The organism is Mesorhizobium sp. WSM4884 (assembly GCF_029625675.1).
Lineage (GTDB): Bacteria > Pseudomonadota > Alphaproteobacteria > Rhizobiales > Rhizobiaceae > Mesorhizobium.
Window position 1 is genome coordinate 308,427 of the sequence record NZ_JARTVO010000005.1, and the last position, 55,209, is coordinate 363,635.

The 55,209-nt window shown below is 62.8% G+C and carries 56 protein-coding genes, 1 tRNA gene and 1 pseudogene (2 of these 58 running past the window's edge); 33 read left to right on the forward strand and 25 right to left on the reverse strand.

Annotated elements, in window-relative coordinates; all coding sequences use genetic code 11:
• The 5 genes from P9236_RS10860 to P9236_RS10880 form a co-directional block, all read right to left on the reverse strand.
• A protein-coding gene (locus tag P9236_RS10860) for a purine-nucleoside phosphorylase (RefSeq protein WP_278074613.1) crosses the window boundary here: on the reverse strand, window positions 1-219 show its start. Its footprint begins 588 nt before the window's first position; 219 of the gene's 807 nt are visible here — the first part of the coding sequence; it begins with the start codon at window positions 217-219; its stop codon lies beyond the left edge, outside the window.
• A 13-nt stretch (window positions 220-232) separates the two neighbouring features.
• On the reverse strand, window positions 233-625 hold the full coding sequence (cdd, locus tag P9236_RS10865; RefSeq protein WP_278074614.1) for a cytidine deaminase: 393 nt from the start codon (window positions 623-625) through the stop codon (window positions 233-235).
• Window positions 626-698: 73 nt separating this feature from the next.
• Window positions 699-1,670, reverse strand: a complete 972-nt coding sequence (locus P9236_RS10870; RefSeq protein ID WP_278074615.1) for an ABC transporter permease — start codon at window positions 1,668-1,670, stop codon at window positions 699-701.
• A 1-nt stretch (window position 1,671) separates the two neighbouring features.
• On the reverse strand, window positions 1,672-2,811 hold the full coding sequence (locus P9236_RS10875) for an ABC transporter permease (protein WP_278074616.1): 1,140 nt from the start codon (window positions 2,809-2,811) through the stop codon (window positions 1,672-1,674).
• On the reverse strand, window positions 2,808-4,340 hold the full coding sequence (locus tag P9236_RS10880) for an ABC transporter ATP-binding protein (protein ID WP_278074617.1): 1,533 nt from the start codon (window positions 4,338-4,340) through the stop codon (window positions 2,808-2,810). Before P9236_RS10880 ends, P9236_RS10875 begins: the two co-directional genes overlap by 4 nt.
• A gap of 167 nt (window positions 4,341-4,507) precedes the next feature.
• Here P9236_RS10880 and P9236_RS10885 point away from each other — a divergent pair, with 167 nt between their 5' ends.
• Together P9236_RS10885 and P9236_RS10890 are read left to right on the forward strand one after the other, a co-directional pair.
• Window positions 4,508-4,714: a SlyX family protein gene (locus P9236_RS10885; protein ID WP_278074673.1), complete on the forward strand. Its 207-nt coding sequence runs from the start codon at window positions 4,508-4,510 to the stop codon at window positions 4,712-4,714.
• A 39-nt stretch (window positions 4,715-4,753) separates the two neighbouring features.
• On the forward strand, window positions 4,754-5,161 hold the full coding sequence (locus tag P9236_RS10890) for a hypothetical protein (RefSeq protein WP_278074618.1): 408 nt from the start codon (window positions 4,754-4,756) through the stop codon (window positions 5,159-5,161).
• 88 nt (window positions 5,162-5,249) lie between these two features.
• On the opposite strand, the gene P9236_RS10895 is transcribed toward P9236_RS10890, so the two are convergent.
• The 5 genes from P9236_RS10895 to P9236_RS10915 all read right to left on the reverse strand — a co-directional run bounded on the left by P9236_RS10895 (window position 5,250) and on the right by P9236_RS10915 (window position 9,978).
• Complete coding sequence (locus tag P9236_RS10895) at window positions 5,250-6,239, reverse strand: BMP family ABC transporter substrate-binding protein (RefSeq protein WP_278074619.1); 990 nt, start codon at window positions 6,237-6,239, stop codon at window positions 5,250-5,252.
• Between the two features lie 203 nt (window positions 6,240-6,442).
• Window positions 6,443-6,763 carry a hypothetical protein gene (locus tag P9236_RS10900; protein ID WP_278074620.1) on the reverse strand — a complete coding sequence of 107 codons (321 nt, stop codon included), beginning with the start codon at window positions 6,761-6,763 and terminating at the stop codon, window positions 6,443-6,445.
• Window positions 6,764-6,921: 158 nt separating this feature from the next.
• Window positions 6,922-7,623, reverse strand: a complete 702-nt coding sequence (locus P9236_RS10905) for a hypothetical protein (RefSeq protein ID WP_278074621.1) — start codon at window positions 7,621-7,623, stop codon at window positions 6,922-6,924.
• Between the two features lie 183 nt (window positions 7,624-7,806).
• The gene (locus P9236_RS10910; protein ID WP_278074622.1) at window positions 7,807-9,219 is read right to left on the reverse strand and encodes a bifunctional serine/threonine-protein kinase/universal stress protein; all 1,413 of its coding nucleotides are present in this window, start codon (window positions 9,217-9,219) and stop codon (window positions 7,807-7,809) included.
• Window positions 9,220-9,237: 18 nt separating this feature from the next.
• Window positions 9,238-9,978 carry a metallophosphoesterase gene (locus P9236_RS10915; RefSeq protein ID WP_278074623.1) on the reverse strand — a complete coding sequence of 247 codons (741 nt, stop codon included), beginning with the start codon at window positions 9,976-9,978 and terminating at the stop codon, window positions 9,238-9,240.
• A 499-nt stretch (window positions 9,979-10,477) separates the two neighbouring features.
• Here P9236_RS10915 and P9236_RS10920 point away from each other — a divergent pair.
• The 3 genes from P9236_RS10920 to P9236_RS10930 all read left to right on the forward strand — a co-directional run bounded on the left by P9236_RS10920 (window position 10,478) and on the right by P9236_RS10930 (window position 12,959).
• Window positions 10,478-10,567: transfer RNA gene (locus tag P9236_RS10920), tRNA-Ser, on the forward strand.
• 121 nt (window positions 10,568-10,688) lie between these two features.
• Complete coding sequence (locus P9236_RS10925) at window positions 10,689-11,567, forward strand: ElyC/SanA/YdcF family protein (protein WP_278074624.1); 879 nt, start codon at window positions 10,689-10,691, stop codon at window positions 11,565-11,567.
• A gap of 72 nt (window positions 11,568-11,639) precedes the next feature.
• Complete coding sequence (locus P9236_RS10930; protein WP_278074674.1) at window positions 11,640-12,959, forward strand: glucoamylase family protein; 1,320 nt, start codon at window positions 11,640-11,642, stop codon at window positions 12,957-12,959.
• Between the two features lie 500 nt (window positions 12,960-13,459).
• On the opposite strand, the gene P9236_RS10935 is transcribed toward P9236_RS10930, so the two are convergent.
• The 4 genes and pseudogenes from P9236_RS10935 to P9236_RS10950 form a co-directional block, all read right to left on the reverse strand.
• Window positions 13,460-13,654 carry an RNA-binding protein gene (locus P9236_RS10935; protein ID WP_278074625.1) on the reverse strand — a complete coding sequence of 65 codons (195 nt, stop codon included), beginning with the start codon at window positions 13,652-13,654 and terminating at the stop codon, window positions 13,460-13,462.
• A gap of 178 nt (window positions 13,655-13,832) precedes the next feature.
• Window positions 13,833-14,231: a hypothetical protein gene (locus P9236_RS10940; protein WP_278074626.1), complete on the reverse strand. Its 399-nt coding sequence runs from the start codon at window positions 14,229-14,231 to the stop codon at window positions 13,833-13,835.
• A 429-nt stretch (window positions 14,232-14,660) separates the two neighbouring features.
• Window positions 14,661-15,049 (reverse strand): annotated as a pseudogene (locus P9236_RS10945) (DUF6088 family protein); the annotation flags it as partial.
• A 156-nt stretch (window positions 15,050-15,205) separates the two neighbouring features.
• A complete protein-coding gene (locus P9236_RS10950; RefSeq protein ID WP_278074627.1) occupies window positions 15,206-16,042 on the reverse strand; it encodes a universal stress protein in 837 nt (278 codons plus the stop codon).
• A 168-nt stretch (window positions 16,043-16,210) separates the two neighbouring features.
• Between P9236_RS10950 and P9236_RS10955 the strand changes: the two genes are divergently transcribed.
• Together P9236_RS10955 and P9236_RS10960 are read left to right on the forward strand one after the other, a co-directional pair.
• The gene (locus P9236_RS10955; RefSeq protein WP_278074628.1) at window positions 16,211-16,612 is read left to right on the forward strand and encodes a c-type cytochrome; all 402 of its coding nucleotides are present in this window, start codon (window positions 16,211-16,213) and stop codon (window positions 16,610-16,612) included.
• 54 nt (window positions 16,613-16,666) lie between these two features.
• Entirely contained in the window at window positions 16,667-18,226 is a 1,560-nt protein-coding gene (locus P9236_RS10960) for a bifunctional aminoglycoside phosphotransferase/ATP-binding protein (RefSeq protein WP_278074629.1), read from the forward strand.
• Between the two features lie 14 nt (window positions 18,227-18,240).
• On the opposite strand, the gene P9236_RS10965 is transcribed toward P9236_RS10960, so the two are convergent.
• A complete protein-coding gene (locus tag P9236_RS10965; RefSeq protein WP_278074630.1) occupies window positions 18,241-20,922 on the reverse strand; it encodes a bifunctional acetate--CoA ligase family protein/GNAT family N-acetyltransferase in 2,682 nt (893 codons plus the stop codon).
• Between the two features lie 147 nt (window positions 20,923-21,069).
• Here P9236_RS10965 and P9236_RS10970 point away from each other — a divergent pair, with 147 nt between their 5' ends.
• From P9236_RS10970 to P9236_RS10990, 5 genes are all read left to right on the forward strand, one after another.
• Window positions 21,070-21,456, forward strand: coding sequence for a DUF302 domain-containing protein (locus tag P9236_RS10970; RefSeq protein ID WP_278074631.1), 387 nt, complete (start codon window positions 21,070-21,072; stop codon window positions 21,454-21,456).
• A gap of 11 nt (window positions 21,457-21,467) precedes the next feature.
• Window positions 21,468-23,414 carry a heavy metal translocating P-type ATPase gene (locus tag P9236_RS10975; protein ID WP_278074675.1) on the forward strand — a complete coding sequence of 649 codons (1,947 nt, stop codon included), beginning with the start codon at window positions 21,468-21,470 and terminating at the stop codon, window positions 23,412-23,414.
• Complete coding sequence (gene trxC / locus P9236_RS10980) at window positions 23,341-23,790, forward strand: thioredoxin TrxC (RefSeq protein WP_278074632.1); 450 nt, start codon at window positions 23,341-23,343, stop codon at window positions 23,788-23,790. The genes P9236_RS10975 and trxC overlap by 74 nt, the downstream gene beginning before the upstream one ends.
• Window positions 23,791-23,874: 84 nt before the next feature.
• Window positions 23,875-24,261, forward strand: a complete 387-nt coding sequence (locus tag P9236_RS10985) for a hypothetical protein (protein WP_278074633.1) — start codon at window positions 23,875-23,877, stop codon at window positions 24,259-24,261.
• A gap of 32 nt (window positions 24,262-24,293) precedes the next feature.
• Complete coding sequence (locus tag P9236_RS10990; protein WP_278074634.1) at window positions 24,294-24,884, forward strand: NAD(P)H-dependent oxidoreductase; 591 nt, start codon at window positions 24,294-24,296, stop codon at window positions 24,882-24,884.
• 12 nt (window positions 24,885-24,896) lie between these two features.
• Here P9236_RS10990 and P9236_RS10995 read toward each other — a convergent pair whose 3' ends face one another.
• Window positions 24,897-25,880, reverse strand: a complete 984-nt coding sequence (locus P9236_RS10995) for a zinc-dependent alcohol dehydrogenase family protein (RefSeq protein WP_278074635.1) — start codon at window positions 25,878-25,880, stop codon at window positions 24,897-24,899.
• 92 nt (window positions 25,881-25,972) lie between these two features.
• Window positions 25,973-26,146 (reverse strand): hypothetical protein, encoded by a 174-nt coding sequence (locus P9236_RS11000; protein ID WP_278074636.1) that lies wholly within the window; start codon window positions 26,144-26,146, stop codon window positions 25,973-25,975.
• A 230-nt stretch (window positions 26,147-26,376) separates the two neighbouring features.
• On the opposite strand from P9236_RS11000, the gene P9236_RS11005 reads away from it, so the two are divergent.
• A complete protein-coding gene (locus P9236_RS11005) occupies window positions 26,377-27,024 on the forward strand; it encodes a helix-turn-helix domain-containing protein (protein WP_278074676.1) in 648 nt (215 codons plus the stop codon).
• Between the two features lie 46 nt (window positions 27,025-27,070).
• A complete protein-coding gene (locus P9236_RS11010) occupies window positions 27,071-27,586 on the forward strand; it encodes a GNAT family N-acetyltransferase (protein ID WP_278074637.1) in 516 nt (171 codons plus the stop codon).
• A gap of 124 nt (window positions 27,587-27,710) precedes the next feature.
• Here P9236_RS11010 and P9236_RS11015 read toward each other — a convergent pair whose 3' ends face one another.
• The gene (locus P9236_RS11015) at window positions 27,711-28,886 is read right to left on the reverse strand and encodes an acetate/propionate family kinase (protein ID WP_278074638.1); all 1,176 of its coding nucleotides are present in this window, start codon (window positions 28,884-28,886) and stop codon (window positions 27,711-27,713) included.
• 62 nt (window positions 28,887-28,948) lie between these two features.
• Complete coding sequence (locus tag P9236_RS11020) at window positions 28,949-31,330, reverse strand: phosphoketolase family protein (protein WP_278074639.1); 2,382 nt, start codon at window positions 31,328-31,330, stop codon at window positions 28,949-28,951.
• Between the two features lie 293 nt (window positions 31,331-31,623).
• Between P9236_RS11020 and P9236_RS11025 the strand changes: the two genes are divergently transcribed.
• Window positions 31,624-31,917, forward strand: coding sequence for a DUF1858 domain-containing protein (locus P9236_RS11025; protein WP_278074640.1), 294 nt, complete (start codon window positions 31,624-31,626; stop codon window positions 31,915-31,917).
• Here the strand turns inward: P9236_RS11025 and P9236_RS11030 are convergent.
• Window positions 31,835-32,539 carry a Crp/Fnr family transcriptional regulator gene (locus P9236_RS11030; protein ID WP_278074641.1) on the reverse strand — a complete coding sequence of 235 codons (705 nt, stop codon included), beginning with the start codon at window positions 32,537-32,539 and terminating at the stop codon, window positions 31,835-31,837. The genes P9236_RS11025 and P9236_RS11030 overlap by 83 nt on opposite strands.
• A gap of 208 nt (window positions 32,540-32,747) precedes the next feature.
• Here P9236_RS11030 and P9236_RS11035 point away from each other — a divergent pair, with 208 nt between their 5' ends.
• The 3 genes from P9236_RS11035 (at window position 32,748) to P9236_RS11045 (ending at window position 35,120) form a co-directional block, all read left to right on the forward strand.
• Complete coding sequence (locus tag P9236_RS11035; RefSeq protein WP_278074642.1) at window positions 32,748-33,938, forward strand: NnrS family protein; 1,191 nt, start codon at window positions 32,748-32,750, stop codon at window positions 33,936-33,938.
• 185 nt (window positions 33,939-34,123) lie between these two features.
• Window positions 34,124-34,573, forward strand: coding sequence for a group III truncated hemoglobin (locus P9236_RS11040; RefSeq protein ID WP_278074677.1), 450 nt, complete (start codon window positions 34,124-34,126; stop codon window positions 34,571-34,573).
• Between the two features lie 115 nt (window positions 34,574-34,688).
• Window positions 34,689-35,120, forward strand: coding sequence for a potassium channel family protein (locus P9236_RS11045; protein ID WP_278074643.1), 432 nt, complete (start codon window positions 34,689-34,691; stop codon window positions 35,118-35,120).
• A gap of 91 nt (window positions 35,121-35,211) precedes the next feature.
• Here P9236_RS11045 and hemN read toward each other — a convergent pair whose 3' ends face one another.
• A complete protein-coding gene (gene hemN / locus P9236_RS11050; protein WP_278074644.1) occupies window positions 35,212-36,594 on the reverse strand; it encodes an oxygen-independent coproporphyrinogen III oxidase in 1,383 nt (460 codons plus the stop codon).
• A 106-nt stretch (window positions 36,595-36,700) separates the two neighbouring features.
• Here hemN and P9236_RS11055 point away from each other — a divergent pair, with 106 nt between their 5' ends.
• From P9236_RS11055 to P9236_RS11115, 13 genes are all read left to right on the forward strand, one after another.
• Window positions 36,701-37,414, forward strand: a complete 714-nt coding sequence (locus P9236_RS11055) for a Crp/Fnr family transcriptional regulator (protein ID WP_278074678.1) — start codon at window positions 36,701-36,703, stop codon at window positions 37,412-37,414.
• Between the two features lie 264 nt (window positions 37,415-37,678).
• A complete protein-coding gene (ccoN, locus tag P9236_RS11060) occupies window positions 37,679-39,289 on the forward strand; it encodes a cytochrome-c oxidase, cbb3-type subunit I (RefSeq protein WP_278074645.1) in 1,611 nt (536 codons plus the stop codon).
• A 10-nt stretch (window positions 39,290-39,299) separates the two neighbouring features.
• Window positions 39,300-40,031 carry a cytochrome-c oxidase, cbb3-type subunit II gene (ccoO, locus tag P9236_RS11065; RefSeq protein ID WP_278074646.1) on the forward strand — a complete coding sequence of 244 codons (732 nt, stop codon included), beginning with the start codon at window positions 39,300-39,302 and terminating at the stop codon, window positions 40,029-40,031.
• Window positions 40,032-40,044: 13 nt separating this feature from the next.
• A complete protein-coding gene (locus P9236_RS11070) occupies window positions 40,045-40,194 on the forward strand; it encodes a cbb3-type cytochrome c oxidase subunit 3 (RefSeq protein WP_278074647.1) in 150 nt (49 codons plus the stop codon).
• A 2-nt stretch (window positions 40,195-40,196) separates the two neighbouring features.
• Window positions 40,197-41,060: a cytochrome-c oxidase, cbb3-type subunit III gene (gene ccoP, locus P9236_RS11075; protein WP_278074648.1), complete on the forward strand. Its 864-nt coding sequence runs from the start codon at window positions 40,197-40,199 to the stop codon at window positions 41,058-41,060.
• Between the two features lie 171 nt (window positions 41,061-41,231).
• A complete protein-coding gene (ccoG, locus tag P9236_RS11080; protein WP_278074649.1) occupies window positions 41,232-42,791 on the forward strand; it encodes a cytochrome c oxidase accessory protein CcoG in 1,560 nt (519 codons plus the stop codon).
• Window positions 42,788-43,303 (forward strand): FixH family protein, encoded by a 516-nt coding sequence (locus P9236_RS11085; RefSeq protein ID WP_278074650.1) that lies wholly within the window; start codon window positions 42,788-42,790, stop codon window positions 43,301-43,303. The genes ccoG and P9236_RS11085 overlap by 4 nt, the downstream gene beginning before the upstream one ends.
• On the forward strand, window positions 43,300-45,585 hold the full coding sequence (locus tag P9236_RS11090; RefSeq protein ID WP_278074651.1) for a cation-translocating P-type ATPase: 2,286 nt from the start codon (window positions 43,300-43,302) through the stop codon (window positions 45,583-45,585). The genes P9236_RS11085 and P9236_RS11090 overlap by 4 nt, the downstream gene beginning before the upstream one ends.
• Window positions 45,582-45,752 carry a cbb3-type cytochrome oxidase assembly protein CcoS gene (gene ccoS / locus P9236_RS11095; RefSeq protein ID WP_278074652.1) on the forward strand — a complete coding sequence of 57 codons (171 nt, stop codon included), beginning with the start codon at window positions 45,582-45,584 and terminating at the stop codon, window positions 45,750-45,752. Before P9236_RS11090 ends, ccoS begins: the two co-directional genes overlap by 4 nt.
• Window positions 45,753-45,789: 37 nt before the next feature.
• Window positions 45,790-46,485 (forward strand): CBS domain-containing protein, encoded by a 696-nt coding sequence (locus P9236_RS11100; protein WP_278074653.1) that lies wholly within the window; start codon window positions 45,790-45,792, stop codon window positions 46,483-46,485.
• Window positions 46,486-46,620: 135 nt separating this feature from the next.
• Window positions 46,621-47,406 carry an FMN-binding protein gene (locus P9236_RS11105; RefSeq protein ID WP_278074654.1) on the forward strand — a complete coding sequence of 262 codons (786 nt, stop codon included), beginning with the start codon at window positions 46,621-46,623 and terminating at the stop codon, window positions 47,404-47,406.
• A 25-nt stretch (window positions 47,407-47,431) separates the two neighbouring features.
• Complete coding sequence (locus tag P9236_RS11110) at window positions 47,432-48,151, forward strand: FAD:protein FMN transferase (protein WP_278074655.1); 720 nt, start codon at window positions 47,432-47,434, stop codon at window positions 48,149-48,151.
• Entirely contained in the window at window positions 48,148-49,659 is a 1,512-nt protein-coding gene (locus P9236_RS11115) for an RnfABCDGE type electron transport complex subunit D (protein WP_278074656.1), read from the forward strand. The genes P9236_RS11110 and P9236_RS11115 overlap by 4 nt, the downstream gene beginning before the upstream one ends.
• Window positions 49,660-49,666: 7 nt before the next feature.
• On the opposite strand, the gene P9236_RS11120 is transcribed toward P9236_RS11115, so the two are convergent.
• Genes P9236_RS11120 through P9236_RS11130 form a run of 3 tightly spaced genes read right to left on the reverse strand, consistent with a single transcriptional unit; the run spans window position 49,667 to window position 51,960 of the window.
• The gene (locus P9236_RS11120; protein WP_278074657.1) at window positions 49,667-51,007 is read right to left on the reverse strand and encodes a HAMP domain-containing sensor histidine kinase; all 1,341 of its coding nucleotides are present in this window, start codon (window positions 51,005-51,007) and stop codon (window positions 49,667-49,669) included.
• 3 nt (window positions 51,008-51,010) lie between these two features.
• Window positions 51,011-51,673 (reverse strand): response regulator transcription factor, encoded by a 663-nt coding sequence (locus tag P9236_RS11125; RefSeq protein ID WP_278074658.1) that lies wholly within the window; start codon window positions 51,671-51,673, stop codon window positions 51,011-51,013.
• The gene (locus P9236_RS11130; protein ID WP_278074659.1) at window positions 51,670-51,960 is read right to left on the reverse strand and encodes a PepSY domain-containing protein; all 291 of its coding nucleotides are present in this window, start codon (window positions 51,958-51,960) and stop codon (window positions 51,670-51,672) included. The genes P9236_RS11125 and P9236_RS11130 overlap by 4 nt, the downstream gene beginning before the upstream one ends.
• 161 nt (window positions 51,961-52,121) lie before the next feature.
• On the opposite strand from P9236_RS11130, the gene P9236_RS11135 reads away from it, so the two are divergent.
• Together P9236_RS11135 and P9236_RS11140 are read left to right on the forward strand one after the other, a co-directional pair.
• A complete protein-coding gene (locus tag P9236_RS11135; RefSeq protein ID WP_278074660.1) occupies window positions 52,122-52,367 on the forward strand; it encodes a hypothetical protein in 246 nt (81 codons plus the stop codon).
• A gap of 53 nt (window positions 52,368-52,420) precedes the next feature.
• A complete protein-coding gene (locus tag P9236_RS11140; protein WP_278074661.1) occupies window positions 52,421-52,888 on the forward strand; it encodes a DUF2231 domain-containing protein in 468 nt (155 codons plus the stop codon).
• 68 nt (window positions 52,889-52,956) lie between these two features.
• Here P9236_RS11140 and mgtA read toward each other — a convergent pair whose 3' ends face one another.
• Window positions 52,957-55,209 carry the 3' portion of a magnesium-translocating P-type ATPase gene (gene mgtA, locus P9236_RS11145; protein WP_278074662.1) on the reverse strand. Its footprint extends 504 nt past the window's final position, so the window shows 2,253 of its 2,757 coding nt (coding positions 505-2,757); its start codon lies beyond the right edge, outside the window; the stop codon is at window positions 52,957-52,959.

Here is a 55,209-nt window from a genome sequence, read left to right on the forward strand (position 1 = left end):
TAACATCAGCACCGGCGCGCCGGCGAAACGCCCAGCAACGACCTCGCCGGCATGGCCGGAAACACCGCTGCGCGGGAAGCCCGGCAGCTCCGCATAGGAAATGCGCCTTTTGTCCTCGACCTCGTCGACCAGCCCGCCGAGGCCGGAGCCCAGCACAAGGGCCGCGGTCGGAGCCAGCCCGTCGAGTTTCTCGACCAGATGATCCAGCGCTTCCTTCATTTCAACCCACTCTTCATTTCAAGATGTCGCCCCTGAAGCCGTAAGGCAGCATCTCGCCCATGGTGACCGTCTCGACCACGCCGGTATTGTCGCAGAGATAGAGCTTGGTTTCCGGCCGGCAGAATTCCGCCAGCCGCTGCCGGCAGCCGCCGCAGGGCGAGCATTTTGCCATGCGCGCGGCGATCACCGCGATCTCGGTGATCTTGCCGCCGCCGCCCATGATGTAGTGGCCGAGCGCGGTGGTCTCGGCGCACCAGCCCTCGGGATACGAGGCCACCTCGATATTGGCGCCGGTGAAGACGCGGCCGTCCTCGGTGCGCAGCGCGGCACCGACGGGAAACTTGGAATAGGGCGCATAGGCCTTGGCCATCGCCGTCTTCGCCGCCTCGAACAGATCATGCGACATTCAGTTCTTCTCTCCCACGATCTTGTTCAAATGCTGGTCGCCGAAGCTGCCGAACCCTTGTGCAGTCCAGGCCTCAGCGTTCCTTGACGTAGGGCACGCCGCCGGCGCGCGGCGGGATCGCCTTGCCGATGAAGCCGGCGAGCAGGACGACGGTGAGCACATAGGGCAGCGCCTGCATGAACTGCGCCGGCACCTTGCCGACGATGGGAAGCGGCGAGCCCTGTAAGCGGATCGATGCCGCGTCGAGGAAGCCGAACAGCAGGCAGGCGAACATGGCGTTGACCGGCTTCCATTTGGCGAAGATCAGCGCGGCAAGAGCGATATAACCTTTGCCCGCCGTCATGTCCTTCACGAAGCCGCCATTCTGGACCATCGATAGATAGGCGCCGGCGACGCCGGTCAGCACGCCGGTGCAGATCAGCGCCCGGTACCGCAGCCAGGCCACCGAGATGCCGGCGGTGTCAACGGCGGCCGGGTTCTCGCCCACGGCGCGCATCCTGAGGCCGAAGCGGGTGCGGAAAAGCACCCACCAGGTGAACGGCACCATGGCGAAGGCGAAATAGACCAGGATCGAATGGCCGGAGATCAGCTCGGCATAGATTGGCCCGAGGATCGGCACCTCGCGGACGGCTTCGGCGCCGGGCCAGACGATCGCCTCGAAGCGCTCGCCCGGCTGCAGCGCCGGCGTGCGGCCGCCCTGCTGGAACCAGGCCTGGCCGAGGATGATGGTCGAGCCGGCGGCGACAAAATTGATGGCGACGCCGGAGACGATCTGATTGCCGCGATGCGTGATCGAGGCGAAGCCGTGCACCATGGCGAAGGCGACCGAGATCAGGATGGCCATGCCGAGGCCGATGAAGGCGGAATGGAAGACGGAGGCCGCCGCGGCGCCGGCGAAGGCGCCGACCAGCATCTTGCCTTCGAGACCGATGTCGAAGATGCCGGCGCGCTCGGAATAGAGGCCGGCGAGACAGGCAAGCAGCAGCGGCACCGACAGGCGGATGGTGGAATCCAGAACCTGGACGATTGCGTTGAAGACGTCCATCTCAGGCCCCCTTCCCGTTGATCGCCTGCATGCCGACCGATTTCGGGCTGAACGAGGCGAACAGCGCCTGGATATAGGGCCTGAACATATGCTCCAGCGCGCCGGCGAAGAGGATGACCAGCCCCTGGATGATGACGATCATGTCGCGGCTGATCGCCGGCATCTCGAAGGCAAGCTCGGCGCCGCCCTGATAGAGCATGCCGAACAGGATCGCCGCCAGCACGATGCCGACCGGATGCAGCCTGCCCATCAGCGCAACCGCGATGCCGACATAGCCGGCGCCCGAGACGAAATCGATCGCCACATTGTGCTGGTCGCCCATCACCGGGTTGAGCGCCATCATGCCGGCCAGCCCGCCCGAGATCATCATCGCGGTGAGGATGATGCGGGTTTCCGAGATGCCGGCATAGCGCGCCGCCTTCGGGCTATGGCCATAGGTACGCATCTCGTAGCCGAGCCTGGTGCGCCAGATCAGCAGCCAGACCAGGAACGCCATCACCAGCGCCAGCAGGAAGCAGATGTTGAGCGGCGCCGAGCGGATCTTGGCGCCGAACAATTCTAGCATCCAATTGAGCTTTGGCAATTCCGCGCCGGTGAGGAAGTTGCGTGTCTGCGGCGCCTGCGATCCCGCCGGCTTCAGCGGACCGACCAGCAGATAGACCATCGCCGAGGCGGCGATGAAGTTGAACATGATGGTGGTGATGACGATGTGCGAGCCGCGCTTGGCCTGCAGATAGGCGGGGATGAAACCCCAGAGCGCGCCGAACAAGGCCGCGGCAACGATCGCTATCGGAAAGATCACCCACCAGGGCAGCACGCTGTCGAAGCTCAGGCAGACGAGCGCGATGCCGAGGCCGCCGATATAGGCCTGGCCCTCGGTGCCGATGTTGAACAGGCTGCAATGCGCCGCCACCGCCACCGACAGCCCAGTGAAGATGAAGGTGGTGGCGTAGAACAAGGTGAAGGCGATGCCCGTGCCCTTGCCGAAAGCACCCTCGACCAGGATGACGGCGGCGCGGAACGGATTTTCGCCGACCAGCATGACGACGAAGCCGGCGACGATGAACGCCACCGAGAGATTGATCAGCGGGATCAGCCCGTAATCGGCCCAGGCCGGCAGCTTGGTGTAAGGCGTGCTCATTCGGCGGCCTCCTGGTGTTCGACACCGGCCATCAAGAGGCCAAGCTCGCCTTCGGTCGCCTCCGGGCCGCGCTCGCCGACGATGCGGCCGGCAAACATCACCAGGATGCGGTCGGAGAGCGAGCGGATCTCGTCGAGCTCGACCGATACCACCAGCACCGCCTTGCCCTGGTCGCGCATGGCGATCAGCCGCTTGTGGATGAATTCGATGGCGCCGACATCGACGCCGCGCGTCGGCTGGCCGACGATCAGCACGCCGGGATCCTGCTCCATCTCCCTGGCCAGCACGATCTTCTGCTGATTGCCGCCGGAGAAATTGGCGGTCTTCAGTCGCGGATTGCCGGGACGGATGTCGTATTTCTCGATCTTGTCCTTGGCATCGGCCATGATGGCATCGACGTCGAGGAACGGTCCTTTCAGATAGCGCTCGTCGTCGTGATAGCCGAGGATCGAATTCTCGTGCTCCTCGAAGGCGAGCACCAGCCCGACATGGTGGCGGTCCTCCGGCACATGAGCGAGACCGCGGTCACGCAATTCGCCGGGATCGGCCTTGCCGGTCAGGTCGACCGGCTTGCCTTCGAGCGTGACCTCGCCGGAAACGGCATGCCGGATGCCGGAGATCGCCTCGAGCAGCTCCGACTGGCCGTTGCCTGCCACGCCGGCGATGCCGACGATCTCGCCGCCGCGCACATCGAAGGAGACGTCGTCGACCATGGTGACGCCGCGTGAATCCTTGACCGTCAGGTTCTTGACCGAGAGTTTTATGGCGCCGGCTTCCGATTGGCCCTTCTCGACCCGCAGGAGCACGCGCCGCCCGACCATCAGTTCGGCCAGTTCGCCGACCGTGGTTTGCTTCGTCACCCTGGTGGCCACCATGGTTCCCTGGCGCATGACCGAGACGGTGTCGGTAATGGCCATGATCTCGCGCAGCTTGTGGGTGATCAGAACCACCGTTTTTCCCTGCTCCTTCAATTGCTTGAGGATGCGGAAGAGGTGATCGGCCTCGGCCGGCGTCAAGACCCCGGTCGGCTCGTCCAGGATCAGGATCTCGGCGCCGCGATAGAGCGCCTTGAGGATTTCGACGCGCTGCTGCAGGCCGACCGGCAGTTCCTCGATGATGGCGTCGGGATCGACCTCGAGGCCGTATTCGCGCTCCAGCCGCTCGAGCTCGGAACGCGCCTTGGCGATGCTGCTCTTCAAAAGCGCGTCGGTCTCGGCGCCGAGGATGACGTTTTCCAGCACGGTGAAATTGTCGACCAGCATGAAATGCTGGTGCACCATGCCGACACCGAGCGCGATCGCGTCGTTGGAGGTGTTGATCGACACCGGCTTGCCTCCGACGCGGATCTCGCCGCTGTCGGCCTGGTAGAAACCATAGAGGATCGACATCAGCGTCGACTTGCCGGCGCCGTTCTCGCCGACGATGCCATGGATGGTGCCGCGCGCAACTTCCAGATTGATGTCGCGGTTGGCGCGCACCGCGCCAAAACTCTTGTTGATGCCTATGAGTTCGATTGCGGCTTGCGCCATGCAGCCTGTCCCACTCGTTATTTTTTTATCGCTTGGTCAAAATGCCTAGCATGATGCCCCGCCCGTGCCAATTGGCATGCAACGTCATTCACTCTCGACAAATCCCCGCGCGCTTGTCAATTTCGAAGGTGGCCGAGAGCTTCACATTCACAGAACCGGGTTGAATGATCATGCCTGATGATCGGCTGACAACACTGGAAATCCGTGCCGCCGAGCAGGAAAAGACGATCGAGGAACTGTCAGGCCAGATCGCCGAGCAGTGGAAGGTGATCGAGCGCATGGAACGCAAGCTTGCCGCCCTTACCGACAGGTTCCTGGCGCTGGAGGAGCAGGCCGCTCCCGACGTGCCGGTGACCAAGCCGCCGCACTATTGAGCGTGCATGGGGGTGAGAGAGCCATGGGGGAGAACGGTCATGGCCAGTGAAGGAGACCGCATCGCAAGGGCCGGCGACTTTGTCTTCGGCCTGATGGACGACAGGGAGCGCGCCCGCGCCGAGCGCGACCTTCAGATCGATCCCGCCTTTCGCGACGCCGTGCTGCGGTTGGCCGAGCGCATGCGCGCCCTGGAGCCTGCGGGTGCGTCCAAGGCGTCTTCGGACGAGCGTTGGCAGCTTATCCAGCGCCGGCTTGGCGAACTGCCGCAGATGCGGCTTTCCGGGCTGAACGACGACAAGGCGAAACCGCAGCCGATTGTGATCCACCGGCTCGAGCGCAAGCCCTACGGCGTCGGCCTGTATTCCCTTGGCGGACGGCTCGGATTTGTCGTCGCGATGGCGCTGCTGGCCGCCTTCGCGCTCGGCTATCTCGCCGGCACGCTATAAGCAGTTCCAGGAAAGCTGCGTAACGGTTTTCCAAAAGAAACCGCCGGGCGAAGGCCCGGCGGTTGATAAATCCCGATTCGGCTGCCGATCAATACGGGCACTTGTTATCGGCGGTGTAGTCGTGCACCTCGGTCTTGCCGGCGATGATGTCGGCCTTGGCCTTTTCGACTGCCGCCTTCATCTCGTCGGTCACCAGCGCCTTGTTGTTGTCGTCCATGGCGTAGTCGACGCCGCCTTCCTTGAGGCCCAGATTCTGGACGCCGCCCTTGAAGGTGCCGTTCTTGCCGTCCATGAAGGCGTTGTAGACGGCGACGTCGACGCGCTTCATCATCGAGGTCAGCACCTTGCCGGGCTGCAGGCCGTTCTGGTTGGAATCGACGCCGATGCCGAGCTTGCCCGCATCAGCCGCCGCCTGCAGCACGCCGACGCCGGTGCCGCCGGCGGCGGCGTAGACCACGTCCGCGCCCTGGTCGATCTGCGTCTTGGCGATCTCGCCGCCCTTGGCCGGGTCGTTCCAGGCGGCCGGCGTGTCGCCGGTCATGTTCTGGATGACGTCGGTGGCGCCGGCCGACTTGGCGCCGCCGACATAGCCGCACTCGAACTTGCGGATCAGCGGGATGTCCATGCCGCCGACGAAGCCGACCTTCTTCGACTTCGACGCCATCGCCGCCAGGATGCCGACGAGGTAGGAGCCTTCGTTCTCCTTGAATACCAGCGAGCGGACATTGGGCAGGTCGACGGCATCGTCGATGATGGCGAAGTTGAGGTCGGTGTATTCGGCCGCGACCTTCTTCAGCGCATCCTCCCAGGCAAAGCCGGCCATCACGATCGGGTTGCGGCCGTCCTCGGCGAAGCGGCGCAGAGCCTGCTCGCGCTGCGAGGCGTTGGAAACCTCGAATTCGACGTAAGCCACGCCGGTTTCGGCCTTGAACTTCTCGGCGCCGTGAAAGGCGGCCTCGTTGAAGGATTTGTCGAACTTGCCGCCGAGATCGTAGAGGATGGCCGGCTGGACATCCGCGGCGAAAGCCGGAAGAACCATTGCAGTTGCGGCCAGGAGGCCGAGAACGATACGTTTCATGTGATCCACACCCTGTCGGTTATTTTCCGTTTGCACCGCCTGCCTGCCCGGTTCTCCGGCGGGCCTGCGACGCCAGGCAGGAAGTGTTTGCCCCTCCCGCTCGCGGCCAATCTGGCACGGCGCGAAACAAAATTCACGTGGAATTTTGACCTGTTGGAAAAAGCGGCCGGACTGACCGTTCCGGGCGGAACGAAACGTCCTCGTCAGTTGGTCGGGGCGAATTCGTGGCGTCGACGCCGGTAGCCGACGGCATAGAGCAGGAACGCCAGCGCCGCGAACACCGCGAAGCCGGGCTGGGCGAGCACCCAGGCGATGGCGCCGTCCCAGACCAGCGGACTGGCCTTGGCGCGCACATAGGTCTCAAAGGCCGCGCGAGTGTCGGGCGATACCGCCAGCCAGCTCGTGTTGAGCGGTGTCATGACCAGCGCAGACGCCGCCACCGAGCGCGTGGTGTCGATCACCGCCATGATGACCGAAATCGACAACGCAATCATAGCTGCCAGCCGAAAGATGAAACGCAACATCCAACGCACTCCCCGGGAAAGCTCCCGTCTGCCCAGCAACCGACATAGAGCGTGCACAATCGCCACGCAATCGCGACACGTGATTTTGAGCAGCCCTATCTATTTGTTTTGACGCAATTCCGGACGGAAAACCGCTGCGCGCTCTCCCTGGAACTGCCTCAGGCTGCTTTTGCCGGTTTGCGCCGATTGACCCGCCATATGGCGAAAATTCCGCCGACGATGGCTCCGACGATCAGGCCTGCGAGGCCGATGAAAGCGGCGAAAAACCCGCAGGCGCCCTCGAAGCAGCTCATATGGGTGGCGTCCGCGATCAGCGACCCGGCGAAAAATCCGGCGCAAGCGCCAATGGCGCCGCCAAGGATGATGCCGAGCAGCGCGGCAACGAGCGAGACCAGGAGCGGCGGGCGTTCGGTCTCGGGATTGGCATAGACGGTCTCGGCGCCGGCCCCATGCCGCAGGAGATAGATGCAGAGCAGGCCGATGGCGACCTCGGCGGCCGTGAAGCCCAGCGCTTCGGCGGAAAAGACGAAGTCGGGCACCAGAAGCGTGTAGCCCTGGCGCACGATGAGCCACAGTATGATCGCCACCTGCCAGATGGTGTAGTGGCGGGGAAACCGCGCCGATCGGTTGAAAGCAAGGCCGAGTAGGTAAAGCCCCCACAAAATGGTGACGATGCCGCCGACCAGCCCGCCATAGATCAGGAAGAACACGCTCTCCGGCAGGTTGGAGTCGCCCATCAGCCGCCAGCTCGAGATCAGGCCGTAGGCCGAGAGCCCCATGACGATGATCAGCCACGCCACCGGGATGAAGGACAGCCCGCTGTCCGGCCGGCCCGCGGGTTGCTGGTTGATCGATGTCATGTCAGGACGATGCCCCCGCAAAGCCCAACGCAATTCCCGAAAAAGCCGTCCCCCGGGACTGCGTGAAACCAATATTTGGAGCGTTCGGCCCTTCCATCGGAAAAACCGAAGCTCTCCAAGGGCAGTCGACAGGCAGCCAGGGCCGAAGTCAAGCGCGGACGCTGCTGCAGCGCACCGATGACATCAAGGCGGCAGCCGCCTTTGCTCCTCGACCGCCTTCAACCGGACCACCGACACCGAGCAAAGAGCTCGCGCCACGACCTTGGTCGAGACGCTGCCGAGGTGCCGGCGAATCGCTGAAGACGATCGGGCGCCGACGACGATGTGCCCGACGTCATTGTGCTCGGCATAGTTGAGGATCGCGTCGGCGGGGCTCACGGCCTCCAGCACGTGATAGCTTATGCGATCTTCCGGCAGGTGCAGCGGACGCGCCCAGTCCTTCAGCGCGACCAGCCGCTTCAGGTAGATCAGGCGTCCCGATTCGTCGGCGGCCGGCGTGTCGGCGATGATCTCGGTCTTCAACACCGTTACGCAGGCCAGCCAGGAATCCTCCCGCGCGGCAAGGACACGCGCGGTTTCGTTGAGAACCTCAACTGCCAGCGCGTCGCTGCCGTTGGCAAGGTCGACCGCGGCCAGAACGATCGGCGGTCCGGACTTCACCCTGCCGCCGGCCGGCTTCCCAACCAGCGCCTTCTCGTCTGTCCTGCGGAAGAGATTCGTGATGGCGTTCCAAATTCTTGCGTCGGATGTCGCGCGCGGCCTGGCGACCACGACCTGGTCGGGGTTTCTGAGGTCCGAAAGAACATGCGCCGCCTCGACATACCGCTTGGATCTATCGACTTCCATGCATCGAAGGATGACGGCCTCCAGCCACCTCGGAATGGCCTTGTCGATGTCGCGCGGCGGCTTGGGCGCATGATAGAGCCTGCGCTTCATTCCGGCGAACGTGGCCGGACGTCCGAACGGCTCCTCGCCGGTGGCGAGCTGATAGAGGATGCAACCGAGCGCGAACAGGTCGCTTGCGGGATCGGACCTCTCGCCCAGCACCTGTTCCGGCGAAATATAGGCTGCGGTCCCCATCGGCACGGAACTCTCCTCGCCGAGCAGGTCCGGAAGCTCGGCGTGGCGGGCGAGGCCGAAGTCGAGAAGCACGGCGCCGCGCTCGGCAAGGACGATGTTGTCGGGCTTGAGATCGAGATGGATGACCTTCTGGCGATGCAACGCCGCAAGTGCCTTCGCGATTTCGCCGCCGACCCTTGCGACTTCGTCCGGCGGCAGAGGCGCGCGGCGGGCTGTTTCCGCCAGGCCGGCGCCGGCGACGAACTCCATTGCAATGTAAGGCACTTCCGCCAGGCCGCCGGACGATGCGAAGCGCGGTACATGCGGACCCGCCAGGCGTTTGAGGATCATTTCCTCGACCTCGAAGCCGAGTATGACGGAGACGTCCCCGCCCGGATCGAGAAAAGGAATCTTCAGCAGAAGCGGGAAATCGAACTTCGGGTTTTTCGCGCGCCACAGTGACGCCATGCCGCCGGATTGAAGCCTTTCAACGAGCTCGAAACCGTCGATCTTTGCCCCTGCCTCGAATCTCTGCATCCATCGTCTCCAGGAGATCTAGCGGCCAATTTTCAAACGCATGCCAAGCCACGCGGGCAGGCCGGACGCCTGAACCTTGCGGGCGGTTTCTTCGTGATCGTAGGGAACGCGAACCATCGTCACCTCGCGTCGCTTCGTGTCGAGCAGCGCGAAGCAGGCAGCCGGGTTGCGATCGCGCGGCTGGCCGACCGCTCCAACCACGATCAGATGCCGCCGCAACTCGGACAAAGGCGCCGCCACATTGCTCAGAGGTGAAAAATGGATCGGCCGGGTGCCCGGCAAGGCGTAGTAGATGGCCGGAATATGGGTGTGGCCACAGAAGATGAAGCGGGCATCGCTTGAGGAGAGGCAGCGTTCCGCCGCGTCGGCGTCGCGTATATACAACCATTTTTCCGGCCGCTCCGCGCTGGCGTGAACATAGAACCGGTCTTCGGACCGGAACGAAAGCGGCAGCCGCGCCAGGAAATCCAAATGCTGCCGAGAGAGGCGCTCGCGCGTCCACTCGACGGCTGCCCGCGCATGTTCGGTCATGTCGGTCCGGCCAACCACCACCGCTTCGTCGTGGTTGCCCATGATGCAGAGCGCGCCGTCCTCGACCAGATCGGCGGCTTTCTCGGCGACATAGACGGGGTCGGGTCCATAGCCGACCAGATCGCCAAGCAGGACCAGCTGGTCCGGCGGCTGCTTGCGAACGGCCTCCAGGACCGCGTCGAAGGCTTCGCGGTTGGCATGAATGTCAGACAGGATCGCTATGCGCATCCACCTTGTCCCCGAACAAGCACACCATAGTAAGGCAAAGGCCGCAAAGGGTTTGATCGGGCTCAATATCGATGCGCGCGCTCACGATAAGGCGTTCCCCGCCGCCGTAGCCGCCCGGCTGATTTCGGCGATTGTTTGCCGCGGATGAGGTCATTGGCCTCCGTCGCCTATGAAACGAGGCTGTCCGAAGCTGCGCTTGCACGCGGACCGCCCTACGGGCCAGCCTTTGCGCGGCCATTTCCGACGCGCGGCACGCCTCACGCATGCGGCCTTCGGACCATGCGCGACAAAAGGCTTTGCAGCGCCATTATGGCTTGGCATTCGCCTTAGGATCGACTAGATGAGCCCCCGCGCCTGTCTTGCCTAGACGGCTAGAGGTGCTGGGAAAGGGTTGCCCGCCGGTTGAAGGCACCCCAAATAGTCCATTGAGGACCTTCCCGAGGGAGGTGCATCTCCCCAACCCGCGCGGCGAAACCGGCCGGCGCGAGAATGCAAGGACGGAGAGGTGGCCGAGTGGTTGAAGGCGCACGCCTGGAAAGTGTGTTTACGGGAAACCGTAACGCGGGTTCGAATCCCGCTCTCTCCGCCAGCTCACTCACCTTGGGGTCATCGGATTGGCTGCGGCTGTGTTCGGCAGGCGCAGGCTCAGCCGAACCTGTCTCAGCGGCTCGGCGCTGCTGCCGGCCATTTGCGGCTGGAGCCCTTTAGGAATGGCCGCATTGATGGCATTGGAAAATCGCTTTCCAAAACCCCTCATCGACGGGCCCGTGACCGGCATCGTCGTGCTCGGTGGGGCGGTCGACACCCATGTCAGCGTCGATCGCCAAACTCTGGCGATGAATGAGGCGGGAGAACGGCTGACCGAAGCCGTGGATCTCAGCAGGCGATATCCGGATGCTCGCATATTCCTCTCGGGCGGCTGCAACCATATCATCAGCCAAAACCAGACCACGGAATCGCAGGTTGCCCGCGATATTCTCGTAATGCTCGGCGTGCCGGCCCAGCGCATTGAAATGGCAGAACGATCGCGCACGACCTGCGAGAACGCGATCGAGAGCAAGGCGGTCCTCATCCAGCCGAAACCTGGGGAACTCTGGCTGTTGGTGACGTCGGCGAGCCATATGCCTCAAGCCATGGCTTGTTTGCGCGCCGTTGGGTTTAAGGTTGCCGCCTACCCGGTAGACTATCGGACGCGGGGCAAGGTCGACCGCTGGCGGCCGACGAGGACGGCCGCAGCTGGACTCTCAGCCGCCGGTCTCGCCGCACGAATGGCTGGGGCTGCTGACCTATTGGTCTTCAGGAAAAACCGCCGAACTCAGCGGCCCTTATGGGACGCCGTCGCTGAGGCACTGCGGGCAAACGCTCGGTCGGCCAAGGACATGATGGCGAAAATGCCGGGCGGCATGATGAGCGGAGATACCACCGCCGAAACGCCAATGGAGCGGATCGAGGTTCATGAGCGAATGCTGTCAACGCGGCTCGAGGGACTAAGGCGGCTCAGGGTGCCTTGGAGCCCTTCTACGCTTCGCTGGACGATGCCCAGAAGGCGGTGGCCGACAGGCTGCTCGTGCCGGCACCGATGGGCATGATGTGAGACTCGAGTGGCCGTTGCGTCACACCGCGACGGCCCCCGCACCAAGGCGAGATCTCTAGGTGAGACCATGAAGGCGAAGCGGAGCGTCCGCACGGAAGAACTGCTGCAGCTGCAGCACGAGACGTTCGACTACTTCCTGGACGAGGTGAACCCCGCCAATGGCCTCATTCGCGACAAGACCGCCGCCGATTGGCCGGCCAGCATAGCGGCGACGGGTCTCGCTCTCACCTGCTACCCAGTCGCCGTCGAGCGCGGATACATGACCCGGCAAGAAGCCGTCGCACGAACCTTGGCTACGCTCCGCTTCTTCCGCACGAGTCCCCAGGGCCCGGAGCCCGACGCCACCGGCTATCGTGGGTTCTACTATCATTTCCTCGACATGGAGACGGGACGGCGCGCCTGGCACTGCGAACTGTCCACGATCGACAGCGCCCTCCTGTTGGCGGGCGCCCTGTCGGCGGCCGCGTATTTCGGTGAAGAGACCGCCGACGAGCAGGAAATCCGCGCGCTTGCCGATGCGCTTTATCGCCGTGCCGACTGGCAATGGGCGCAGAACCAGGGCGCGACAGTGACGCACGGTTGGACCCCGGAAAACGGGTTCATCAAATACCGCTGGGAGGGCTACGACGAAGCCCTTCTGCTCTACGTTCTGGCGCTTGGCTCGCCGACCTTTCCGCTTCCCGAGAGCAGCTACGCCGCCTGGACGTCGACCTATCGCTGGGAGAGCTGCTACGGCTGCGAGTACCTCTACGCCGGTCCAATGTTCACGCACCAGCTGTCACATGTCTGGATCGACTTCCGCGGCATCCGGGACGCGTTCATGCAGGAGAAGGGCATCGACTATTTCGAGAACAGCCGGCGGGCGACCTATCTCCAGCAATGCTATGCGATGATGAACCCACGCAAGTTCGAGGGTTACGGAGAGTGCTGCTGGGGGATCACGGCAAGTGAGGGACCAGGTCCGGCCACTCTCAAGCTGAACGGTATCCAGCGGGAATTCTACGACTATGTCGGCCGCGGCGTTCCCTATGGACCGGATGACGGCACGCTCGCGCCTTGGGCGGTCGCGGCTTCATTGCCGTTCGCTCCGGAGATCGTCCTGGAGGCGCTCGGCTTCTGCATCCATCAAGCGAAGCTGAAGGAATTCAACAGATACGGCTTCAAGGCGGCCTTCAATCCCACCCACCCGGGCGAGCCTGGCAATCCGTACGGGTGGTGGGTGTCGCCCTGGCATTTCGGGATCAATCAAGGCCCCATCGTGCTGATGATCGAGAACTACCTGAGCGACAGGGTTTGGCGCTTGATGCGGGGCTGTCCGTATATCGTTGCCGGACTGCGCCGTGCTGGGTTCAACGGCGGCTGGCTGAACGATGTGGGTCCTGACTGAACTGATTGCTCGGTCCCCCGAGTGGGTCGATCGAATTGACGCACGTCAAAGCATTTGAACCGAAGGGGCGATCAGGTGAATAGCTTGGAAAGCTTGCCGTGCTTGGACAATCTTGTCACATTTGGCAGCGCTGTCATCAGACTGCAAGCGGTACCTTCGGTGCGATCATGCTTGCGTTCGGGCTTGCTCTCTTCCTCTTGCTGACGCCTTCAGGCTCGGCGCAAGCGCGCGAGTTCGGCACACCAGACTTCTCGTCAGCCAAGGTCGTCCAGTCCGTTGCCAATGGCAAGACCGACCGACCGGCCTCGGCGGCCGTTCTGTCGGCATCAACTCTGGAGGAGTCAGGCTGCCATGACGGCCATGCCAATTGCGGCTTGTGCAAGGGTGGAAATTGTTTCGGTTGTTCGGCGGTTGCTCTAGCAGCCTCCCCTGTTATCGCCTCCGCGGCTGAGCCTGGCGCCCTGGCATGGATCAGTGCAAGCGCTGTTGGAAGATGACTGCTAGGGCGAAAGCGCCTGCAAAAGCTCGGCTTCGTCCGTCACCCCTTTCTCGAAAGCGCTGATAACTTTCAAAGCCAAGGCTTCCCTCTGATCGCTGTTGTGTGGGGTCAACCCATGCTCCCTGCACAGGCGGTCGAACACCCTCTGCAACAAATCCAAATCAGCGGGTTCGTATACTTCGCGATAGCGCTGCAATGGCATCTTCTGCCGCCCCTCAAAAACGGCTTGATACCCGACTGTCTCATATAGCCGGTTCGATGCGAAGCAAATTTGAAGAGTCATATGAGCGCGTCACAAGGCAGCGAGCGCTGCATTCACCCCCGTCTGCGGCACGTGGCGTATTAGAGACCACCTATCCTGATCGGATCGGCAGTCACTTGACGCCAAGAGCGTTCTTGAGTTCTGCCAGTTTCTTCATGCACCCTTGCTCGTCTCCGGCCTGGGACATCTTGCGGGCTTCAGCCATCAGTTGGCTGGGATGTTCGGCGCTTTGGCCGCTGCGGTTGCCAGTCACTTGCTCCTGGTGGGGTGTTGTTGGCTTCACAGCTCCCGCCGTCGATCCAGTAACTTCGGTGCTTCCGCCCTGCTGCTTGCCGGCCAAGACCTCCGCTTGGTGTTTCGTCGCCGGAATACCCGACTTGTCAGGGACTGCGCCCGTTTCGGCAGTGGTGACGTTAGGCTCGAGTGCTTTCAACTCCTGTCCGCAGTCGGCAAAAGCCGGCGAAGCGAACGCCAACATGGACGCCGATGCGATGGCCATTCGTATAGACATGTACGCCTCCAATAGGGACTTGGTTTCCTAACAAGGAAACGGACCTACCCTCTGCGGGTTCCTCGCAGCAGCGAGTTCGACATGCGCACCTGCAAGACTCTAATCTGGCGGCCGCCGCCAAAGTGGGTCCCGCTGGTAGATAACCGTTTGATCAGCTAGAAGCATTCCGCAGGATGGGTTGAACTGCGGAATTCAGAACCATCAACGAAAGCGACGGTTTATATTCGTGACGCATAGTGAAAATATGCTTTTTGTCCCACCCCTGGCACGGCCGGGGAAGGACCCGGTGAAATCCTAAATCATTGATCTTTCGGTCTTCGCGTCGATGCCGATTGATCTTTGACGCCGAGGGTGCACCAGGGCGACGCGTGATGCATCAACATTTGTGACGGGATCAACCCTTGAAGGCGTAGCGCTTAAACTGGCGCATCAGGTTCGCGGCGTGGGACTCATACAGGCCGGAGCCTGAACCGCGTTGGACGCGAGTAGCCTTTTGTCGCTGGCCGACAGCCGCCGCACGGCGAGCTGGGCCACGTCGGGGCGCGCACCGGCCCGACGTGGCGAAGTGCTGGACAACGGTGCCGCCAGGACTGCCCGGTGCGATCAGATGCTTATGCGAAGCGTGACGCAGATCGACCAAGCGCTTGCCCAGCACGATCCGGGGGTCCGTCAGATAAAGGCTCTTTGCGGGAACCTGCCTCGAGAGGCCGAGCGCATTGGCGGCGTGCGCGCCGGCGATCTGCGCCTTCGAACCCGCCTCCCGCGCGAGCGTCGGGAGGCGGTGAAAGCTGGCCCAGTAGCTTCGGATGGACCTTCGGCGCTCACAGCTAGTGCCCACGAAGGGTTTGCCGCGAACCAGGTTTCACCACGAATTTGAGCTTGGCGCGATCGAACATTGTAACGCTTGTCGTGTAACAAACTGGTAGGAATCGCGACCTAACTCCCTGCTGCGATTTCAAGCGGCCGCGCGCCCCTCAACGGGCCAAAAGGACCGGCAGTCCCGGTTCCTCGACCATCGACTTGGTCACGCCGCCAAAGATCCGCTCTCGCAGGCGGGAATGGCCGTAGGCTCCCATGACCATGAGCTCGGCGCCGGTGTCGACCGCGTGCTGGCGAAGGACGACGGCGATCGAATGGTCCGAACTCGGCAGGCGGTCGACCGTAACCTTCACGCCGTGGCGGACGAGATAGGCGGCCACGTCCGCCCCGGGTTCCGCGCCGTGGTGCCGTTCGTCCTCGACCGGGTCGACCATGACGATGCGCACCTCATCGGCCCGTATCAGTATGTCGAGCGATTCCCGCACGGCGCGCGACGCTTCCAGGCTGGCGTCCCACGCGACAAGGACGCGTTTCGGTTTCAACGTCGCGCGCGCTGCCTCGGGGACCAGCAGGACAGGTCTTCCTGACGAGAACAGTCCACCTGCGATGACCTTCTCCTTGAGCAAGTGGCTTGCCAGCATTTCTGGCCCGACAACGGTCAAATCGGCATAACGGGCGCGCCGACCGATGACTTCATCCGCCCAGGACTGCTCCGGGTAATCGCTGCTGAGGTCAGCCGATACGAGGCTTTCCAACAGCATTTTGGAGACCGCCGAGCTGCGCCTCTCCAGCGTTTCCATTTCGGCTTCACGCTCTGCAAGCCACGCCGGCGAGACGACCGCTGCGTATTCTCCGCCCGAGGGAGGCGCGGCCATGACCAGGACCAGCACGGAGAGATGTGCGTTGATTTCCTCGCAGAGACCGGCGGCGAGCCTCACATCGCCGTCCCCGTGATCCGGCCCCGTGACGGTGAGCAAAGTCTTGAATGGCATGACGACGACTCCTTGTTCGACAAAGGTTCACAGTGGACGTAGCCGTAGCGGCCCGATCGGCGTCCTTCCTTGCGCTGAATCAAACCGATCCCTTCGCCGAATTGATCCCAGTCAACGTGCGCGCTTGTCACACGCTTTAGCCTGACATCGATGGCAGGAGGCGGATCGATGCGATTCTGGACGACGATGGGTCTCTTGGCGCTGACGCTGAGCGCCGCGGCGGCACAGGAGATGAGCAATGGAGAGCAGGAATATCTGAACTCCTGCGCCGTCTGCCACGGCGTGGACGGCAAAGGCGACGGACCTATGGCCGACGTATTACGGAAGCGCCCCGCGGATCTGACAACGCTGACAAGGCGCAATGGTGGGGAATTCCCCTATTGGCGGGTCTACGCGACGATCGACGGCCGCGGCCTCGTGCCGGAGCACGGCGAGCGCGACATGCCGGTCTGGGGCAATCAGTTCCTGCCTGACGACGTGAAGCGCTACGGCCCCTACGGTGGGGAGGCCGTCACCACGGAACGCATCCATAACCTCGCCGGTTACGTCCAGACGCTTCAACGCCGTTGAGGCTTCAGTCGGCGAGACTGGACGATGATGCAACCAGGACCAAGGGCGCAGGTTATGATCGCTGAGAACCAGGATGTCGTGGTCGAGATGTTGAAGGATCCTGCCGCCTATGGCGAGGCTGGCCCCGTCGAGGCGATCGAGACCCATATTTCCCGGATATTCCTCGTCGGGCACCGCGCTTTCAAGCTGAAGCGGGCGGTCGAGTTGCCTTATGTCGATTTTTCGACGCCGGAGCTGCGGTTCGCCGCGTGCGAAAAGGAAGTGGAGTTGAATTCGCGGACGGCGCCGGGCCTTTATCTCGGTGTCCACCGCATCACGCGCGAAAGAAACCGGCTTGCCCTGGATGGGCCGGGTGACCTGGTCGACGCCGTCATCGAAATGGTTCGCTTCGATCAGTCGAAGCTTCTCGATCGCATGGCCGGCGCGGGCGAGCTGACTCCAGCCCTGATGACGAACGTCGCACGCATGATCGCGCGGTACCACCGCAGCGCCGAGGAAATCCATGCCGGCAGCGGGTCGGCGAATATCGGCGGCGTGCTCGATATCAATTCGGCCGGATTTGCAACAAGCCACGTCTTTGACGGAAGGGAGATCGAAACGCTCGACGCCGCGTTCCGCACCGCCCTCGCCCGTCATGCCGGCCTGCTTGACCGGCGCGAGACGGCGGGCCGGATCCGCCGCTGCCACGGCGACCTGCATCTGCGCAACATCTGCCTCTTCGAGGGCGAGCCGCGCTTGTTCGATTGCATCGAGTTCAACGACCGGATCGCCACGGTCGACGTGCTCTACGACCTGGCATTCCTGTTGATGGACCTGTGGCACCGCGGCTTCCCGCAATTCGCCAATCTGGTGATGAATCGCTATCTCGACGACGCCGACGACGAAGACGGCTTCATCCTCCTGCCGTTCTTCATGGCGGTGCGGGCCGCGGTGCGCGCGCATGTCACGGCAACACAGGTCGAGGAAGGCAGTTCGGATTCCGCAAAGCTGACTGCCGAAGCGCGGTCCTACTTCGAGCTCGCCCGAGCCCTGCTCGCCGAGGCGCCGCCTCGGCTCGTGGCGATCGGCGGCCTGAGCGGCTCAGGCAAGACAACGATCGCCGAAGCGCTCGCCGCTCACGTCGGCGCGCCGCCCGGCGCTAGAATTGTCGAGAGCGACCGCATCCGCAAGGCCATGCACGGTGTGGCCGCTGAGACGAGGCTGCCGGACAAGGCCTACCGTCCAGGCGTATCGGAACGCGTCTATCGCCAGATCGGCTGGCGCGCGGAGCTGATCCTTGCCGAAGGCGGCTCCGTTGTCGCCGACGCTGTTTTCGACAAGCCGGAGGATCGCGACAGGATCGAACGCGCCGCGAGCGAGGCAAATGCCCCGTTTGCGGGATTTTGGCTGTCGGCCGATCCGGCGGTGCTTTGGCACCGGGTCAGCGAGCGCAAGGGTGGCCCCTCCGATGCCACGGTCGACATCCTGTCGCGGCAGTTGCAGCGCGACGCCGGGCCGTTGACCTGGCGCAAGATCGACGCAGACCGCAAGATAGCCGAAATCACCGCCGAGATGGCGGCTTTCGTCGAGGGCGTCCCTTCATCTCCAGTCAGCCTCAGGAAGACGGGATCATAGAGCTGGCCGGCGGCTTAACCAAGCTCCAACGTCGCCACCGACAGGCCGGCCTCGCTGGGGTGGTGCGCAAGCGAGAAGCCAAACTCCCGGCACATTGTCAGCATCTTGCGATTTTCGTTGAGGATCATGCCCTCGATGCGGCTGATGCCTTCGGCCTTCGCATAGTCTATGACCTGTTTCAGCAGGTCCCATCCCAAGCCATGCCCCTGCAGATCCGATCGCACGAGCAGCGCATATTCGCCGGTCCTGTGATCCGGGTCGCAGGAAAGCCTGCCGATACCAGCTAGCGCCCCCGTGTCCTTTTCAAGCGCGACGAAGGCGATGTCGCGATCATAGTCGAGCTGCGTCAGCCGCTTCAGCATCTGGTCGGGGAAATTCCTGCGCGGCGAGAGGAAACGCAGCCGCAGGTCGTCGGGGGAAATCTTCGCCAGGAACGCCGGATAAAGCGCGACGTCCGCCGGCATGATTGGCCGTATGTGGAAAGACATGCCGTCCGATAGCAGGTCGCGGCTCCATCCCGACGGATAGGGCCTTATGGCAAGGGCCGGATTCGGCGCTGGTTCATCTATCCGTCGCGGATCGATTTCGATGCGGGCATCGAGCGCAATCACGCCTTCGCTGTCGGCCAGCAACGGGTTGATGTCGAGGGAAACCAGGCAAGGGAAGTCGACGATCATTTGCGACAAACCGTTCAGCGCGGCGATGATCGCGGCTCGATCGGCTGGCTTCCGGTCGCGATAGCCGGCAAGCAAGCGGCCTATTCGCGTTGTGTCGATCACGTCTCCGGCCAGAACGTCGTCAAGCGGCGGAAGCGCGATCGCGGTGTCGTTGAGAACCTCGACCCCCGTGCCGCCGGCGCCGAACAGAATGATCGGGCCGAACATCGGGTCCAGGTTCATGCCTAGAATGAGCTCCTGTGCATGCTTGCGCACGACCATGGTTTGCACGGTGTAGCCGTCCGCCTTCGTCCCTGGCGCCTGCGCGCTCAGGCGTGTCTCGATCGACCGCGCGGCCTCACCAGCCTCCGCGGCGCTCGTGATGTCGAGGACTACGCCGCCGACATCGGATTTGTGTGAAACCGCCTTCGACAACAATTTGACGACCACGCTTTCGGAGCTTTGGAGAAGCTGGCCGGCCGCCTGCGCCGCTTCCGGGACGGATCCGGCGACGATGGTTCGCGGCACGGGAATGCCGTAAGCGGCTATCGCCGCTTTTGCTTCCGGCTCCGTCAGCATGCGCCGCCCCTCGCTTGCCACCTGCCGGAAGATGGCTTGCACCGACGCCTTGCCGGCGACCTGGCCTTCGTCCTGGCTCGAGGGCGTACGCAGGAGCGCTCGCTGGGCCCGCGACCATCCGCTGAGATAGGACGCCGCGATCGCCGTATCCTCCGGCGTTTCGAAGCTCGCGATGCCGGCCTCCGTCAGTATGTCCCGGCCCTGCCGCGCGGTATGCTCGCCGAGCCAGCACGCCAGCAGCGGTTTTCCTCCGACCTCGCCCTCGTCGCCAAGCTCGGCCACCTTTCTGGCGGCGTCGGGCGATGAGCCGAGCCCGGTTGGGCAGTTCATGACCATGATGACGTCCGTTTCAGGATCTGCCGCCAAGGCTTCGAGTGCCGCCCCATAGCGCTCCGGCGCCGCGTCACCGACGATGTCGATCGGGTTTGCATGCGACCAGGTCGGCGGCAGCATGCGGTTCAGCCTCTCGATCGTAGACGGCGAAAGCGTGGCCAGCTCGCCTCCGCGTCCGACCAGCTTGTCGACCGCAAGAACGCCGGCGCCGCCGCCATTGGTGACGATGCCGACCCGCGCTCGCTCGAGCGGAGAATAGCGCGCGACCGTTTCGGCGGCGTCGAACAATTCGGCGAGGTCGTTCACGCGCAGCACCCCCGCCCTGCGCAAGGCCGCGTCGACCACCCTGTCGGCGCCGGAAAGCGCGCCGGTATGTGTCGCGGCTGCCCTGGCCGCCTGCTCGTGCCGGCCGGGCTTGATGGCGATGACCGGCTTGAGGCGCGCCGCCGCCCGCGCGGCCGACATGAACTTGCGTGGATTGGGTATCGTTTCGAGATACATCACGATGGCGCGCGTGTGAAAATCGCCCGCCAGCATGTCGAGGCAGTCGCCGACGTCGACATCGGCCATGTCACCCAGGGAGATGATCCGGGAAAAGCCGACATTGTTCTCGGCCGCCCAATCGATCAGCGACGTGGCGATCGCGCCGGATTGCGAAACCAGGGCGATGTTCCCAGACCTGGCTGCCATGTGGGCGAAACTGGCGTTCAGCTTGGCCGGAGGAATCATCAGCCCGACCGTGTTCGGCCCGATGATGCGCATGAGCGAGGGTTTGGCCGCGTCGAGCATCGCCTGGCGCAGACCGTTCTCGTGATTGAGCCCGGCGGTGATGACGACGGCCGCGCGCGTCCCCTTCTCGGCCAGCTCGCGCACCATGCCTGGAACGGTGTCGGGAGGCGTCACGATGACGGCCAGATCGGGAATACCCGGAAGATCGGCGACCTTCCCATAGCAGCGATAGCCGGCCACCTGTGCATGTTTGGGATTGAGCGGCCAGATATCTCCCTCGAAGCCGCCGCTGACGATGTTGGAGAAGACGACGCGGCCGACCGAGCCGACGCGCTCGGTCGCGCCGACGACGGCGACGGATTTCGGTGAGACGGCATATTCAAGGTTTCGGATGGTCATCCCGGAAACTCCTTGCCGCCACATTCACCAAAGACGTCGGGCATTCATTGCGCTGGATCAAAGCTCCACCCGACCTGTCGCGGTTAGCTGACGGAACGCCACTCGCAATCTCTCGCTTCTGGCGCGGGTCCGTCGAAGGAGAATCCGATGAGCTACTATCTCAGCAAAAGCCTCGAGATGCCGTTCGCGGCGGCGATCGAACACGTAACCAAGAAGCTTGCCGGCAAGGGCTTTGGCATCCTGACGAGGATCGATGTCCAGCACACGATGAAGGTCAAGCTGGGCGTGGACTTCAAGCCATACATGATCCTCGGCGCCTGCAATCCGCATTTCGCATGGCGCGCGCTGCAGGCCGAGGACAAGATCGGCGCCATGCTGCCCTGCAACGTGATCGTGACCGAGACCGCCCCCGGTCAGGTCGAGGTAGCGGCCATCGATCCGATGGCGGCGATGGGAGCCATCGACAACCCCCAGCTTGCCGCGACGGCAAGGGATGTCCGGCTGTTGCTGCAGGAAATGATCGGCGAGCTTTGATGGCCGCCGCCATGAACGAGTCCGTGCTGCGGCGCGCGCTGCTGATCATCGCCGTTCTCGGTCTGGCGGTTGGGCTGGGCGTGTGGCGAAGCGGCTTCGACTTCGTCCCGCAGGATGCGATCTGGACGGCGGCAACCCTGCCGGTTGTCGTGACGCTTGCCGTTTCCATCCTGCGGGATTTTTGGATCGGCCGGATCGGCGTCGATGCGATCGCGCTCGTTTCGATGTCGGCGGCACTGCTGCTTGGGCAGCCTTTGGCGGCGATCGTCGTCGCAATCATGTATGCCGGCGGCACGGTGCTCGAAGATCTGGCGCGCGGGCGAGCTGAGCGAAATCTGAAGGCTCTGACCGATAGGGCGCCACGTGTGGCGCATCGAAAATCCGCACGCGGCACCGAGACCGTTCCGATCGATCAGGTCGCTGTCGGCGACGAGCTCTTGGTTCGCGCCGGCGAATTGCTGCCTGTCGACGGCATCCTGATCGATGCTTCGGCCCGGCTCGATGAGTCGACCGTGACCGGAGAGCCCCTGCCGGGCCTGCGAAGCGCTGGCGACGCGTTGCGCAGCGGCACCGTCAATGCCGGCGAGGCCTTCGTCATGCGCGCCTCGGCTATCGCCGACAGGAGCACCTACGCCGCTATCATGCGCATGGTCGCTGCCGCGCAAACCGCCAAGGCTCCGTTCGTACGCCTTGCCGATCGCTTTGCCCTGCTGCTGCTTCCGGTCACGCTGCTGGTCGCCGGCATCGCCTGGCGTCTTTCGGATGATCCAATCCGCGCTCTCGCCGTTCTGGTGGTCGCAACGCCCTGTCCGCTAATCCTCGCGGCGCCCGTTGCATTCATAGGCGGCGTGTCTCGCGCCGCCCGCGCCGGCATTCTGATGAAGGGCAGCACGGCGCTGGAGGCGCTCTCCCAGATACGCACCGCAATCTTCGACAAGACCGGCACCTTGACGCTCGGCGGCGCCGAGCTGATCGAGATCGATGTCGCCCCGGGCCAGGATGCCGCAGAATTGCTGCGGCTGCTGGCTTCGCTGGAACAGGCTTCGCATCATGTCCTTGCGGATTCGATTGTCCGCACCGCTCGCCGTGGAAACCTGGCGCTGTCCCAACCCCGTGATGTTCGTGAACATCGCGGAGAAGGCTTGAGGGGCCGGGTCGATCGGATGTCGATCGCGGCAGGGTCGAGGTCGCTCGTCCTTGGGGACGAACCACTGCCTAGATGGGCCGAAATTGGAGAGGAACGGCACCGCAACGCGCAAGTGCTCAGGGTGTTTCTGGCGCTCGATGGCGAGCTCGCCGGCATTTTCACTTTTGGCGATGCGATACGAGAGGATGCACGCGACACCCTCTGCGGGCTGCGTTCGGGCGGTGTGGCCCGGATAGTCATGCTCACCGGCGACGAAGGCTCGGCGGCGGAGAATATCTCCGCTTCGCTTGATCTCGATGCCGTGATTGCCGATGCCACGCCGGCGGACAAGGTCGCAACGGTGGCGGCGGAGAAGACGATCGCGCCGACAATGATGGTTGGCGACGGCATCAACGACGCCCCTGCCCTTGCCGCGGCGACGGTAGGCGTCGCCATGGGAGCCCGTGGCGGGACAGCCTCCTCGGAAGCGGCGGATGTCGTTGTGCTGACCGAGAGGCTGCAGCCGGTAGCGGAAGCACTGCGGATCGCCAGACGTACGCGCAGGATCGCCCTGCAGAGCATCATTGTCGGGCTGGCGCTCTCGGGCGCCGCGATGGTCGCGGCCGCCATGGGACACATAACGCCGGTGGCGGGAGCATTGCTTCAGGAGGGCATAGACGTCGCGGTGATTCTCAATGCGCTGCGCACGCTTGGCGACGGCCGTTCCGTAGGCATCCGGAGCAAGAGAAGTGAAAGCCATGTCACAGGAAAATCTGGTGGTTTGCACCAAATGCGCCACGATCAACCGCCTGCCTTCCGCCCGAAGCGGTAGCGACGCGAAGTGCGGGAAGTGCGGCGCCCGGCTGTTTTCAGGGCAGCCGGAAGACTTGGATGCCGTGAACTTCGAACGCCAGGTCGGTCGCGGCAGTCTGCCCGTTCTCGTCGATGTCTGGGCTCCATGGTGCGGTCCATGCAAGGTGATGGCGCCGGCCTATGAAGCTGCCGCCAAGGCGCTTGAGCCTCACGTGCGGCTGATCAAGCTGAATTCCGACAAGGAGCAGGCGATCGCCGCAAGGCTGGGCATTCGTGGGATTCCCACCATGATCCTTTTTCATCACCAGCGGGAGATCGCGCGCATATCGGGGGCGATGAGCACGAGCCAGATCGTCAGCTGGGTTCGCGGCCACGTACCAACGGGCGCCAGCTGAGCTATCGCCGAACCGAGACTCGTTTGACTCTGATCAAGGCCACGTCCGGCCGCCGCGCTAGGAATGGCCTCGAAGGAGTTTGTCATGACCAGCTTGCACGACCTCACCCCCAAATTCAGGAACATCCGCCTACTTCTCGCTCGCGAGAAAGGTCATCCGGAAGGAGACCGGGAAGAAGGCTACGACGTGCTGGCGCCACTCACCGACGAGGGACGGCTGGACGCGGAGGAATGGAAGACGCATCGGTCAGTCTGTCGTGTCCGCCGCTTTCGCACCGGCGAAGAGGATCTTGTCGGCCGCTTGCGCCGCAAACCGGGTGGCCAATGGTATTTCGACTATGCCGAGGGCGACCGTGACGACGAGATCGGCTTTCATCTCGGCGAGGAGCGCTTCGTCACCGGCGAATATGTCTCCATAAAGCGCAACGGGGCTATGCACACCTATCAAATCGCTCGCGTCGAGCAGCCCTAGCAATTCTCTCGAAAGCTGGTCGGAGCCAGTCCATGTCACGCCGCATACTCGTTGTCATCGGCCATCCCGACCCGTCTCCCGACCGGCTCTGTCGCGCCTTGGCTTCGGCATATGCCGAAGGCGCGGAACGCGCCGGTCATACCGTGCGCAAGATCGACCTGGCACTGCTGGCGTTTCCGATGCTTCGGACGATGCAGGAGTTCGAGCACGGAACCATCCCTGACAGCCTCAGGGAAGCCGCAGAGGCCGTCGCTTGGGCGGAACATTTGATGTTTGTCTTCCCGCTTTGGCTGGGCACCATGCCGGCCATGCTCAAGGCATTCCTGGAGCAGGTCATGCGGCCGGGCACAGCATTCGCCTACCCGGAAAAAGGTGAGGGTTTCGCAAAATCCTTGCTGCGCGGCCGATCCGCGCGTCTGGTCGTGACGATGGGCATGCCCGCGCCGGTCTATCGGATCTGGTTCCTCAGCCACGGGATTGCTGGCATGCGGCGCGGCATCCTCAATTTCGTCGGCGTCAAACCGGTGCGCGAGACCTTATTCGGCATGGTCGCGAACGCCAACGACGCGAAACGAGCTGGCTGGATCAAGCATATGCAAAAACTTGGCGAGCGCGCGATCTAGTCGCCGAAGCCCTTACGGCTGCAGAACAGCGGCGCCACTGAGTCTGCCCATCCGCAAATCGTCCAGCGCCTGGTTGGCCTGCTCCAGCGGATAGGTTTTTGTGTGCGTGCGCACCTGCGCGCGCTGCGCGACGAGGAAGAATTCCTCCGCGTCGCGGCGGGTCAGGTTAGCGACCGACACCAATTCTCTCTCTTCCCAGAGAAGCTTGTAGGGCATCGATGGAATGTCGCTCATGTGGATACCGCCGCAGACCACGCGGCCGCCTTTACGAACGGCCTGCAATGCGGCCGGCACCAGCGCGCCGACCGGTGCGAAAATGATCGCGGCGTCAAGCTGGACGGTGGGCAGTTCATCGGACGCCCCTGCCCAGACGACGCCCAACGAGCGCGCGAAATCCTGCGCCTGGATGTCCCCCGGCCGCGTGAAGGCAAAGACCTCGCGTCCCTGCCAGATCGCCACCTGCGTGATGATGTGAGCGGCCGCGCCGAAGCCATAGATGCCCAGTCGCCGGCCGTCGCCGGCCTTCTTGAGGCAGCGCCAGCCGATCAGCCCCGCGCACAGGAGCGGCGCCAGCGACACCGGGTCCGCGCTGACATCCAGCTCGAAAGCGAAATGCTCGTCGGCAACGACATGGCTGGCGAAGCCGCCGTCGCGCGTATATCCGGTGAAGAGAGGCTGGTCGCAGAGATTTTCGGCGCCGGAGGTGCAATAGGGACAGTGCCCGCATGTGTGTCCAAGCCAAGGGACACCCACCCTCTGCCCGAGCCGGGATGGCGACACGCCATCGCCGACTAGGTCGACGACGCCGACGATTTCGTGGCCCGGCACGAGCGGCAGCTTCGGCTGCGGCAGGTCACCATCGACAACATGCAGATCGGTCCGGCAGACTGCGCATGCCTCCACCTTCAGCCTGATCTCGCCCGCTCCCGGCGTCGGGTCGGGGCGGTCGACGAGCTTCAAAGGCGTACCGGGTTTTTCCAGCACCATTGCCTTCATCGCACTTCCCCGGTTTCTTGGAAAACAGACGGGAACAGACCCCGCTCCATTCGGCAACCAGAACGAAAAACGCGCTTGTCCGGCACCCGTTCCTATCGCGAGTGCCTGATCTTGACCGGCTGCGGCCGGGTGTGATGGCCGAAGCCATGGCTCGCCGAAACGTGGCTGCGCTTCCTAGTCGAGATCATCTCGAAATAAAGTCCTGCACCGGCAAGATACGCGAGGCCGAGTATTCCAGCCCAGATTTCGATGATACCGGAGGTCATGGTCGGATTCCCTTGGTTGGATGCTTGGTTCTGACCAATAATTGCCGAGCCAAATCATGCGGGCCTTGATCGCGGTCAATCGCATGGAACGCTTGAGCCGGCGGCGCTGCCCGGCTCGATCGGATGATGTCGAGCCCGCTCTAAGTAGTTTCCCTTAGGGACATAACCGAATTTCGGCATGGCCGGATTTGCGCGACTGCTGTCGTCACCAATTCACCGGGACCACAGCCATGCACGCTCACGCTTCCGCCAAGATCGAACTGCAGTCGTATCTCCCTCATCATAGCCCTGCGCCCATCTTTGACGGGGCGGCAACGCAGCCGGTCAGCTTCTTCCCGGCAGGCGCCGAGATTTATGCCCAAGGCGAAAAGGCGGGCGCCCTCTATCAGGTCGAATTCGGCGCCGTCCGCATCTACCGTCTGCTTGCCGACGGCCGCAGACAGATAAGCGCGTTCCATCTGGCGGGAGAGACTTTCGGTTTCGAGGCCGACGCTGCTCACCACTTCTTCGCCGAAGCCATCAACGCAACGGGGGTAAGGGTGTTTCGCACTCCCTCGGGAGTGGATGTGTCCCGCCAGCTTCTGCCTCTTGCGCTCAAAGGTCTGATCCGGGCGCAGGAACATCTTCTCGTGCTCGGCCGCCAGAACGCCATCGAACGCGTCGCGGCATTCCTGGTCGAAATGTCGGAGCGCCAGGGTGGGTTGCGGCAGGTGGAACTGCCGATGTCGCGGATCGACATCGGCGACTATCTCGGCCTCACTATCGAAACCGTGTCGCGCGTCTTCACCCGCCTGAAGGAGAAGGGCGTCATTCGTCTGCTCAGCTTGCGCAGCATCGAAATCCTCAAGCGGGATACGCTGCTGGCGATGGGAGAATGAGGCCAGTCGAGCCAATCCCCGCGCATCAATCCTGAAAGGGACGACAATGAAAACCACGCTTACCACTCATACCGGATTTCGCTTCGAGGTGCGCCGCGCACGTCCTGAGGACGAGCCGCTCGTCGCGGAGTTCTTCACCCACGTCACATCGGAGGATATGCGCTTCCGCTTCCTCGGAGCCGTGAAGGAAGTCTCGCATGAGCGGCTGGTCGCGATGACCCGTTCCGACGATCCGCACATTCACAATTTTCTCGCCTTCTCGACCGACGGAATGCTGATCGCGGTGGCGACGCTTGCCAGCGATCCGGCCGACCGGCGCGGCGAGGTCGCCATCTGCATTCGCGAGGACCGCAAGCATCTCGGCGTCGGCTGGGAGTTTCTCGGCTATATCGCGCGATATGCCGAGGAGCATGGTATCGAGACGATCGAATCGATCGAGAGCCGCGAGAACCGCGCCGCGATCGAGGTTGAGCGCGACATGGGCTTCACCGTCGCAACCTACCCCGATGATCCGACACTCGTCCTGGTTCAGCGGAAGCTCGGCGCCAAGCTGCCGGGTTGACGCATGTCGCCCAAAGAGCGCGGCGGTTCCCGGAAACGACACGCGTGAAAAGACTTAAAAGCGCGCCGCCCGAATCCGGTTCGGAGCGGCGCGTTTTGCGTTCCGCCCTGCTGCCACGGGGCAATCAGGCCGTTTCAAGGTCGAACAGTTGCGTGGCCACCGCGCGTTCCTCGTCGGCCGGGATGACAAGAACGTCGACGCGGGAATTCGGGGCGCTGACCAGCTCCTCGCCGCTGCGGTTCAGGCCGTCGTCGACAACGACATCCAGCCATCCAGCGGCCTCGCAGATCCTTTGCCGGATCTGGTGCGCATGCTCGCCAATCCCCGCGGTGAACACGAGTGTGTCGAGCCCGCCAAGCGCGGCTGCGAGCGATCCGATCTCGCGTCCGGCGCGGTAGACGAAGAGATCGACGGCGCGCGCCGCCGCAGGCTCCTTCGATGCAAGCAGCGTCTGCATATCACCGGAAATGCCGGATACTCCGAGCAGGCCGGAGCGCTCGTAAAGCAAGGTGGATAGTTCCTCGGATGACAGCTTCTGATCCTGCAAGAGATGCAGGATCACGCCAGGATCGACGGCACCGCAACGCGTGCTCATGAGAAGACCGTCGAGCGTCGAAAAACCCATGGTGGTGGCGACGCTCGCGCCTGCCTTCATGGCGCACAAGCTCGCGCCGCTGCCGAGATGGGCGACAATCGTCCGGCCGCCGGCGGCGGCACCGTAGCGATCATGAAGCTTCGCGGCGATGTGGCTATAGGACAATCCATGGAAGCCATACGAGACAATGCCCTGTTCCGACATCTCGCGCGGCAGGCCATAGAGCTTCGACAGCTCTGGCCGAGCATGGTGGAACGCCGTATCGAAGCAGCCGACTTGCAAGGCTTCAGGCAGAAGGTGACTGGCCATGCCGACGATTTCGAGATTGATCGCCTGGTGGATCGGGGCCAGCGGCTCAAGCTTGTGAAGGATATCGAGCGTGCGCTCATCAAGCCGTGTCGCACGGGCAAATTCCCGACCGCCATGCACGATGCGATGTCCAACCTTGCGGATCTGGCGCAAAAGACTGCGGTCGGCGAGAAAGGACGCCACGGCCTCGAATGCCTTTGCGATATCGATCGGCCCGTCCCCCAGGCTCCTGTCGATTTCGGGCGAAAGAGCCGTAGGCGCGATGTGCAGTCGTGGGCTGCGCCCTATCGACGAGACGCTGCCACGCAACAGAAGGTGAAGTTCGTCGCGCTGCTGGAACAGGGCGAACTTCAGGCTTGAGGAGCCGCCATTGAGGACGAGAATTGCATCGGTCATCGCCGACCGGTCCCGGTCACTTTTGCGGCGCTTGTCCTCGCAGCCTGGCGCTTCGGCATCGGCTACTGCTCCCATTTCCACTCGAGGATCTCCGGCATGTCCTGCCCGTGCTCGCGGATATAGGCCCGGTGCTCGATCAGCTTGCCTTCCATGGCCTGTTTCAGCCGAATGTGCGCACCGGCCGGCTCGGGAATGCGGTCGAGCACGCCGAGCACGAGATGGTAGCGGTCGAGCCCATTGAGCACGGTCATGTCGAAGGGCGTCGTTGTCGTGCCTTCCTCATTGTAGCCGCGCACGTGGATGTTGTCGTGATTGGTCCGCCGGTAGGTCAGGCGATGGATGGTCCAGGGATAGCCATGGTAAGCGAAGATGACGGGCTTGTCCCTGGTGAACAGCGCATCGAACTCGCGATCCGACAGGCCGTGCGGATGATGTTCCTTTGGCTGCAGGGTCATCAGGTCGACGATGTTGACCAGCCGGATCTTGAGATCGGGAATGTAGCGTTTCAGAATTTGGACGGCGGCCAGAGTCTCGAGCGTCGGCACATCGCCGGCGCAGGCCATCACCACATCCGGCTCTGCCCCGCGGTCGGTCGATGCCCACTCCCATATGCCGATGCCGGCGCTGCAGTGGACTTTCGCCTCGTCGATGGACAGCCACTGCCAGGAATTGGCTTTGCCGGCGACGATGACGTTGATGCGGTTCCATGTCTGCAGCACATGATCGGTCACGCAAAGCAGGCTGTTGGCATCCGCCGGCAGGTAGACGCGCACGACGTCCGCCTTCTTGTTCAAGGCCACGTCGATGAAGCCAGGGTCCTGGTGGCTGAAGCCGTTGTGCTCCTGCTGCCAGACGTGGCTCGACAACAGATAGTTCAGCGAAGCGATCGGTCGCCGCCAGGCGAGCTTGCGGCAGGCGTCCAGCCATTTCGCATGCTGGTTGAACATGGAATCGACAATATGCGTGAAGGCTTCGTAGCAGGAGAAGAACCCATGGCGCCCCGTAAGCAGGTAGCCTTCCAGCCAGCCCTGACAGGTATGCTCCGATAGGATCTCCAGAACCCTCCCTTCCCGCGCCAGGTGGACATCCTCGGGCAGGATCTCTTCCATCCAGGCGCGTTCCGTCACCTCGAAGACGTCCTGCAAGCGGTTCGACGCCGTCTCGTCCGGCCCGACGATGCGGAAATTCCGGGCAGCCTGGTTCAACGCCATGACGTCTCGCAGGAAGGCGCCCATGGCTCTGGTCGATTCGGCCTTGACCTGCCCCGGGCGCTTGACCGGAATCGCCTGCTCGCTCAGGTCCGGCAGATCGAGAGACCGTCGCAGCAGGCCGCCATTGGCATGCGGATTGGCGCTCATGCGCCTGGCGCCTTCCGGCGCGGTGGCACGGATGGCGGACACAGGCGCGCCCGCCGCATCGAAGAGTTCTTCAGGCCGATAGCTCCGCAGCCATTCCTCGAGCATCTTCAGATGCGCGGGGTTATCCGCGAGGCCGGAGAGCGGAACCTGGTGGGCGCGCCAGAACCCTTCGGTCTTCAGCCCGTCGACCTCCTTCGGACCGGTCCAGCCTTTCGGGCTTCGCAGCACGATCATCGGCCATTTCGGCCGGCTCAGTGCAGTCTCCGCGCCGCTGCGTGCCGCCTGCTGGATCGCGTCGATACGGTCCAGCGCATCGTCGAGCACGGCGGCCATCCGCTCGTGCATCAAGGCCGGATCGTCGCCCTCGACGAACAGCGGCTCGTAGCCATAGCCGACGAACAGCGCGCGCAGTTCTTCTTCAGGGATGCGGGCCAGAATAGTGGGGTTGGCGATCTTGTAGCCGTTGAGGTGGAGGATCGGCAGCACCGCGCCGTCAAGCGCCGGGTTGAGGAACTTGTTGGAGTGCCAGGAGGTGGCGAGCGGCCCGGTTTCCGCCTCGCCGTCGCCGACGACGCAGGCGACGATCAGATCCGGATTGTCGAAGGCCGCGCCATAGGCATGCGAGAGCGCGTAGCCGAGCTCGCCGCCTTCATGGATCGAGCCAGGCACATCGGGCGCCGCATGGCTTGGGATGCCGCCCGGAAAGGAGAACTGCCGGAAGAGCTTCTTCATCCCGGCCTCATCCAACTGGATATCCGGATTGATCTCGCTGTAGGTGCCTTCGAGGTAGGTGTTTGCAACCATCGCAGGTCCCCCGTGCCCGGGACCGCAGACATAGATGACATTTGCATCGCGCTGTCTGATCACGCGGTTGAGATGCGTATAGATGAAGCTCAGTCCCGGCGAGGTTCCCCAATGGCCGAGTAGCCTCGGCTTGACATGCTCCAGCCGAAGCGGCTCGCGAAGCAGCGGATTGTCGAGCAGATAGATTTGCCCGATCGTCAGGTAGTTGGCGGCACGCCAATAGGCATCGATATCGCGCAGCTCCTGTGCGGACAAGCGATTGGCGCTGGGATGCTCGGTCATTTCCGACTCCTTCGCTGATTCCAAACCGACGCCGGCTGAAGCACAACGCATCGAGGCTGCCACCGGTTCACGACGGCTCGGTGTCAAACCGGTCGTCATCGATCTATCCGGCGAAGAACGAGCGAGCTTTGATCCATCGCAAATGCCAAGCCCGGCCGACCGCAAGATCTAAAACGCACCTTGAGCTGCGGCTTCGTCGAGCAAGGCAAGACGGCGCCATCTTTGCTTCAGAGCAACGAACGCGCCGGAAAGCTCAGGCAAGATGTCTATCTGCAATGCGGACAAGCGGCAGCATGAAACGCAAATTGAACGACGATGCGACGATGGACAGGATCATGCGCGAGACGCCGGCTGCAATCCGCGTCATCCTCCAGCACGGCATGCTGTGCGTCGGCTGCCCGATCGCTTCCTTTCACACCGTTTCCGACGCGGCGCGCGAGCATGATCTCGACGAGGATCAGCTTCGCCGCGACTTGGAGGCGGCGATCGAGGCCGGAGATGGGACTAGCTCTTTGCCGCGCGGCCCTCGGCAATCACGAGCAGTCGATGCGGCTCGACCACGACGACCCTTTGGCGTCCGCTCTTGACCAGGCCCTGGTCTTCCCAGGCCGAAAGCAATCGGCTCACCGTGTGAAGCGTTGTGCCCGTCATTTCCGCAACGTCCTGGCGTGAAATCGGAAAGTCGATCAAGATCCCTTCCTCGGTCTTTTTCCCTGACTGCTTGATCAGCTTGAGCAGCGCATGCGCGACACGCTGTTCCACTTGCTCGGTGGACATCTCGATGACGCGTGCGTGGGCATCCTGCAGCCTGCTTCCCACCGCCTTGTATGTATTGGCGCTGAAGCTCGGGAAGCTCGTCGCGAAGGTGGGCCAGAGCTGGCTTGCCCAGGCAAGCACCACGCAATCGACGGCGGCAATGGCATTTGCCGGGTAGGTCGTCCGGCCCAGCGCGCTGGCGATCCCCATCAACTCGCCGGGGCTTATATATCGCACGGTCACTTCGTGCCCGTCCGGGGTCGATTTCACCACGCGGACATGGCCGTCGAGCAGCAGGAAGAACGAATGGGCCTCCTGCTCCTGCTCGAACACCGGCTGATCCTTCGCGATACGAATGGATCTTGCCTGCCCGACTATGCGATCGAGATCCGCAGCAGCGACTCCCTCGAACACGGGCAGCCCGGCAATCAGTGATCGATCAAGGCTTGCCAACTGCCTTTCCTCCCCGACTTCAGTGGCGCAACGCTTCCGTGCCCCTGACCAGACTTTGTCATGGACGACCGCCCATCGACAAGTAAAGCCTGTTGTCGCTGGCGACGGCGATTCACATTCTTGTTTGCGCTGAGGCAAATTCCACCCCTCGGGGCCGGGATAGAAGAATCGAAACGGGCGCATTGCCTGGTTTCCTATGAGGCATGTCATGGCAATTCCACGGACGCGGCCAAGCGTCTATCCGGCAATTCTCTCCTACGGCTTTCGGCCCTTCTTTCTGCTAGGCTCGCTGCAGGCCGGCGTCGCGATACTCTTGTGGTTGCCGCTCTACTACGGCAAGCTCGAGATCCTCAGCGTATTCCTGCCCGTGGATTGGCACATTCACGAACTGCTCTTCGGCTATCTGCCGGCGGTCGTGACGGGCTTCCTGCTGACCGCAATTCCCAATTGGACCGGACGGCTCCCCGTTCAGGATTTTCGCCTATTGGTGCTCGTGCTGCTCTGGCTCGCGGGTCGGGTGGCCGTGTTCTTTTCGGCGGAAACGGGCTGGTTCCTGAGCGCGTTCGTGGACTGCTCCTTTCTTTTTGCGGTGGTAACCGCCGCCGCGACGGAAATCGTTGCCGGGCGAAACTGGCGGAACCTCAAGGTGCTCCTGCCGGCCGCGACCCTCTTTGCGGCAAATGTCATGTTTCACGCCGAAGCGCATTATCAGGGCGTCTCCGATATGAGCCGGCGCCTCGGTCTTGGAGCCGTTGTCGTCCTCATCATGGTTATCGGTGGGCGCATCGTTCCGAGCTTCACCCGCAATTGGCTGGTTCGCGAGAAGCCCGGCCGGCTCCCGGCATCATTCGGCAGGTTCGATATCGGAACGATCGCGCTGTCCGCCGTCGGGCTCGTTGCGTGGACTTTCTTTCCCGACACTATCGCAACCGGCGGGTTGCTCGTCGCCGGTGCGGTCCTCAATGCCGTTCGGCTTGGCCGCTGGGCGGGTGACCGGACGCTGGCCGACCCTTTGGTTCTGATCCTGCACGTTGCGTTCGCCTTTGTGCCGCTTGGCCTGCTGCTAGCCGGCCTAGCCGTCTTCGCCCCGGGGACGGTCCCCCCGGTGGCCGGCATTCATGCGTTGGCGGTGGGAGCGATTGCCTGTATGACGCTTGCCGTCATGACCCGCGCCTCCCTTGGTCACACAGGCCGCGCGCTGACGGCAAACGCCGGAACATGCGCGGTTTTCGTTGCGATCGTCATTGCTGCCGTTCTGCGAATAGCTGCCGCCATGGCTCCTGCCGCAGCAATTCTGCTGCATATCTCGGCGGCGTTCTGGGTGGCCGCCTTCGTCGGCTACGCTGTGCTGTTTGGGGGGATGCTCATGCGGCCTCGCCTCAACGCACGCGGCAAGTGAGCCACTTGAAGATGAGCGGCGAAGCCGTCTTATCACTCGGTTTTCCAGTTGGCTGCGCGCCGGTCATTGTTCCACAAACAATTTGAGCCAGCGCAAATCGCCAAACCGTCGGGCGATCTACAAGGACACCGCGGTTGATGCCGTAGCGAAACCACCGACCTGATTGCCAAAGAACAAGGAACATGATGATTTCGAAGCCGGCCTTGCTTGACAGGGTTCGCCCTGCCGCCGAACAGCCCTTGCTTTGCCCTGGCGTCGACCGGGCCTCGATAGGAGTGCTGGTTCGCAAATTCTATTCGAAGGTGAGAAAGGATGAGCGTCTCGGCCCCATCTTCGCCCGCGAGATCACCGGCGATTGGGAGCCTCATCTGGAGAAGATGACGGACTTCTGGTCCTCCGTCATATTGAAAAGCGGCGATTATCATGGCCGGCCGGTGCCGGCCCACCTGAAGCTCGAGGATGTCACCGAAGCCGACTTCGAGATCTGGTTGGCTCTCTTCCGCGAGACGGCGGCAGAGCTTTTCGCGCCCGAAACCGCGGCGGTATTTGTCGAGCGGGCGGAACGAATAGCCGCCAGTCTGAAGCTTGCCATGTTCTTTCGCCTCGGTCCCGCCGCGAGACCGGGCGCCGAATAGGTTGCGCCGGCAGACCTCCGGCGCGCAACAGTTTGAGACGTTGGTGCCTGGCGCGCCGGTGTCGGGCTTGATTTTACGCAAGGACCGCGACCCGCTGAGGCCTTAGTTTCTTCAGATGATCCTCAATCTCTGCGTCGGCACGATCGTCATCAGCCTGACGGTCTTGATCCATACTTTCGGCCTCATCGCGATCACCCGTGCGATGGCGCGTCTCGTGGCGCTCTTCCGTATGCACGGCCGGCGCAGCCGTGTCATCGCCATGATCAGCGTGGTGATGGGGCTTTTTGCGGTCATGACGGCGGAAGTCTGGTTATGGGCCGGGATCTACCGGCTGCTCGGGATATTGAACGACTTCGAGACGGCGCTCTACTTTTCGACCATCACCTTTTCCACGGTCGGCTATGGAGATGTCGTGCCCGCCCATGGCTGGCGCGTGCTGGCGGCCCTGGAAGGCATCAACGGTTTTCTGCTGATCGGCTGGTCTACCGCCTATCTGATCGCGGCCGGTACCCGTGTCGGCCCCTTCAGGGTCGGCGAGCACTTTTGATCCGCCCATCTATGTCGCCAAAAGCATGCCCACGGGCTTGACCCGGGCTTGACCCGAGGGTGCGCGGTGGTTTTGGGAAACAAAGACGTGCTCAAACCACCAGAGAATGCCTGCCGGTTCCGTTGCTGAGATATTTGTCGAATTTCGCCGCCACCGCCCTGACCAGCGGGCGGCTTTCCGCCGGCACGACGAAGCTTTCACCGTCGAGCCGAAGAAGCTGGCCTGCGCCGCTGATGGCCAGTCGGCTCGCTTCACAGAGCAGCGTTTGGCCGACGGCGCCGAAGCGTTCGACGAGCTCTACCGCCGAGAAACTGAATTGGCACATCAGGCGCTCGATGATCCAGCCCCGCGCCAGATCATCGAGGCTGAACTCGACGCCGCGCGCTATCGCCAGCCGTCCGGAATTCACGGCCTTCTCGTACTCGCCGGTCGCAACGATGTTCTGCGCATAGCCCTGGCGATACCGGCTGATCGAGGACGGGCCAAGGCCGATCAGCGTCTCGCACTGGTCCTCGGTATAGCCCTGGAAATTGCGGCGGATCTTGCCGGCGCGCGCCGCTGCCGCCAGCGCATCCTGCGGCTTTGCGAAATGATCCAATCCCAAGGCCTCGTAGCCTGCATCGACGATCATTCGCGCGGCGAGCTGCGATTGCGCCAAGCGCGCAGACGAGTCGGGCAGCCAGGCTTCATCGATCATCGTCTGATGCTTCTTGAACCACGGCACATGCGCGTAGCCGAACAGGGCCAGCCTGTCCGGCGCCAGCGTCAGCGCCTGGGCGACGGTCGCCGCGACGCTCTCCAAGGTTTGATGCGGCAACCCGTAGAGCAGGTCGAGGTTGACGGAGCGAACGCCCCGGGCGCGCACCGCGTCGACTATGCTTTTGGTCAGCGCAAAACTCTGCTCGCGATTGATCGCCTTCTGCACTTTGGGATCGAAGTCCTGGACGCCGAGGCTCGCTCTCGTCATGCCGATCGCGGCGAAGGCATCGAGCCGCCCCTCGTCCATGTCGCTCGGGTCGATCTCGACGCTGAGGCTGGCATCATCAAGGAAGTCGAACCGGTCCCGCAACGCTTTTCCGAGCACGAGGATGTCGTCGGGCTTCAGCATGGTCGGGGAGCCGCCGCCAAAATGAACGGCGCGCACCCTCCCCCGGCCGCTCACCAGGCCACCGACCGTTTCGATTTCCTTGTGCAGCGCGCGCAGAAAACTGGCAACGGGCGCATAGTGGCGAGTCTGCTTGGTGTGGCAGGCGCAGAACCAGCACAGCCTGTCGCAATAGGGGATATGCAGATACAGCGATATCTCGTCATCGCCTTCAAGCGCGCCCATCCAACCGCGAACCGCCGCCGCGTCGATGCCCGGATGAAAGTGCGGGGCCGTCGGATAGCTCGTGTAGCGCGGTACGTTGTCGCCAAGCCCAACGGCAGCGGGCGGCGGAGGCGTATCATGGATGCTGGCGGCGGCGGAGCTCATGGCGGGCAAACTGCCTGACCGAGACCGGCAAGACCTTGATTTGGATCAAGGCGGCTGGGGGAGCAGCCGGCGCAAATTGCCGATATATTTGACCACAGGCGTCGCAATGGCCGCCAGACAGCATGCTCAGCAAGCCGACATTCCCGCGATTTGCAGATCCTGCGAAGCGCGGCGGGCAGGATTGTGCGGTGCGCTCAGGGTTCGCCAACTCGCCGAACTGGCCAAAGCCTCCTCAAGGCATGAGGTCTTGGCGGGAACGGAACTCGCAGACGATGGAACCTACTCGAACGTTTTGTCCGGCATCGTCAAGCTCACGCGAAACCTGTCGGATGGTCGTCAGCAGATCGTCGGGTTCCATTTCGCACCCGATTTTTTGGGCCGGCCCTTCGGAGCGAAAAGGCCGATCCGGGCGGAAGCCTTGACGAACGTGGCGCTGTGTTCTTTTCCAAAGACGATCGTCGAGCGAATGCTGGATGACTCGCCGAAACTTGGGCAGAATTTGCTCAACCACGCGCTGAACAAGCTTGACGAGGCGCGCGACTGGATGGCGGCGCTGGGGCGCAAGACCGCGTCCGAAAAGGTTGCGAGCTTCCTCCTCATGATCGCCAGAAACATCGATCCTGACTACCATCCGGCAAGTTCGATAAGCTTCGACCTGCCGCTGACTCGCGCGGACATCGCCGATTTTCTCGGACTGACCATCGAGACGGTAAGTCGCGAATTGTCCAGGCTAAAGTTTGATGGCGTGATCCGGATCGTAAACAAGCGCCATATCAGCCTGGCAAGCATGGTTCAGCTCGAGGAACGCTGCGGCGACTGAACATCGCGCCCTCTGCTAAACAATCGTTGAGCTTCGACCCGACCGGACCCGGCCCCGGTGTTCGGCCCGGCAGATCGCTTTGCCGGCACTTCGGGCCCAGCCGCCTCGTTGCCGGCATTCCACACTAGCGGTCGATACGGACGCTCCCGAACGAAAAGCAGCCCGCGTTTGACCTGGATCAAGGCCGCGGGACGGAAAATCCCGAAATGGTGCCGCGAGCGGTAGTTTCCGCTGGAATTTTCGAGACGAGATCGGGGACTTGCGATGAGATTTGGCACAGAGATCGTCCTTCTAGGCCTGTTTGCTTTTGCCGCCCTTGTGGCCGCCGGCTTCGGCGCGGATGAACCTTTTCGCCAGCACATGTGGGTTTTGTTCTTCGCCGTGGCTGGTTTCACCGTGATCCTGCTGCGCAACACGGATTTCAAACCGGCAGCTCCGGTCGACCCCTCCGCCTATATGGATGGGCCGATCCGTTACGGGGCAATCGCAACCACGTTCTGGGGCGTCGTCGGCATGCTCGTCGGCGTGGTCATCGCGCTGCAGCTTGCCTATCCCGACCTCAACATCGCGCCGTGGTTCAATTTTGGCCGCCTGCGGCCGTTGCATACTTCCGGCGTCATCTTCGCTTTCGGCGGCAATGCCCTGCTCTGCACGTCCTTGTATGTGGTCCAGCGCACATCACGCGCGCGCCTCTTTGGCGGCAATCTCGCGTGGTTCGTCTTCTGGGGCTACCAGCTCTTCATCGTCATGGCAGCGACCGGCTATCTGCTGGGCATCACCGAGGGTCGCGAATATGCCGAGCCCGAATGGTATGTCGACCTCTGGCTGACGATCGTCTGGGTTGCGTATCTGATCCTTTTCCTCGGCACCATCCTGAAGCGCAAGGAACCGCATATCTACGTCGCCAACTGGTTCTACCTCTCCTTCATCGTGACCATTGCGATGCTGCATGTGGTCAACAACCTTTCGATGCCGGTTTCATTCCTAGGCTCGAAGAGCTACTCGGCGTTCTCGGGCGTTCAGGATGCGCTGACCCAGTGGTGGTATGGGCACAATGCCGTGGGCTTCTTCCTCACGGCCGGCTTCCTCGGCATGATGTACTACTTCGTGCCGAAGCAGGCGAACCGGCCGGTCTATTCCTACCGCCTGTCGATCATCCACTTCTGGGCGCTGATCTTCCTCTACATCTGGGCCGGGCCGCACCATCTCCACTACACCGCCCTGCCCGACTGGGCGCAGACACTCGGCATGGTGTTTTCGGTCATGCTGTGGATGCCTTCATGGGGCGGCATGATCAACGGCCTGATGACGCTGTCGGGCGCCTGGGACAAGATCCGCACCGATCCCATCATCCGCATGATGGTTGCGGCCGTCGCCTTCTACGGCATGTCGACCTTCGAAGGCCCGATGATGTCGATCAAGACCGTCAACTCGCTCTCACACTACACCGACTGGACCATCGGCCATGTCCACTCGGGAGCGCTCGGCTGGGTCGGCATGATCACCTTCGGCGCACTCTACTACATGGTGCCGAAACTGTGGAATCGGGAGCGGCTCTATTCCATGCGCCTCGTCACCTGGCACTTCTGGCTGGCGACCCTTGGCATCGTGGTCTACGCGGCCGTGATGTGGGTTTCCGGCATCATGCAGGGCCTTATGTGGCGCGAGTACGACGAGCAGGGCTTCCTGGTCTACTCCTTCGCCGAAACCGTCGCCGCGATGCATCCTTACTACCTCATGCGCGCTGCAGGCGGCGCCATGTATCTCACCGGCATGCTGATCATGGCCTGGAACATCACCATGACAATTCTTGGCCGCCAGCGCGAAGAACAGCCCTTGCCGGGTTCCGCGCCCGCCCTCCAGCCCGCCCAATAAGGAGCCAGACATGGGTCTGATAGATAAACACGCTCTGATCGAGAAGAACGCCACGTTGCTTCTCGTCGGATCCTTGCTGGTCGTCACGGTCGGCGGCATCGTCGAGATCGCGCCGCTTTTCTATCTCGACAACACGATCGAGAAGGTCGAGGGCATGCGCCCCTACTCGCCGCTCGAGCTGGCCGGGCGCAACATCTATGTTCGCGAGGGCTGCTACCTCTGCCATAGCCAGATGATCAGGCCTTTCCGCGACGAGGTGGAACGCTACGGCCACTACAGCCTGGCGGCCGAGTCGATGTACGACCACCCGTTCCAGTGGGGGTCCAAGCGGACCGGACCGGATCTCGCCCGCGTCGGCGACCGCTACTCCAACAGCTGGCACGTCCAGCATCTGACCGACCCGCGTTCCGTCGTGCCGGAATCCATCATGCCGAGCTACGCGTTCCTGAAGGATAAGCCGATCGAGGTGAAGGACTTCTCCACGCACCTCGTCGCCAACCGGCGCGTCGGTGTCCCCTACACCGACGACATGATCGCGCAGGCGAATGCCGACCTGATGGCGCAGGCCGATCCCAACGCCGACACGTCGGGACTGGAAAGCCGCTATCCGAAAGCCAAGGTCGGCGACTTCGACGGCAACCCTCGGCAGGTCACCGAGATGGATGCCCTGGTCGCATATCTGCAGATGCTCGGCACTCTTGTCGACTTCAAGAACTACGACGAAGCCGCTGGCTACCGCTGAGGAGATCAGACCTATGGACTACAATCTGATGCGGGAGTTTGCAGACAGCTGGGGCCTGCTTGCCATGGCCCTGTTCTTTGTCGGCTGCATTGCCTTCGCGCTCCGTCCGGGTGGCAAGGCCAATGCCGACCATGCCGCGAAAATTCCTCTCCAGGACGATTGATCATGAGCAACGAGCATATCGACGAAATCTCGGGCATCACGACGACCGGCCACGAATGGGACGGGATCAAGGAGCTCAACAATCCCCTGCCCCGCTGGTGGGTCATTACTTTCTATGTCACCATCTTCTGGGCGATCGCCTATACCATCGCCTACCCGGCCTGGCCCATGCTGAGCTCGGCCACCAGAGGAGTGCTGGGCTTCTCGAGCCGCAATGACGTCAAGAACGAGATGGCAGCGGCCGAAGCCGCCAAGGCGAGTTATGTCGCGGCAATTCAGTCCAAGAGCGTCTCCGAAATCGCCGGCGACGACGCGCTGCGCGAGTTTGCCGTCGCGGCCGGCGGCGCCGCGTTCAAAGTCAATTGCGTTCAATGCCACGGATCCGGCGCGCAAGGCTCGAAGGGATTTCCGAACCTCAACGACGACGATTGGCTCTGGGGAGGCAAGACGGAGCAGATCCAGCAGACGATCACGCACGGCATCCGGTTCGCTACCGACGCCGATACCCGCCAGTCGGAAATGCCTGCCTTTGCCGATGTGCTCAAGCCCGAACAGATCGATCAGGTCAGCGCTTTCGTTGCCAGCCTTTCGGGCCCTGTCAAGAACAAGAGCCTGATCGAGCCCGGCGCCAAGGTCTTCGCGGACAATTGCGCCGTCTGCCATGGCCAGGACGCAAAGGGCAACAGGGACGTTGGAGCCCCCAATCTGACCGACGCGATCTGGCTCTACGGGTCCGGTGAAGCCGCCATTGTTTCACAGGTGCGAGCCCCGAAGAGCGGCGTGATGCCCGCTTGGGTCGGACGCCTAGGGGAGACGACGGTCAAGGAACTGGCTGTCTATGTCCATTCGCTTGGCGGCGGAGAATAGGAGCGGGGCCTGTTCTCGGCCCTCGGCCGTTCAAGCGACGAGGCCCGGCCACGCCGGGCCTCGACCTGTTTTTTGATGATTCAATTTGACCTGCATCAACGCGACGCGGCGTTAGCGATTGCAAGACTGCCGGATAGAGGCGGCATTCTTCCGCCGCGATTGGAGATCGTCGTGCTGGATCAGACGCAGGTAGAACGGCTCGAGGCCGAAGCGGTCAACTCCGCCAAGACGCGACAGCCGCTCTACACGGCGCGCAAGAAGATCTTCCCCAAGCGCGCCTCCGGTCGTTTTCGTCAGTTCAAATGGCTGGTGATGGCGATCACGCTCGGCATCTACTACCTGACGCCCTGGCTGCGCTGGGGCCGCGGCCCCTTCGCTCCCGACCAGGCCGTTCTCATCGATCTGGCGAACCGCCGTTTCTACTTCTTCTTCATCGAGATCTGGCCGCAGGAATTCTACTACGTCGCCGGACTTCTCATGATGGCGGGCGTCGGCCTTTTCCTGATCACGTCGACGGTGGGACGAGCCTGGTGCGGCTATACCTGCCCGCAGACCGTCTGGGTCGATCTGTTCCTTGTCGTGGAGCGCGCGATCGAAGGCGATCGCAATGCCCGCATGAAGCTCGACGCGGCCCCGTGGACCGCCCGCAAACTCATCCTGCGCGTATCCAAGCATGCCATCTGGCTCATTATCGCGGTCGCCACCGGCGGCGCGTGGATCTTTTATTTCGCCGACGCGCCGAAATTGCTCGGCGACGTCGTCAGCGGCACTGCCGCGCCGGTCGCCTATGCCACGATCGGCGTGCTGACCGGCACCACCTATGTGTTCGGCGGGCTGATGCGTGAGCAGGTCTGTACCTATATGTGCCCGTGGCCGCGCATCCAGGCCGCCATGCTCGACGAAAACTCGTTGACAGTAACGTATAACGACTGGCGCGGCGAGCCGCGTTCGCGGCATGCCAAGAAGGTCTCGGCCGCCGGGCAAGCGGTCGGCGACTGCGTCGACTGCAACGCCTGTGTCGCCGTCTGTCCCATGGGGATCGATATCCGCGACGGCCAGCAGTTGGAATGCATCACCTGCGCGCTGTGCATCGACGCCTGCGACGGCGTCATGGACAAGCTCGGCCGAGAACGCGGGCTGATTTCCTACGCGACCCTGGCCGACTACAATGCCAACATGGCGCTGGCGACCTCGGGGGGCGCCAGCCCTGTCAATCCGACGCTCGTAAGAACGGCGAGCGGCAGCTTCGTCGATGGCTTGGCACATTTCCATCTGGGCAAGATCTTCCGGTTGCGCACCTACATCTATCTCGGTGTGTGGTCGGCGATCGGGTTGGCGCTCGTCTATTCGCTGCTGACGCGCGAACGGCTGGAGCTGAATGTCCTGCACGACAGAAATCCGCAGTTCGTGACACTTTCAGACGGCTCGATCCGGAACGGCTACACCGTCAAGCTGCTCAACATGATACCCGAGCCGAGAACGATCGAGGTGACGCTGGAGGGCCTCGACGGCGGTGAGATGAGCGTCGTCGGCATCGACCAGCCCCCAAGCCGCTCATTTTCCATTTCGGTCGAACCTGACCGGCTGAAGACGCTGAAGGTCTTCGTTCGGCAACCCGCGGACGAGATCAAGAAGCCGGTGCAACGCTTCGAATTTCGCATCGACGACCAGGCGAGTTCCGAATCCGCCGAATACACCGCCAGTTTCAACGCGCCGGAGAATGGCAAATGAACGCCGATACGCGGAAACCGCGCGAGTTCACCGGCAGGCATATGCTGATCTCCATCCTTGCCTTTTTCGGGGTGGTGATCGGGGTCAACGTCACGATGGCCACGCTCGCCCAAAAGAGCTGGACCGGCCTCGTCGTCGAGAACACCTATGTTGCCAGCCAGCAGTTCAACGAGGAAGCGAAGAAAGGAAGGGCGCAGGCGGCGCTCGGCTGGACGGGCAAGCTGACCATCGCTTCCGGCGAGGTCCGCTACGGCCTTGTCGACAGCCAGGGCAAACCGGTCCCGCTGCATGGCGTAAGGATGCTGTTCCGCCACCCGGCCTACGAGGCCGAGGACGAAACCCTGACACTTGCCGCGGCCTCCGGCGACTCTCCTGCCAATACGCGGGAATTTGCCGCCCGGCAAGCGCCGAAGGATGGCGTCTGGATCGTGGAGATCGATGCGGATGCGGGCCTGACGTCACCGTTTCGCGATGTCCGCCGCATCATGATCGTGAAAGGAGCCCTGCAATGAGCTGCTGCGCGCCAGGCGCCGAAATGGCGTTGGAGGTCGCCAACGCAGCGTCCGCTTCGCCGTCGAGCGACGAGATCAAGCTGGCCAGCCGCTCTCTTGGCGGCGACATTCACCAGACCGAGCTGTCGGTGCCGACGGTTCATTGCGGGGCGTGCATTCAAGCGATCGAGGCCGCGCTCGGCAAGGTCCAGGACGTTGAGTCTGCTCGCGTCAATCTGTCGACGAAGCGTGTGTCGATCCGCTGGCACGGAGACGATGTCCCGCCATTCTTTGCCGTGCTCGGTCGGCTGGGCTATCAGGCGCATCTGTTCGACCCGGAAATTCACGAGAAGGACAAGACGCTTTCGGAGTTGATCCGCGCCGTCGCCGTGGCCGGCTTCGCGGCCGGCAATATCATGCTGTTGTCGGTTTCGGTCTGGTCCGGCGCCGAGGGCGCCACGCGGGATCTTTTCCATTGGCTGTCCGCGCTGATCGCCATTCCGGCTCTCGCCTTCGCCGGCGGCATCTACTTCCGCTCCGCGGCGAACGCGTTGCGCCATGGCCGGATGAACATGGACGTGCCGATCGCGGTGGGCGTCTCCCTGGCTTACGCGATGAGCCTCTACGAGACCATCAATCACGGTGAACATGCCTATTTCGACGCCTCGGTGTCGCTGCTTTTCTTCCTGCTCATCGGCCGCACGCTGGACCATGTGATGCGCGAACGCGCGCGAACGGCCGTCAACGGCCTTTCCAGGCTTGCTGCGCGGGGCTCGGTGGTCCTGCGGGACGACGGCACGCGCGAATACGTGCCCGTCGCCGAGCTCACGCCGGGAATGCGCCTGCTCATCGCGGCCGGTGAACGGATACCGGTCGACGGCGACATAACCAGCGGCAATTCCGACCTCGATTGCTCGATCGTCTCCGGCGAGAGCGAGCCCAAGGCCGTGAGTGCCGGAACGCACGTCCAGGCCGGCATACTCAATCTCACGGGTCCGCTGACGATGCGGGCAACCGCCGCCGCGAAGGACTCCTTCCTGGCGGAAATGGTTCGCCTGATGGAAGCCGCCGAAGGCGGCCGCTCGCACTACCGGCGCATCGCCGACCGGGTATCGGCGCTCTACGCGCCCGTGGTCCATCTGGCGGCCTTTGTGACATTCCTCGGCTGGATGGTCGCGTCCGGCGATTGGCACCGGGCTCTCACCATCGCCATCGCCGTGCTCATCATCACGTGCCCCTGCGCGCTCGGCCTCGCTGTGCCGATCGTCCAGGTGGTAGCGGCCCGGCGCCTCTTCGAGGCCGGCGTCATGGTCAAGGACGGCTCTGCCATGGAGCGCCTCGCGGCGATCGACACGGCTGTGTTCGACAAGACCGGAACGCTGACTTTGGGGCAGCCGAGGCTCGTCAACGCATCCGAGATCGATCCGACCATGCTTGCGATGGCCGCTGACATGGCAGCCCATTCGCGACACCCGTTTTCAAAGGCAATTACGGCCTATGCAGGCTTTGCCGGTGAGCCCAAGCTCGACTCGGTGCGAGAAGAGCCCGGCTTTGGCATCGAGGCGACCGCTGGGGATGACGTCTGGCGCCTGGGCCGACGCGGATGGGCCGGGTGGAAGGCTCGCACCGGCGGAGAAGGCAGGATCGGCGGCTATGGCGGCACGGTGCTTTCGAAGAATGGAAACATCGTCGCATGCTTCGCCTTCGAGGATGCGCCTCGATCGGATGCCAGGGCGGCTATCCGGCAACTGAAGGAAGCCGGCGTGTCGGTCGATATGTTGTCCGGCGATACCGAGAAGGCCTGCAGTGATGTCGCCGACGCATTGGAGATCGAGAATTTCGTGCCGGCGCTGCTGCCTTCGGGAAAGGTCGAGTGGATCGAATCCCTGACGCGTGCGGGACACAAGGTACTGATGGTGGGCGACGGTCTCAACGACACGCCGGCGCTGCGGGCGGCGCATGTCTCGATCGCTCCGGCGAGCGCGGCCGACATTGGCCGCAAGGCCGCTGACTTCGTCTTCCTGCGCGAAAGCCTCCTCGCGGTTCCTCTTGCGATGGAAATCTCGCGCAAGGCCGGCCGGCTCATTCGCCAGAACATCGCCGTCGCGATCGTCTACAACGCTTTCGCCGTTCCGATCGCCATCCTCGGACATGTGACGCCGCTCATCGCCGCGATCGCCATGTCCGCTTCCTCGTTGATCGTGATCGCAAATGCGATGCGGCTTCAGGCTACCGTGAAAGCTATACCCGAAGCGACTCCGACCAGGCGCCGCTCCGATGTCGTGGGGGTGGCCCATCCATGACCACGCTCGTCTATCTCATTCCCGTGGCCCTGTTCCTGGGAGCGCTCGGTCTGTCGGGCTTCCTTTGGGCGTTGCGCAGCGGTCAATACGAGGATCTCGATGGGGCCGCGGAGCGGATACTGATCGAGCCCGAGGATCGGCCCGGCGACGTCCTGCAGTCAAAATGACGCGGTTTCAGCGCAATGGCGCGAAAGGGAGGCCGGGATGCAAGCTCAAGCCATCATGACGACGCCAGTCATCACGATCGATGGGGCGGCGCCAATCGCAGACGCCGCCGACCTGATGCTGTCAAGGAAAATCCGTTGCCTGCCGGTCACGCGCGATGGCGCGATGGTTGGCATCATAACCGAGGGTGACTTTCTGCGCCGTCAAGAACTCGGCACGCAGCGCGTTCGTCCTCGCTGGCTGGAATTTATCGTCGGCCCCGGAAAGATGGCCAGAGAGTATGTTCTCGCTAACGGACGTCGAGTCGACGAGGTGATGACGAGTGACGTCGTCTCGGCGCCGCCGGGTGCCTCGCTCGCCGAGATCGTCGAATTGATGACCCGCCACGACATCAAGAACGTGCCCATCGTCGACGCGGGCACGATCGTAGGCATCGTCACCCGGACGGACCTGCTGCGCGCGCTGCTTCGCATCCTGCCTCAATCGGGTGCGACGACCGGCGATGACGAGCTCATCCGCAAGGACATCCTGGCCGAGCTTGAGGGCCAGGCATGGGGCGATGGCACTTTGATCGGCGTAAAGGTCGACAAAGGCGTCGTCGAACTCAGCGGTGCCATTTTTGACGAGCGTCAGCGAAAGGCCGCTGTCGTTGCGGCGGAAAACGTCAAAGGCGTCAAAGAGGTCAAGGACAGCCTTTTCTACGCCGGCCCGTTGTCCATGGTGCTCGTGTCCTAGCGCGCGCTGTAGATTGCGCATCTTGCCAGCCAAGGCGCGCTGACAGCCAATTGTCAGCCAGCTCATGAGATATTGCCACCAGAAGGCATGCAACGGCCCGGCCGCTGCGCGCCCCGAACCCGGGATGCAATGCTTATGAAACAGATCGCCCTATCACTCTTCGTGATCGCCTCGTCCGGTGCTTATGTCTGGGATCAGGCAGGCAAGCCAACCGCCAACGACTTGATCGATGCGGAGGGTTCTGCCAATGCCGCAGCGCAGAGCACGTCGCAGCCATTCGTCCCACCAGCACTGGCCGATCCAGTCGCAGCACCGGTGACGCCCCTGCGCGAGGTTCCGCAGAATGTGCAACGGGAGCCGCCTCCACAGAGGCTGATCGAGGCCAAAACGGACAACGCTGCGGTGATTGCAGCCACTCCGAAGCCGGCGGTTGTCGCCGCCCCGCCACAGGTTTCAAAGCTTGCGCCTCCGCCACCGAAGCGAGACCTCGCGCCGGCAGCCGCGAGTGTCGCCATGCCGGACGCACCCTCGTTCGCCGTGACGCCAGCCGTCTATATTCCGATCCCGCAGCCGCGGCCGGCATTTCCGCAGGCAGCCGCGCGCGTCATTCACACCGGCATGAAGCTTGCAGCCCAGGGCTATGCGGATGGGGTCTACACGGGCCGGCCCGCCGACGCCTACTATGGCATTATCCAGCTTCAGGCGCTCGTTCAGGGCGGCCGGATCACGGCGCTCAAAATACTGAAATACCCCAATGACCGCCGTACCTCTGTCAACATCAACCGCCAGGCATTGCCCATGCTGCGCGACGAGGCGATCAGCGCGCAAAGCGCTGACGTCGACATTATCTCGGGTGCCACGCTGACCAGCAGGGCCTTTATCCAATCGCTGGGCGGTGCCCTGAAGAAGGCGTCGTCGTAGTTCCGTGCGGGAAACGAGAATATTGATGGGCATGCCCATCACCGTCGACCTCGGCATCCCAGCTGGCGCTCTGGTCGAAAAGGTCTTTGCCTATTTCGACGATGTCGACCGGCGTTTCAGTACGTATCGCTCGGACAGCGAGATCTCAGTCATCAACCGGGGCGACCTTCCGGTCCGCGACTGGAGCGGCCAAATGCTGGACGTGATGAAGATTGCCGAGCAAACTAGAAGGGAAACGGCCGGATATTTCGACGTCCACAGGCCCGACGGCACGCTCGATCCCTCCGGCATCGTCAAGGGCTGGGCAATCCGCAACGCGGCCGAAATCGTCCGTCGGGCGGGTGTCAGCGACTTCTTCATCGAGGCGGGCGGCGACATCCAATCCTCCGGCAGGAATGCTTCCGGTCGGGACTGGAGCGTCGGCATCCGCAGTCCTTTCCACACGAATGAGATCGTCAAGGTGGTCTATCCGCGTGGACACGGCGTCGCCACTTCCGGCACATACGCGCGCGGGCAACATATCTACAATCCGCGCGCGGACGATGATCCGATCAGCGACATCGTTAGCCTGACCGTTATCGGCTCCGATGTGCTCGAGGCCGACCGCTTCGCCACCGCCGCCTTTGCGATGGGCCGGGACGGCATCCTCTTTCTCGAGCAGACACAAGGACTCGAGGGATATCTCATCGACAACAACTGCCGCGCCACGCCGACGAGCGGTTTTGGAGCCTTCTGCCAGCCATGATCAAGACCCTGGACCGGCTTCTCGACCACCTGACCATGTATCGGCTGGTTCTCTACTACCTGACGGCGCTGCTTGGCATCGCCTTCGTTTTCGGCTTCCTAAACCTTGTGCCGCATGATCCAGTCGCGCTCGCCTTCACCACCGCTTTGGTCCTGGCCGCCTGCTGGATCACCAACAGGGTTTTTGTTCGCACCTTCGAGGTTCCGGCAAACAGCGAGTCCGTCTACATCACCGCACTCATTTTGGCGCTCATCCTCGATCCGGTTGCCGCTACCGACGCCAAGGCCGTCGGCGCCGTGGCATTCGCCTCGATCTGGGCGATCTCGTCGAAATACATCCTGGCCGTCAGCAGGAAACACCTGTTCAATCCGGCCGCGCTGGGCGTTGCTTTGGCAGCGCTCTTGCTCGATCATCCCGCCACATGGTGGGTAGGGGGCAACGTTTGGCTGCTCCCCTTGGTGCTTGCGGGCGGCGCTCTTGTGGTGCGTAAGCTGCGCCGGCTCGATCTCGTGGCCACGTTCTTCGGAGCGGCGCTAGCGACGATCCTGGTCACCACTGACCCGTCCCAGTATGGCACCGCACTCTGGGAGACCTTCAGCTCGTCGCCGCTGCTGTTCTTCGCCTTCGTGATGCTGACCGAGCCGCTGACGGCCCCGACTACACGCTGGCCGCGCATCGCCTTTGCCGGCATCGTCGGCTTTCTGTTCGCGCCCAACGTCCATATCGGCTCGTTCTATTTCACGCCCGAGCTCGCTCTTCTGGTGGGTAATCTATTCGCCTACGCCGTGAGCCCGAAGGGCCGTTTCGTGCTGACTTTGGAACGCATCGAGCAAACGACCATCGATAGCTACGACTACATCTTCAGGTCGCAGCGAAAGCTCGCCTTCCAGGCGGGCCAGTACCTGGAATGGACGCTTGGCCTCGACAAATCCGACAGCCGCGGAAACCGGCGCTATTTCACGGTGGCGTCATCCCCTACCGAGCAATCGGTACGGCTGGGTGTCAAATTCTATCCGCAATCGAGCGCCTTCAAGCGCAGGCTGGGCACTATGAGGCCCGGAAGCACGATCCATGCCTCGCAGTTGGCCGGCGACTTCACGCTGCCATCCGATCCCAAGGTCAAAATCGCGTTCCTCGCCGGCGGCATCGGCATCACGCCGTTCCGTTCAATGCTGCAGTTTCTCATCGATCGCAAGGAAGCGCGGCCGATCGTCGTTCTCTACGGAACGGAAAGCCAGGAAGACATTGCCTACCGGGAGGTGCTCGGCTCCGCGAGACGCGAGCTGGGCATCAAGACATTCCACGCCGTGGCTAAGGGCGCGGTGCGCGGTCAGTATCCCGGCTACATCGACGCCCGCCTGGTGCGCCTCACCATGCCCGACTATCTCGAACGCACCTTCTACATCTCCGGCCCGCAGGCCATGGTGAAGGCTCTACGCCAAAAGCTCCTTGCCATGGGCGTCCGCCGTTCCAAAATAAAGGTCGACTATTTCCCCGGCTTTGCCTGAGCGCCTCTCAACCATGCCGAGGCAGGTAAATGGTCACCGCCAGACCGGATCTGGCATTGGCCATTTCGACGCGGCCGCCATAGGCTTCGACGATATCCGAGACGATCGCCAGGCCGAGGCCGCTGCTGCCGCCCTTGCTGTCGAGCTGAACGCCGCGCAACAACGCGATATGCCGAGCGGCCTCGGGGATGCCCGGCCCATCATCGACGACTTTGATAATGACCTCGCCAGCGCTCGCGGATGCGCTCACGTGAACCAGGGATTTCGCGAAACGCGTCGCGTTTTCGACCAGATTGCCGAGAATTTCCGAAAGATCACCTTCGTCGACCGGCGCCATGAAATCTTCGGCGGCGTCGATCACGAATGAGAGCTGCTTGCCCCTCGGCGTGCGCTTGATCACGGCCACCACGCCGGCTGCCACCTCTTCGACACGGCACGCAGCCTTGCCGGAGACACCGGGTGCCAGACGAGCGCGTGCCAATTCCCGCTCCACGTGACGACGGATTGCGCCGGCGCTCTTCTCGATTTCGTCGGCAAGTTCGGTTTCCCCCTTCTTGCGTAAGGTCCGGATGTCAGCCGACAGGACCTGCAGGGGGGTCTTGAGGCCATGTGCAAGATCGGTGGCGCGCGAGCGGGCGCGAGAGAGGGCTTTCTCCTGGGCTTCGAGCAAGCGGTTGATCTCGTCGGCTAGTGGCTGCACTTCGCTCGGCGCGGCGACGTCAAGCCGCGCCGTCCGCTGCGCAATCACGTTTTTGACGGCGACCCTTAGGCTTTCCAGCGGCGCCAAACCGACGGTGATCTGGATGAAGAACGCTCCCATCAGAGCGAAGGCGAGCACGATGAGCGCTGGCGCGAGATCGCGGACATATTCGCCCACCGACACTTCCACGCTGCGATGGTCTTCCGCCACGATGGCGCGAAAGGCCCGCCCGTCCGTATCAGTGATCGCACGCACGACGGCGACGGTGAGCTCTCCGCCTGGCCCCTTGAGTTCTTCCTTTCTCAGCTCGCCACTGGCTGCTTGTTCAGGCAAAGCCAGCGTTGTATCCCACAGGGAACGCGATCGAACGAGGCTATGGGTGGCCAGATCTTCCACTTGCCAATAGTGGCCAGACAGCGGGCTGGCGAAGCGCTGATCGGCCAGCGTCGATGCCACCGACAGACGGCCGTCGGCTGAGAAACTTGTCGCCCCGATCAGCTCATTGAGATCGACCGTCAACTCACTGACAACCCGCCTCTCGACATTCAGCTCAAACAGATAACGCAAGCCAACGCCGGCGATGGCAAGAGCGATGACGATCGATATCGCTGCAGCCGACCAAAGCCTGAAGCGGATTGAATTTCGCATCGGTCAGGCCCCGTCAGGCACCACGTATCCGAACCCGCGTCGCGTCTCGATGATATCGTTGCCAAGTTTCCGTCGCAGACGCGCGACGATGACTTCAATCGTGTTTGGATCGCGCTCGTTGCCGGAACTATACAAATGTTCGGCAAGTTCAGTCGGCGCGACCACTCGGCCGGCATGGTGCATCAGGAACGCCAGAAGTCGATACTCCAGCGGTGAAAGCGCTACCGGAACGCCGCGAAGCGAGATGCGCATCTGGCGTGTATCGAGCAGCAACGGGCCCGATTTCAGCACTGGCGCCGCCTGCCCGCTCGAGCGGCGCAGGATGGCGCGCAGTCGCGCCAGCAGCTCCTCCATTTCAAAGGGCTTCGGAAGGTAGTCGTCGGCGCCGGCGTTGATGCCTTCGACGCGCTCTGTCCACAGCCCCCTTGCCGTCAGGATGAGGACGGGAAAGCGGCGGGCATTGGCCCGCCAGCGCTTCAGAACCGTAAGGCCGTCGAGCTTCGGCAATCCCAGATCGAGGATCGCCGCATCGTAGTTTTCGACATCGCCTGCAAACCAGGCCGCTTCGCCGTCACCAACAATATCGACGGCCATGCCCGACGTCTTCAAGACTGTCGCGATGTCGGCTGCAATGCGTGGTTCGTCTTCTGCCACGAGGATTTTCATCTGTCGTCGCCTTCCCCGCCCACAACGGCGCCGGCGCCGGCATCGACATCGACGATCCTGCGGCGACCATCGGCGGCGACCACCTGAACCCGATAGACCCACTTGCCACCTGCGCGAATGAGATCGACCGCGACGATCTCGCCGGGAGCCTTTGCGCGGACAACGCTCAGAATGTCGGCAAGGCCCTCGATCTCCCCGCGTTCATAAAGGTCGCGCGCCCGATCGTGGTCGCCGTCGTCGTCTTGCGCCCGCACGGCAAATGTCGTGGCCAGGACAAGTCCGGCCACGCCCAAAGCTGCCAAGTGCATCGACACGGTTTTCATCGACGGGAGCTGTCGCATGCGGAAGCTGTCAGACCGCTGTCAATCATCGTCAGCCGGCGGCAAGGACCAGGCGTCTATCAAGGTCATCGCGTCCGAAGGGTGGGCGCGGAGAAGGATACCAAACCATGCGCAACTTTCCGGTTTTGCTTGCCGCCCTTGGAGGTCTTGCAGTCTCTGTCATACCAGCCGCCGCTGAATCCAACCAAGGATCATGCGCTCCTGCGTCCGCCACTTCTTCCGCGACGATCGACCTCGAGGCGATCCCAATGACGAGCGCCACCGGTCCGAAGTCGGTCAAAGGTGTCGGCGATGATGAATGCAGCGCTCGCACCGATCGGGACAACGAGGAATTCGGTGACAGCGAAGACTGACGATCGAGCGACCAACAGACCATCGTTCCCAACATTTCTGGAGCATATTTGCGATGCCTGAAATTCAGCATGTCCATCCCATTCTGGTGCATTTCCCCATTGTGCTTGTCTATACGCTTGTAGTCATCGACCTCATCGCGCTCAGCAGCCGCAACGCTGTAACGGCGCGCTCCGGCGTAGGTACGATTTCCACCTTTGTTGCCGTCACCGCAGGATTGTTCGCCGTCGCCACCTGGTTCTTCGGCGGTATGGCTCTTGACCACGCCGAGGCCGCCGGTTTTAGCAGTGAGGTTGCCGAGATCCATGAGAGCTTGGGCACAATCAGCGCCTTCACCTTTCTGAGCTGGGGTCTGATTCGGCTCGCGCTTTGGGTGCGAAATCGTGAGCTCGGCACGCTGACCCTTGCCATACCCGCGATTGAAATAGCTGGCGCGGCCCTGGTCACGGTAACAGGCTATTACGGAGGGCAGCTGGTTTACGGCCTCGGCGTGAACGTCGCCAAAGCTGCTGTCGGAGGCTGACGTCGCTCCCTCGCTTACGCGATCGACTTGTATCTCGGTGCGAACAGTCGCGCTCTGCGGGTTGCAACTCATCCTGAGAGCCGGGCCGGTTGCTTGTTGGCTCGCCTCGATGGGCTCGCCGCCTTTCGCCTGTGCTTGCCTTGCCTGCCGTGATCGAAGAGCCAGCTTTTCGTTATTTCTGAGACAAGCACATACAACGCCGTGATAGCGAGCAGCCCGGTAAGCACCGATCCTGCAAGGGGGACAAACCCGAACCAATTGGCGAAGGGAGCGAACGGGATGGCGATGGCGATGACGCCGACGCCGAGGGCAAGGCCGGCGAGCAAACGGCTGGGACGGCTGCGCCACAGCCTCTGGTGGGTCCGCACGACGAGCACGATGGCAAGTTCCGTCAGTACGGATTCCACGAACCACGCCGTTTGAAACGCAGCCGACGCGGCATGCGCGACCAGAATGAGGAAGGCGAACGTTGCAAAATCGAACAAGGAGCTCACCAGTCCGAAGCTCACCATGAAACGCCTCACGAAACGGATGTCCCAATGCCGCGGCCTGCGCACCTGGTCGGCATCAACGTTATCGCCCGCGATCGCGAGCGCTGGGATGTCGGAAAGGAAGTTGTTCAGCAGAATCTGCTTGGCCAGCAACGGTAGAAACGGCAGGTAGAGCGAAGCGGCGGCCATGCTGATCATGTTGCCGAAGTTGGCGCTGGTCGTGATGGAGATGTATTTCATCGTGTTGGCGAACGTCTTTCGGCCATCGTCGACGCCGTGCACCAGAACGCCCAGGTCACGCTTCAGCAAGATGATGTCGGCGGCCTCTCGGGCCACATCGACAGCGGTGTCCACCGAAATGCCTATGTCGGCTTCATGAAGCGCCGGCGCGTCGTTGATACCATCGCCGAGATAGCCGACGACGTGACCGCTCCGGCGCAGCGCCTCGACGATGCGCTCTTTCTGGTTCGGATCGATCTCGACGAAAATATCGGTGTTGCGAACGCTGGCCAGAAGCCCGTTCTTCGTCATTTTCGACAGGTCTTCGCCCGTCATGATCCTATCGGACCGGAGACCTACGGCCTCGGCCAGATGCGCGGCGACATAGCGATTGTCGCCGGATATGACCTTCACCCCGATGCCGCGATCGGCAAGTGCCGAAAGCGTTTCCCGCACCCCCTCCTTCGGCGGATCGAGAAACAGCAGGAATCCCGCGAAGGCCATCGCGGTTTCATCGTCGCGGCTGAAGCCTGCCTTGTCCTGAAAGCGCCGGATCGCCAGGCCGAGAACGCGATACCCCTGCGCGCTCCAACGCCTGAATTTCTCGTCGATCGTCTGGCGCTCCGCCGAGCCCAGGGATTGCAACCCATGTGGACCCTGCACGAAGGCACATACGTCGAGAATGTTCTGGACGGCCCCCTTGGTCACCAGGATCTGTTCACGCGCCCCCTCCCGCAGGGCGACCGACAGCCGCTTCCGAACAAAATCGTATGGGATTTCATCGATCTTGGCGAAACCAGACAGATCCTCCTGTCCAGGCGGAGCACTCGCTATTGCTTCGTCCAGGGGATTCTTCAGCCCGGTCTGCAAAGTCGCGTTCAGCCGTGCCCAAAGCAGGACCTCTCTCGAAGCATTGCCCTCGACGTCGAACGACCCATCGAGGTGGATGACGCCTTCCGTCAGTGTTCCTGTCTTGTCCGTGCACAGCAGGTCCATGCTGCCGAGATTCTCGATGGCATCGAGGCGACGCACGATGACGCCGCTGGCGGCCATCGTGCGCGCGCCCCTGGCCAGGGTGACACTGATGATTGCGGGAAGCAGTTCGGGCGTCAGGCCAACCGCCAGGGCAAGCGAAAACAGCAGCGACTCGATCAAGGGCCTGTCGAGCATCACGTTGGCGAAGAATACCAGGATGACGATCGCAAGCATGATCTCGGTCATCAGATATCCGAACATCCTGATACCGCGAGCAAACTCGGTCTCGGGAATCTGTCGCTCCAACGCGTCGGCTATCGATGCGAATTCGGTCCGAGCTCCTGTGGCCACGGCAAGCACTTTTGCCGTTCCGCTGCGAACCGACGTGCCGGTGAAAACCGCATTGGTCCGCTGCGCGATGCCGGCTTCAGGCGCGGACCGGCCGGCGGACTTCACAACGGGGAAGGTCTCGCCGGTCAGAACGGATTCGCTGACGTTGAAATCCCGCGACTCCAGGATCACGCCATCGACCGGGATGAGATTGCCTGCCGACAGGCAAACGACGTCGCCAGGAACGATGTCCTCGACACCGACCGTGCGTTCGAAACCGTCCCTCAGAACGGTCGCCCTGCGGGC

What these genes read in the sequence shown, in the direction of transcription:
- cdd (WP_278074614.1), bottom strand. Translation starts at nt 625, where the DNA reads ATGTCGCATGATCTGTTCGAGGCGGCGAAGACGGCGATGGCCAAGGCC.
- P9236_RS10870 (WP_278074615.1), bottom strand. Translation starts at nt 1,670, where the DNA reads ATGGACGTCTTCAACGCAATCGTCCAGGTTCTGGATTCCACCATCCGC.
- P9236_RS10875 (WP_278074616.1), bottom strand. Translation starts at nt 2,811, where the DNA reads ATGAGCACGCCTTACACCAAGCTGCCGGCCTGGGCCGATTACGGGCTG.
- P9236_RS10880 (WP_278074617.1), bottom strand. Translation starts at nt 4,340, where the DNA reads ATGGCGCAAGCCGCAATCGAACTCATAGGCATCAACAAGAGTTTTGGC.
- P9236_RS10890 (WP_278074618.1), top strand. Translation starts at nt 4,754, where the DNA reads ATGGCCAGTGAAGGAGACCGCATCGCAAGGGCCGGCGACTTTGTCTTC.
- P9236_RS10895 (WP_278074619.1), bottom strand. Translation starts at nt 6,239, where the DNA reads ATGAAACGTATCGTTCTCGGCCTCCTGGCCGCAACTGCAATGGTTCTT.
- P9236_RS10900 (WP_278074620.1), bottom strand. Translation starts at nt 6,763, where the DNA reads ATGTTGCGTTTCATCTTTCGGCTGGCAGCTATGATTGCGTTGTCGATT.
- P9236_RS10905 (WP_278074621.1), bottom strand. Translation starts at nt 7,623, where the DNA reads ATGACATCGATCAACCAGCAACCCGCGGGCCGGCCGGACAGCGGGCTG.
- P9236_RS10910 (WP_278074622.1), bottom strand. Translation starts at nt 9,219, where the DNA reads ATGCAGAGATTCGAGGCAGGGGCAAAGATCGACGGTTTCGAGCTCGTT.
- P9236_RS10915 (WP_278074623.1), bottom strand. Translation starts at nt 9,978, where the DNA reads ATGCGCATAGCGATCCTGTCTGACATTCATGCCAACCGCGAAGCCTTC.
- P9236_RS10925 (WP_278074624.1), top strand. Translation starts at nt 10,689, where the DNA reads ATGGCCGCATTGATGGCATTGGAAAATCGCTTTCCAAAACCCCTCATC.
- P9236_RS10930 (WP_278074674.1), top strand. Translation starts at nt 11,640, where the DNA reads ATGAAGGCGAAGCGGAGCGTCCGCACGGAAGAACTGCTGCAGCTGCAG.
- P9236_RS10940 (WP_278074626.1), bottom strand. Translation starts at nt 14,231, where the DNA reads ATGTCTATACGAATGGCCATCGCATCGGCGTCCATGTTGGCGTTCGCT.
- P9236_RS10950 (WP_278074627.1), bottom strand. Translation starts at nt 16,042, where the DNA reads ATGCCATTCAAGACTTTGCTCACCGTCACGGGGCCGGATCACGGGGAC.
- P9236_RS10955 (WP_278074628.1), top strand. Translation starts at nt 16,211, where the DNA reads ATGCGATTCTGGACGACGATGGGTCTCTTGGCGCTGACGCTGAGCGCC.
- P9236_RS10960 (WP_278074629.1), top strand. Translation starts at nt 16,667, where the DNA reads ATGATCGCTGAGAACCAGGATGTCGTGGTCGAGATGTTGAAGGATCCT.
- P9236_RS10965 (WP_278074630.1), bottom strand. Translation starts at nt 20,922, where the DNA reads ATGACCATCCGAAACCTTGAATATGCCGTCTCACCGAAATCCGTCGCC.
- P9236_RS10970 (WP_278074631.1), top strand. Translation starts at nt 21,070, where the DNA reads ATGAGCTACTATCTCAGCAAAAGCCTCGAGATGCCGTTCGCGGCGGCG.
- P9236_RS10975 (WP_278074675.1), top strand. Translation starts at nt 21,468, where the DNA reads ATGAACGAGTCCGTGCTGCGGCGCGCGCTGCTGATCATCGCCGTTCTC.
- trxC (WP_278074632.1), top strand. Translation starts at nt 23,341, where the DNA reads ATGTCACAGGAAAATCTGGTGGTTTGCACCAAATGCGCCACGATCAAC.
- P9236_RS10985 (WP_278074633.1), top strand. Translation starts at nt 23,875, where the DNA reads ATGACCAGCTTGCACGACCTCACCCCCAAATTCAGGAACATCCGCCTA.
- P9236_RS10990 (WP_278074634.1), top strand. Translation starts at nt 24,294, where the DNA reads ATGTCACGCCGCATACTCGTTGTCATCGGCCATCCCGACCCGTCTCCC.
- P9236_RS10995 (WP_278074635.1), bottom strand. Translation starts at nt 25,880, where the DNA reads ATGAAGGCAATGGTGCTGGAAAAACCCGGTACGCCTTTGAAGCTCGTC.
- P9236_RS11000 (WP_278074636.1), bottom strand. Translation starts at nt 26,146, where the DNA reads ATGACCTCCGGTATCATCGAAATCTGGGCTGGAATACTCGGCCTCGCG.
- P9236_RS11005 (WP_278074676.1), top strand. Translation starts at nt 26,377, where the DNA reads ATGCACGCTCACGCTTCCGCCAAGATCGAACTGCAGTCGTATCTCCCT.
- P9236_RS11010 (WP_278074637.1), top strand. Translation starts at nt 27,071, where the DNA reads ATGAAAACCACGCTTACCACTCATACCGGATTTCGCTTCGAGGTGCGC.
- P9236_RS11015 (WP_278074638.1), bottom strand. Translation starts at nt 28,886, where the DNA reads ATGACCGATGCAATTCTCGTCCTCAATGGCGGCTCCTCAAGCCTGAAG.
- P9236_RS11020 (WP_278074639.1), bottom strand. Translation starts at nt 31,330, where the DNA reads ATGACCGAGCATCCCAGCGCCAATCGCTTGTCCGCACAGGAGCTGCGC.
- P9236_RS11025 (WP_278074640.1), top strand. Translation starts at nt 31,624, where the DNA reads ATGAAACGCAAATTGAACGACGATGCGACGATGGACAGGATCATGCGC.
- P9236_RS11035 (WP_278074642.1), top strand. Translation starts at nt 32,748, where the DNA reads ATGGCAATTCCACGGACGCGGCCAAGCGTCTATCCGGCAATTCTCTCC.
- P9236_RS11040 (WP_278074677.1), top strand. Translation starts at nt 34,124, where the DNA reads ATGATTTCGAAGCCGGCCTTGCTTGACAGGGTTCGCCCTGCCGCCGAA.
- P9236_RS11045 (WP_278074643.1), top strand. Translation starts at nt 34,689, where the DNA reads ATGATCCTCAATCTCTGCGTCGGCACGATCGTCATCAGCCTGACGGTC.
- hemN (WP_278074644.1), bottom strand. Translation starts at nt 36,594, where the DNA reads ATGAGCTCCGCCGCCGCCAGCATCCATGATACGCCTCCGCCGCCCGCT.
- P9236_RS11055 (WP_278074678.1), top strand. Translation starts at nt 36,701, where the DNA reads ATGGCCGCCAGACAGCATGCTCAGCAAGCCGACATTCCCGCGATTTGC.
- ccoN (WP_278074645.1), top strand. Translation starts at nt 37,679, where the DNA reads ATGAGATTTGGCACAGAGATCGTCCTTCTAGGCCTGTTTGCTTTTGCC.
- ccoO (WP_278074646.1), top strand. Translation starts at nt 39,300, where the DNA reads ATGGGTCTGATAGATAAACACGCTCTGATCGAGAAGAACGCCACGTTG.
- P9236_RS11070 (WP_278074647.1), top strand. Translation starts at nt 40,045, where the DNA reads ATGGACTACAATCTGATGCGGGAGTTTGCAGACAGCTGGGGCCTGCTT.
- ccoP (WP_278074648.1), top strand. Translation starts at nt 40,197, where the DNA reads ATGAGCAACGAGCATATCGACGAAATCTCGGGCATCACGACGACCGGC.
- P9236_RS11085 (WP_278074650.1), top strand. Translation starts at nt 42,788, where the DNA reads ATGAACGCCGATACGCGGAAACCGCGCGAGTTCACCGGCAGGCATATG.
- P9236_RS11090 (WP_278074651.1), top strand. Translation starts at nt 43,300, where the DNA reads ATGAGCTGCTGCGCGCCAGGCGCCGAAATGGCGTTGGAGGTCGCCAAC.
- ccoS (WP_278074652.1), top strand. Translation starts at nt 45,582, where the DNA reads ATGACCACGCTCGTCTATCTCATTCCCGTGGCCCTGTTCCTGGGAGCG.
- P9236_RS11100 (WP_278074653.1), top strand. Translation starts at nt 45,790, where the DNA reads ATGCAAGCTCAAGCCATCATGACGACGCCAGTCATCACGATCGATGGG.
- P9236_RS11105 (WP_278074654.1), top strand. Translation starts at nt 46,621, where the DNA reads ATGAAACAGATCGCCCTATCACTCTTCGTGATCGCCTCGTCCGGTGCT.
- P9236_RS11110 (WP_278074655.1), top strand. Translation starts at nt 47,432, where the DNA reads ATGGGCATGCCCATCACCGTCGACCTCGGCATCCCAGCTGGCGCTCTG.
- P9236_RS11115 (WP_278074656.1), top strand. Translation starts at nt 48,148, where the DNA reads ATGATCAAGACCCTGGACCGGCTTCTCGACCACCTGACCATGTATCGG.
- P9236_RS11120 (WP_278074657.1), bottom strand. Translation starts at nt 51,007, where the DNA reads ATGCGAAATTCAATCCGCTTCAGGCTTTGGTCGGCTGCAGCGATATCG.
- P9236_RS11125 (WP_278074658.1), bottom strand. Translation starts at nt 51,673, where the DNA reads ATGAAAATCCTCGTGGCAGAAGACGAACCACGCATTGCAGCCGACATC.
- P9236_RS11135 (WP_278074660.1), top strand. Translation starts at nt 52,122, where the DNA reads ATGCGCAACTTTCCGGTTTTGCTTGCCGCCCTTGGAGGTCTTGCAGTC.
- P9236_RS11140 (WP_278074661.1), top strand. Translation starts at nt 52,421, where the DNA reads ATGCCTGAAATTCAGCATGTCCATCCCATTCTGGTGCATTTCCCCATT.